Source organism: Streptomyces sp. NPDC058335, assembly GCF_042723915.1.
Lineage (GTDB): Bacteria > Actinomycetota > Actinomycetes > Streptomycetales > Streptomycetaceae > Streptomyces.
The window spans coordinates 19777-76266 of the sequence record NZ_JBHXHX010000006.1; the positions used below are offsets into that span (position 1 = coordinate 19777).

A 56490-nucleotide genomic window follows, 5' to 3' on the forward strand; every position below is an offset into this window, starting at 1 on the left:
CCACCCCCCCGTGGCTCGCCCCCCCCCCCCCTAACACACCCCCCCCCCGCTGGGCACCCCCCCCCCGGGGGGGGCGCCCCCCGCCCAACCCCGCCCCCCCCCCGACGGCGTACAGGCAGGGCTGGTTCAGCCGAGCGGGATCCCGTTCACCGGCAGCCCGTGCGTGGGCAGGCCCTGCAGCGGCAGACCGCCGAGCAGACCCACGACGGGGGCGGTGGGGCCTTCGGCGAGCAGGTTCTCGGCGACGGGCTGGACGGCGGTCAGACCCGCGCCGACCGCCGGCTGGGCCTGCGCGAGGGCGTCCCCGGCGCCCGGCAGCGCCTGGGCGACGTTCTCCGCCGGCAGCGTCCTGGTGACACCGTCCAGGGCCTGGGTGGCGTCCGGGACGGCCGGGGCGGCGTTGGCGGCGCCCGCACCGGCGGCGGCGAAGGCGGCGCCGAGGGCGGCGACACCGAGGGTCTTGACTGCAGACTGCTTCATGATGAATGCGTCCTCGAATACGGGGAACTGAGCGGTCCACGACCGTAAACACGGGACGCCGCTCACCGCAAACAACGAAATGCGGACGGATCGTGAAGACCCGTCCGCACCCGTAGCCCGGAATTACCGGAAGTTCAGCCTCAGTCGTCCACAGAACCGCTGGTGGAGGCGGTCTGCTGGAACAGCCATTCGGACTTCAGTTCCGCATAACCGGGCTTGATCACGTCATTGATCATGGCGAGCCGTTCATCGAAAGGAATGAATGCTGACTTCATAGCATTGACGGAGAACCACTGGAGATCGTCGAGCACATAACCGAACGCGTCGACAAGGTGCTCGAATTCCCGGCTCATGCTGGTACCGGACATGAGCCGGTTGTCCGTATTCACCGTGGCCCGGAAGTGCAGCCGCCGCAGCAGCCCGATCGGATGCTCGGCGTACGACGCGGCGGCCCCGGTCTGGAGGTTGGAGCTGGGGCACAGCTCCAGCGGGATGCGCTTGTCGCGGACGTACGAGGCGAGCCGCCCGAGCCTCACCGAGCCGTCCTCGGCGATCTCGATGTCGTCGATGATGCGGACGCCGTGCCCGAGCCGGTCGGCGCCGCACCACTGGAGGGCCTGCCAGATGGACGGCAGCCCGAAGGCCTCGCCCGCGTGGATGGTGAAGTGGTTGTTCTCGCGCTTGAGGTACTCGAAGGCGTCGAGATGCCGGGTGGGCGGGTAACCCGCCTCCGCGCCGGCGATGTCGAAGCCGACCACGCCCAGGTCGCGGTAGCGGTTGGCGAGTTCGGCGATCTCCAGTGCGCGGGCGGCGTGCCGCATCGCGGTGAGCAGGGCGCCGACGCGGATCCGGTGGCCGTTCGCGCGGGCCAGCCGCTCGCCCTCCCGGAAGCCCTCGTTGACGGCCTCGACGACCTCTTCGAGGGTGAGGCCGGCGTCGAGATGCTGCTCGGGCGCGTACCGCACCTCGGCGTAGACGACGCCGTCCTCGGCGAGGTCCTCCGCACACTCGCGGGCGACCCGCACCAGCGCCTCGCGGGTCTGCATGACGCCGACGGTGTGGGAGAAGGTCTCCAAGTACCGCTCCAGGGACCCGGAGTCGGCGGCCTCCCGGAACCAGAGCCCCAGCTTGTCGGGGTCGGCCTCGGGGAGCCTGGCGTACCCGGTGTCCCGGGCGAGGTCGACGATCGTGCCGGGACGCAGCCCGCCGTCGAGGTGGTCGTGCAGCAGAACCTTGGGCGCCCGGCGGATCTGCTCCGGACTGGGGATGGCGCCCTTCTGGATGCTCTGGCTCGTCATTTTCGCACTCTAACTCCTACGCGCGTAGATCGCCCGGCGGACAACTCGGTCGATACGCAACGGTGACCGCACGGCCGGGTGGAGTACACCGGCGCTTCTGACACTGTTCTGTCATGGGACAGCAAGCGACGCCGCTTCGGTCGGCCAGGCTGGGAAGGGCTATCGGTCCGGAGCCGCAGTCGGTGAGTGGAGCGGTGCTGCTGCTCCCCGAGGGCGAGGAGGTCTCCGCCCGCAGACCCTCACCGCTGTGGCCGAGCGCCTCCGTCCGCGCCCTCGGACGCAAACTCGCCCGCGCGGGGCGGGAGGAGGGGCTGGCCGTGCATGTCGTGCAGTACCGCTACCGCGGCTGGAACGGCAGCGAGGCCCACCTGGCCGCCGACGCCTCCTGGGCCGCCGACGAGATCGTACGGCGCTACGGAGATGTCCCCGTGTGCCTGGCCGGGGTCGACATGGGCGGGCGGGCCGCACTGCACGCGGGTGGCCATGAGGCCGTCAACTCGGTTCTGGCGGTCGCCCCGTGGCTGCCGGAGGAGGATGTGGCGGTGCCACCCGAACCGGTGAAGCAGTTGGTGGGGCGGCGGGTGCTGATCGTGCACGGCACCAACGACGAACGGACGGATCCGGAGCTGTCGTTCCGGCTGGCGGCGCGGGCGAAGAAGGCGAACCGGGATGTGTGCCGGTTCGAAGTGCACTCCGACGGGCACGGGTTGCATCAGCACCGGTCCGAAGTGCTGTGTCTGTGCGAGGACTTCGTGATGGGGGTGTTGTTCGGGACGGGGTTCTCACGGCCGGTCGAGGATGCCTTCGCGGCTCCGCCGCCCTTGGGGTTGCGGATGCCGTTGGCTTCGGGATTCGGGCGGTCGTTGCGGCGGTAGGCCGAGGGCGGGCGCTGGGCAATGGGCGGCGAGTGCCCCTGCTACGGCAGCAGGTTGCCCCTTCTCGACAGCAGGAACTTCTTGAAGGCCGCCACGGGGGGTGTGTCCGGGTGGCCGTCCAGCCAGGCGACGCCGATCTCGCGGGCCGCTCTCGGGGCGGTGACCGTCAGCTCGACCACTCCGGGACGGGGGACGGCGGGCGGTGGGAGCAGGGCCACGCCCAGGCCCGCGGCGACCAGGCCGCGCAGGGTTTCCGCCTCCTCCCCCTCGAAGGCGATCCGCGGGCGGAAGCCGGCCTCCTGGCAGAGGTCGTCGGTGATGCGCCGCAGGCCGTAGCCGGGCTCCAGGGTCACGAAGGTCTCGTCGGCGGCCTCGGCGAGGCGGACGCGCCGGCGGGCGGCGAGGCGGTGGTCGGCGGGGACGACCAGGCGCAGTTTCTGTTCGTCGAGACGGCGGCCGACGAGGTCGGGGGCGTCCGGGACGGGCGAGGTCAGGCACAGGTCCAGTTCGCCGGCGCGCAGCCGCTCCAGCATGGCCTCGCCGTAGTTCTGGACGAGGCTGAAGCGGACGCGGGGGTGGTCGGCGCGGAAGGCGTGGATCAGGCCGGGGACGGTCTCGGCGCCCATGGTGTGCAGGAAGCCGAAGGCGACCTTGCCGGTGGCCGCGTCGGCGTCGGCGCGGACCTCGTCGGCGGCGCGCTCGACCTCGGCGAGGGCGCGTTCGACGGAGGTGAGGAAGGTGCGTCCGGCGGGGGTGAGGGAGACGGTGCGGCCGCGGCGGGCGAAGAGGTCGACGCCGAGGTCCTGTTCGAGGCGGACCATGGCCCGCGAGAGGGTGGACTGCGGGACCTGCATCTCCTGCGCGGCTCGCGTGACGTGCTCGGTGCGGGCGACTCCCGCGAAGTACGCGAGCCGCGGGGCGAGCAGTGTGACGATGTCTTCTGTGTCACCGGACGGTGACAGCTGACCCTGTGACCTCTGCTGATGCGCCATGGGAACGATTATGGCGATTCCATGCATTGGACGGATGAGCGGGGCGGTCCGTACGTTCGAGGCATGTCTCCCGCCAGTACCGGGGCGTCCACCAGCGTGGGCGCCGTCACGACCGTTCCCGCCGCCGCCTCCCCCGTCTCCCCCTCCGACTCCCTCATGGCTCCGGGCGGTCCCGGTTACCGCCGGATGAGCTTCGCCCTCTTCCTGGCCGGGGTGGCGACCTTCGCCCTGCTGTACTCCACGCAGGCGCTGCTGCCGCTGATCTCCGGTGAGTTCGGGGTCGCGGCGAGCGACGCGAGCTGGACGGTGGCGGCGGCGACCGGTGGGCTGGCCCTGTTCGTCCTGCCGATGAGCGCCCTGTCGGAGCGCTACGGCCGCCGCGCGGTGATGACCGGCTCGCTGGCGGTCGCGGTGAGCCTGGGGCTGCTGATCCCCTTCGCGCCGTCGCTGGGCTCCCTGGTGGTGCTGCGGGGTCTCCAGGGGGCGGCGCTGGCCGGTCTGCCGGCGTCCGCCACCGCGTATCTCGCGGAGGAGGTCCGGCCGCGGTCCCTGGTCACGGCGATCGGCCTGTTCGTGGCGGGCAACAGCGTCGGCGGGATGAGCGGCCGGGTCATCACCGGCTGGGTCGCGCAGGAGTGGGGCTGGCGGGTCGCGGTCGGCGTGATCGGCGCGGTCGCGGTGGCCTGTGCGATCGCCTTCCGTCTGCTGCTGCCGGCGCCGCGGCACTTCACGCCGGGCTCGCTGCGCCCGCGGGTGCTGGCCCGCACGGTCCGCGCCCACCTGGCCGACCCGCTGCTGTGCCGCCTGTACGCGATCGGCGCGCTGTTCATGACCGTCTTCGGCGGTGTGTACACGGTCATCGGCTACCGGCTGACCGAGGCGCCGTTCTCGCTGCCGCAGGGCATCGTCGGCTCGATCTTCCTGGTCTATCTGGTCGGCACGGTGTCCGCGTCGACGGCGGGCCGGCTGGTCGGCCGGCTGGGCCGGCGCGGGGCCCTGTATCTGGCGGGCGGCACCACGGCCCTGGGCCTGCTGGTCTCCCTCGCCGACTCTCTCCCCCTGGTCCTGCTGGGTCTGGTGCTGATCACGGCGGGCTTCTTCGCGGGGCACGCGGTGGCGTCCTCGGCGGTCAGCAAGACGGCGAAGACGGGCCGCGCGCAGGCCTCGGCGCTCTACCAGTCCGCGTACTACATCGGCTCCAGCGCGGGCAGCACGGTCGGCGCGGTGGCGTTCCACGCGGGCGGCTGGGCGGGCACGGTCGGCGTGGGTGTCCTGGCGGTGCTCGGCGTCGTGACGATCACGGTGTTCGGGACGCGGGCGGCGCGCCGGCAGCCCCTGGTCGCCGCGCACTGAGTCCCTCTCCTCCCCCGGCGCCCCCTCGGGGGCGCCTCACCACCCCCTTCCGACCTGCGGGTTCGCCGACTCGGGGGGCCGTTGTCAGTGGGCTGCGGTAGCTTCCGAAGTACTGGGGCGCACAGGCGCGTGACAGAACGGCCACAGGGGTGGGTGGACGACGATGAGTGACAGTACGGCGACGGTGGACGACCTCGACGCCAGGCTGGAGAAACACCGGGTCGAGCTGACGGGGTACTGCTACCGCATGCTCGGTTCCTCCTTCGAGGCGGAGGACGCGGTGCAGGACACCCTGGTGCGCGCCTGGCGGAGCTACGACAAGTTCGAGGGCCGCTCGAGTCTGCGGTCCTGGCTGTACCGCATCGCGACGAACGTCTGTCTGGACATGCTGAACGCGGGCAACAAGCGGGCCCGCCCGATGGACCTCTCCGAGTCCACGCCGCTCGCCAAGGCGGCGCTCTCGCCCCGCCCGGACAACACCTGGCTGGAGCCCATGCCCGACGCGCGCGTGCTGCCCACGGTCGAGGACCCGGCGGAGGCGGCCGTCGCCAAGGAGTCGGTGCGGCTGGCGTTCATGGCCGCGCTCCAGCAACTGCCGCCGAAGCAGCGGGCCGTGCTGATCCTGCGCGAGGTGCTGGCGTGGAGGGCGAGTGAGGTCGCCGAACTGCTGGACACCTCGGTCGCCTCGGTGAACAGCGCCCTCCAGCGGGCCCGCGCGACCCTCGCCGAGCGCGCCGAATCCGGTGCCGAGGCCGCGGTGTCCGACCCGTTGGACGAGGAGCAGCAGAAGCTCCTGGAGCGCTATGTGGCGGCCTTCGAGGGGTACGACATGTCGGCGCTGACGGCGCTCCTCCACGAGGACGCCATCATGACGATGCCGCCGTTCGACCTGTGGCTGACCGGCCACGACGACATCGCGGGCTTCATGACGACGATCGGCTCGGCCTGCGAGGGCTCGCGTCTCCTGCCGGTCCAGGTCAACGGTCTGCCGGGCTTCGCGCAGTACAAGCCGGACCCGGAGAAGGGCGGTTACACGCCCTGGGCGGTGCAGGTCCTGGAGATCTCAGACGGCCGCCTCACCGGATTCCACTTCTTCCTCGACACCGAGCGGTGGTTCCCGCTGTTCGGGGTTCCCCTCCACCTCGAAGCGGAGGCCGACCAGGTCGAGCAGGGCGAGTAGCGCCGGGTCGGGGGCGCGCAGGCGTATGCGCCCCCCGGCCCGGCGGGCGGTCAACTGGAGCCGCGCCAGCAGGTCGACGGCGGTCAGCCCCGGCGCCCCGATCCCGGCCACCTCGCATACGACCAGGCCGCCCCCGGCGCCCTTCAGCAGGGCCCGCAGGTCGTCGCAGAGTCCCGCCACCTGGCTCCGGGCGAGGGGGCCGGCCAGGGTGAGTACGGGGGGTGTCGTCGCGTCCACGGGGGGTAGACCGGCCGGGCTTGCGTAACTCATCGTCGCCACACGGCTATGCCATGCGCTCGTTTGCCTAAATCCTTTAGCCAGATGCACACTGATAACCGCTGTCCGGCGAGAGGACTTGGAGAGCTGTCATGGTGCGCGTAGGCCTGACCCCGGAGCGGCTGACCCGGGCGGGCGCGGAAATGGCGGACGAGGTCGGTTTCGATCAGGTGACCGTCTCGGCGCTGGCCCGCCGGTTCGACGTCAAGGTCGCGAGCCTGTACTCGCATGTGAGGAACTCGCACGACCTGAAGACGCGGATCGCCCTGCTGGCCCTGGAGGAACTGGCCGACCGGGGCTCCGCCGCGCTGGCCGGCCGCTCCGGCAAGGACGCCCTCACCGCCCTCGCCGACGTCTACCGCGACTACGCCCACGACCACCCCGGCCGCTACGCCGCCGCCCAGTTCCGGCTCAGCCCGGAAGCGGCCGCGGCCAGTGCCGGAGCGCGGCACTCCCAGATGACCCGGGCCATCCTGCGGGGATACGACCTCGCCGAACCGGACCAGACCCACGCCGTCCGGCTGCTCGGCAGCGTCTTCCACGGGTACGTCAGCCTCGAACAGGCCGGCGGCTTCGGCCACAGTGCCCCCGACTCCCAGGAGTCCTGGTCCCGCATCCTCGACGCGCTCGACGCGCTGCTGCGGAACTGGCCGACCACGGAAGCAGGCTGAAGCGATGTCTCCCGAGATCCACTGGACCACCACCCCCATCACCGCCGGCCTCCTGCGCGGCGCCCTCGAGACCGAGCGCACCGAGCACGGCCTGCTGCCGCACCGCCTGCCCGCCTGGGCCCGCGCCCAGTGCGCCGACGAACAGCTGGCCATGGCCGAGTCCCAGCCGTCCGGCGTCAGGCTGGCCTTCCGTACCCGGGCCACCGCCGTCGAGCTGGACACCCTCCCCACCAAGCGGCACTACGTGGGCGCCCCTCCCCGGCCGGACGGGCTCTACGACCTGGTCGTCGACGGACGTCCGGCGGGCCAGGGCACCGTGTCGGCGGGGCACGTCCTGGTCATCGACATGATGGCGGGGAGCTTCGAGCGGCGGCCCGGCCGGCCCGGCACACTGCGCTTCACGGACCTGCCCGAGGGCGCCAAGGACATCGAGATCTGGCTGCCGCACAACGAGACCACCGAGCTTGTCGCCCTGCGCACCGACGCGCCCGTGGAACCCGCGGGGGTCCCGGACCGGCGGGTCTGGGTGCACCACGGCAGTTCCATCAGCCATGGTTCGGACGCCGCCGGTCCGACCGGTATCTGGCCCGCGGTCGCCGCGGGGCTCGGCGGGGTGGAGCTGGTCAATCTGGGGCTGGGCGGCAGCGCGCTGCTCGATCCGTTCGTCGCCCGTGTCCTGCGGGACACCCCGGCCGACCTGATCAGCGTCAAGATCGGCATCAACCTCGTCAATGCGGACCTGATGCGGCTGCGGGCGTTCGGGCCCGCCGTGCACGGGTTCCTCGACACCGTGCGGGAGGGGCATCCCCGTACGCCGCTGCTCGTCGTGTCGCCTGTCCTGTGCCCCATGCACGAGGACACACCCGGGCCCAGTGCGCCTGATTTCCGGGGGCTGGAACAGGGAGTGCTGCGGTTCGTGCCCATGGGGGATCCCGCGGAGGTGGCGAGCGGGAAGCTGACCCTGCGGGTCATCCGGGAGGAGCTGGTGCGGATCGTCGGGCAGCGGGCTGTCGATGATCCGCACCTGTACTACCTCGACGGGCGGGAGCTGTACGGGGAGGGGGACGTGGAGGAGTTGCCGCTGCCTGATCAGTTGCATCCGGATGCGGCGACTCATCGGCTGATGGGGGAGCGGTTCGCGGCGGTTGCCTTCGGCGAAGGGGCCTTCGGCGAAGGGGGCGGGGTTGGGTGAGGGTGGGCGCGCCCGGCCTTCGTTCGCCCCCACCGCCCCTTCCCGTCCGGGACCTGGGGGCTGCGCCCCCAGACCCCCGCTTTCGGCCTGAGCGGCCTCGTCCTCAAGCGCCGGACGGGCTGTTAGGCGATTCGCTCCCGTACCACCGGTGCCGCCTCGTACTTCGTGCCCGGAGCTGCGATGTCGTACGAACCCTCCACCGATTCCAGGGCGTAGGGGAAGCGCTCTGGGGTGTCGGTGTGGAGGGTCAGCAAGGGCTGGCCCTCGGTGATCGTGTCGCCGGGCTTGGCGTGGAGTTCGATGCCGGCGCCTGCCTGTACCGGGTCCTCCTTGCGGGCGCGGCCGGCGCCCAGGCGCCAGGCGGCGACCCCGATGCCGTAGGCGTCGAGGCGGGTGAGGACACCGGTGGCCGGGGCCTTGATGACGTGCTGTTCCCGCGCGGTGGGGAGGGGGGCGTCCGGGTCGCCGCCCTGGGCGGTGATCATGCGGCGCCAGGCGTCCATCGCGGAGCCGTCGGCGAGGGCCTTCGCCGGGTCGGCGTCCTTCACTCCGGCCGCGTCCAGCATTTCGCGGGCCAGGGCGAGGGTCAGTTCGACGACATCGGCCGGACCGCCGCCCGCGAGGACCTCGACCGACTCGCGGACCTCCAGGGCGTTGCCCGCGGTGAGACCGAGGGGGGTGGACATGTCGGTGAGGAGGGCGACCGTCCTGACGCCGTGGTCGGTGCCGAGGCCCACCATCGTGGAGGCCAGCTCGCGCGCGTCCTCGATGGTCTTCATGAAGGCTCCGGTGCCGACCTTCACGTCCAGGACCAGGGAGCCCGTTCCCTCGGCGATCTTCTTCGACATGATCGAGGAGGCGATGAGGGGGATCGCCTCGACCGTGCCGGTGACGTCGCGCAGGGCGTAGAGCTTCTTGTCGGCGGGGGCCAGACCGTCGCCCGCCGCGCAGATCACGGCGCCGGTGGTGTCGAGGACGTGCAGCATCTCCTCGTTGGACAGGAGCGCGCGCCAGCCGGGGATCGACTCCAGCTTGTCCAGGGTGCCGCCGGTGTGGCCGAGGCCGCGGCCCGAGAGCTGCGGGACCGCCGCGCCGCAGGCCGCCACCAGGGGGGCCAGCGGGAGGGTGATCTTGTCGCCGACGCCGCCCGTGGAGTGCTTGTCGGCGGTCGGGCGGGACAGTGACGAGAAGTCCATGCGCTCGCCGGAGGCGATCATCGCGGCCGTCCAGCGGGCGATCTCGCGGCGGTTCATGCCGTTGAGCAGGATCGCCATGGCGAGCGAGGACATCTGCTCGTCGGCGACCTCGCCACGGGTGTACGCGTCGATGACCCAGTCGATCTGTTCGTCGCTGAGTTCACCGCGGTCCCGCTTGGTGCGGATGACGGAGATGACGTCCATGGCCATGGCTTTCCTTCCGAGGTGCAGAAGCTTCCGGGGTGCAGAAGACGGTGCGAAAGTGTGCGGCCCCTCTGCCCGGTTCACGCGAGACAGAGGGGCCGCACGGGAGTCACTTGGTGAGGTGGTCCGGGCCGAAGGCCTGCGGGAGCATCTCCGCGAGCGGGAGGATCCCGGCCGGCGTCTCCAGCAGCAGGTCCGGGCCGCCGAACTCGTACAGCAGCTGGCGACAGCGGCCGCACGGAACGAGGATCTCGCCCCGGCCGTCCACGCAGGTGAAGTGGGTGAGGCGGCCGCCGCCGGTGCGCTGCAGCTCCGAGACCAGACCGCACTCGGCGCACAGGCCGATGCCGTACGAGGCGTTCTCGACGTTGCAGCCGGAGACGGTACGGCCGTCGTCGACCAGGGCCGCCACGCCGACCGGGTAGTCCGAGTACGGGGCGTACGCGTGGCGCATCGCCTCGCGGGCCAGCTCGCGCAGGGCCTCCCAGTCGACGGTGGCGGCGGCCGGGGTCACTTGCCCTGCCCCTTGTAGTAGGGCAGCCCGTCGGCCTTCGGCATGCGCAGGCGTTGCGCGGAGAGCGACAGCACCAGCAGGGTCACGAGGTACGGGGCCGCGGAGACGACCTGGCGCGGGACCTCGTCCACGCTGGTGTACCAGAGGAACATCAGGGCCGAGATCACCAGGGTGGCGACGGCGGAGACGTACTTCTTCTTCCAGGCCAGGTAGGCCGCGCCGAACACCAGCAGGATCGCCAGCAGCAGGATGAGGGCGTGCACGTTGGTGGTGCCGCCGCGCAGGTTGAGGCTGTCGGTGTAGCCGAACAGGCCCGCGCCCAGGGCGAGGCCGCCCGGCATCCAGTTGCCGAAGATCATCGCGGCGAGGCCGATGTAGCCGCGGCCGGCGGTCTGGCCGTCGAGGTACACGTTCGAGGCGACGATCGACAGGAAGGCGCCGCCGAGGCCGGCGAAGCCGCCCGAGACGATCACGGCGATGTACTTGTACTTGTAGACGTTGACGCCGAGGGACTCGGCGGCCACCGGGTTCTCGCCGCAGGAGCGCAGCCGCAGGCCGAAGGCCGTGCGCCAGAGCACCCACCAGGTGGCGGGGACGAGGGCGACCGCGACGACGGTCAGCGGGGAGAGGTTGGTGACCAGACCGCCGACCAGGCCGGCGATGTCGGAGACCAGGAACCAGTGCTTGCCGTTCAGGGTCTCCAGCCAGCCGGACAGCCCCGGGATGTCGAAGGTGCCCAGCGATTCGATCGGCGGGGACTGCTTGGAGGAGCCCTGCGGGGCGTCCTCGAAGGTGAACTTCGACAGGTAGCGGGTGGTGCCCAGGGCCAGGATGTTCAGCGCCACGCCGGAGACGATGTGGTTGACCTTGAACGTCACGGTGGCGATGGCGTGCAGGATGCCGCCGAGTGCGCCGCCGATGATGCCGAAGGCGACACCGGTCCAGGGGCCCCACTGGTAGCCGGCCCAGGCGCCGAACCAGGTGCCGAGGACCATCATGCCTTCGAGGCCGATGTTGACGACGCCCGCGCGCTCGGCCCACAGACCGCCGAGGCCGGCGAGGCCGATCGGCACGGCCAGGCGCAGCGCGGTGGACATCTGGCCGGTCGAGGTGATGCCGTCCGCGCCGGAGATCAGGCGGACGATCGAGGTGAGGACCAGCACGCCCGCGATGATCAGCAGGAGTACCGGGAGAGACATGCGGCGGCCGCCCTTGCCGGGCTGCTTCGCCTGCGGCTTGGCGATGGTCGCGGTGGACATCAGGCCGCCACCTCCTTCTTGGCGTTGTTGTTGGCGGCCGCGGCCAGCTCGGCGCCGACCAGCTTCTGCTGGCGGCGCAGACCCCACTGCCGTACGGCCTCATAGGAGATGACGACCGCGAAGACGATGAGTCCCTGCATGATCGTGGCGATCTCCTTCTCGTACGCCACCGGGGTGGCGTAGTCGAGGGCGGGGGACGCCTTGTCGAGGAAGGCCCACAGGAGGGCGGCCAGCGCGATGCCGCCGGGGTTGTTGCGGCCGAGGAGGGCGATGCCGATGGCGGTGAAGCCGAGGCCGGCCGGGAAGCTGAGGCTGTAGGTGTGGGCGTCGCCGAGCAGCAGCGGCAGGCCGGAGATGCCTGCGACCGCGCCGGAGATCAGCATGGCGGTGAGGACCATGCGCTTGGCGTTGACGCCGGAGGCCGCGGCGGCCGTCTCGGACTCGCCGGTGGCGCGCAGGTCGAAGCCGAAGCGGGTGCGGTTGAGGACGATCCAGTAGCCGATGCCGAGCGCGACGGCGAGGAAGACCAGACCGTAGATCTCGCCGACGTCCTGGCCCAGGTCGATGCCGGGCACCCAGCCGGACTCCTTCATGACGCCGGTGGTGACGTTGTCGCCGAGCAGGACGCCGAAGTTCTCACGGAGGGTGAGGTAGCCGATGAGGCTGGTGGCGATCGCGTTGAGCATGATCGTCGCGACGACCTCGCTGACGCCCCGGGTGACCTTCAGGACGCCCGCGATGCCCGCCCACATGGCGCCGGTGAGCGCGCCGACCAGGAGCAGCAGCGGGATCTGGAGGAAGGACGGCAGCGACACGTGCGCGCCGACCACCGCGGTCATCATGGCGCCGAGGCGGTACTGGCCGTCGACGCCGATGTTGAACAGGTTCATGCGGAAGCCGAGGGCGACCGCGAGGGCGGCGATGTAGTACAGCGAGGCCTGGTTGACGATCAGGACCTGGACGTCGGAGAACCCGGCCTGCTCCAGCATCAGCCGGTAGGGCTCGAACGGGTTCTTGCCGGAGGCGATCAGCACGATCGACGTCAGCAGGATCGCCGAGACCAGCGCGATGACCGGGCCGGCCACCGCGAGGAGCAGGCGCTCCTTGTCGAACTTCTTCATCGGGCCTCGTCCTCCGGGGCGGCTTCTTCTTCGACGTGCTCGAGGTGCCCGGACGCGGCGCCGGTCATGGCCGAGCCGAGTTCCTCGGGGGTGACGGTCGCCGGGTCGGCGTCGGCGACCAGCCTGCCGTCGTAGATCACCCGGAGGGTGTCCGACAGGCCGATCAGCTCGTCCAGGTCGGCGGAGATCAGCAGCACCGCCAGGCCCTCGCGGCGGGCCTCGCGGATGCGGTCCCAGATCTGGGCCTGCGCGCCGACGTCCACACCGCGGGTGGGGTGGGCGGCGATCAGGAACTTGGGGTTGTGGCTCATCTCGCGGCCGACGATCAGCTTCTGCTGGTTGCCGCCGGAGAGGGAGGCGGCCGTGACGTCGATGCCGGGGGTGCGGACGTCGTACTCCTCGACGATCCGGCGGGTGTCGTCCTGCGCGCCCTTGGGGTTGAGCCAGAAGCCCTTGGCGTTGGGGGCCTCGGTGACGTGGCCGAGGATGCGGTTCTCCCAGAGGGGGGCCTCCAGGAGCAGGCCCTGGCGGTGGCGGTCCTCGGGGATGTAGCCGACGCCCTGCTCGCGGCGCTTGCGGGTCGGCCAGGGGGTGATGTCCTCGCCGAGGAAGGCGATGGTGCCGGAGTCGGCGTTCTTGGTGCCGATCAGCGCGTCGATCAGCTCGGTCTGGCCGTTGCCCTCGACGCCGGCGATGCCCATGACCTCACCGGCGTGGATGGTGAAGGTGACGTCGTCGAGGACCTTCTTGACCTCGCCGGCCGCCTCGACCAGGGAGCCGGGGCCCACGGGCTCGGACTCGGCGCCCAGGGAGGCGCCGCCGCTCGCGTAGACCGTGAGGTTCTCGACCTTGATGACGGGCTTGTCGGTGACCGTCGACTCGGCGGTCTCCGGGGTGGGCAGTTCGCTGCCGACCATCATCTCGGCGAGCTGGCGGGGGGTCGTCTCGGTGGGAACGGCCGTGCCGACCGTCGTACCGCGCCGGATGACCGTGATCTCGTCGGCCACCGACAGGACCTCGCCCAGCTTGTGGGAGATGAAGATGACGGAGAGGCCCTCGGCCTTCAGCTCGCGCAGGTTGGCGAAGAGCGCGGCGACCTCCTGCGGGACCAGGACCGCGGTCGGCTCGTCGAGGATCAGGGTGCGGGCGCCGCGGAAGAGGACCTTGAGGATCTCCACACGCTGGCGGTCGGCGACACCGAGGTCCTCGACCAGGGCGTCGGGGCGTACGCCGAGGCCGTAGCGGTCGGAGATCTCCTTGATCTTCCTGCGGGCGCCGCCGCCGATGCCGTGCAGCTTCTCGCTGCCGAGCACGACGTTCTCCAGGACGGTCAGGTTGTCCGCGAGCATGAAGTGCTGGTGGACCATGCCGATGCCGCGCGTGATGGCGTCGGCGGGGCTGGAGAAGCTCACCTGCTCGCCGTCGACCGCGATGGTGCCCTCGTCCGGCTTCTGCATGCCGTAGAGGATCTTCATCAGGGTCGACTTGCCGGCGCCGTTCTCGCCGACGAGGGCGTGCACGGTGCCCCTGCGGACGCTCAGGTGGATGTCGTGGTTGGCGACCACACCGGGGAATCGCTTGGTGATGCCCGCGAGCTCTACCGCGACTGTCGACGGGGCGGTGAGCGGAGGGCTGCTGGACGCGTCGATGGCGCACTCTCCTCGGGAAAGGGGCCGCTCTACGCGCGTAGCGCCCCTGCTTTAAATAGTGCCCGGACCTGATCGATCTTGATTGACCTCTCGATCAGTCTCGATCCGTTCCGAGCATTCTGCCGCGCGAACGGGGCGCGGGGAGTCATCGTCTCCGCACCCCGTTCCGAGGCCGTAACGCTGTCATTACAGCGCTTCTTTGGCCATGCCTTGGACAGGTCTCGGCACGTCTCGACAGGCCGACGACACAGTCGTCAGGAGGTCTTCACCTTGATGGTGCCGTTCTTGATGCCTTCCTCGGCCTTCTTGACGGCGTCCTGGATGCCCTTGTCGCCCGCGAAGACCGGGTTGGAGTTCGACAGGCTCACGCCGCCGTTGGCGAGGTCGCCACGGACCACGCCGGTGGCGGGCTTGCCGTCCTCGACCGACTTGGCCAGCGTGTAGACCGCGCCCTCGACGTTCTTCATCGCGGACGTGAGGATCGAGTCCTTGTACGTCTTCAGCGCGTCCTGCTTGTACTGGTCCGAGTCGACGCCGATCGCCCACACCTTGTTGGCGTTGGCGGCCTTGATGACGCCCTGGCCGGAGAGGCCGGCGGCGGCGTAGACCACGTCGGCACCGGCGTCGATCTGACCCTCGGCGGCGCTCTCACCCTTGTCCGGGCTGGAGAAGCCGCCCTCGGCAGCGGTCTCGGTCAGGTACTGCGACTTGACCGTGACACCCTTCTTGGTGTCCGCGACGCCCTGCTTGTAGCCGGCCTCGAACTTGTGGATCAGGGGGACGTCCACACCGCCGACGAAGCCGACCACGTTGGACTTGGTCGCCTTGGCGGCGGCGACGCCCGCCAGGTAGGAGGCCTGCTCCTCGGAGAAGACGAGGTCGGCCACGTTGTCGGCCTTGGTCTGCTCGTCGTCGACGATGCCGAAGGTGGTCTTCGGGTACTTGGCCGCGGCCTCCTTCACGGCAGGCGCGTAGGCGAAGCCGACGCCGATGACCGGGTTGTAGCCCTGCTTGGCGAGGCTCTCCAGACGCTGGACCTTGTCGGCGTCGGACTCGCCGTCCTGCGGCTCCACGGCGGTCGACTTGTAGCCGAACTCCTTGTCGGCCTTCTCCAGGCCGGCGGTGGCGGCGTCGTTGAAGGACTGGTCGCCCTTGCCACCGACGTCGTACGCGAGGGCGAGGCCCAGGTTCTTGTCGTCACCGGAGGAGGACGACGTGGACGAGCTTCCGCAAGCGGAAACGCTGACTGCGAAGGCTGCGGTAGCAACACCAGCAACCGCGATACGGGACACCCGGCGCATGGAACGAGACTCCTTTGTGCAAGCGCCCATACCAGGCGCTGGTTCCGCCGCAGCGTAACGCGCGTAGACCAGACGGAAAAACCCTTCTGTCCGGTCCGTTATCGAGCTGTGGCCACAGTTTGCGCTCCAGCGTACGGACGCCGGAGCGCCGCTTGCGGGAGGCGGGGGCCGCTGGTCTGCGAGGACGCCCTTAATGGGCGTAGGCGGGGGCCTGAACCGGGGCGGTGCCCCGCCCCCGCCGCCCTTTCCCGTCCCGAGGCCGGGGGCTCCGCCCCCAGCCCCCCGCTTCGGCCCTTGACGGGCCTCGTCCTCGAACTCCCCCCGGACAGGGGAGCCCTCAGACGGGCTGGACTGCTCTTGCCGGCGTTCGAGGAGCGGGGTCCGAAGCGGGTGCCGGGACTCGGTGTGCGGGTGGGGTGCGTTACTTCGTGTTGACGGTGACCTTGCCGTCGATGATGTCCTTCTTGGCCTTGTTCACGGCCTCGACGACGTCCGTCATGGCCTTGTACTTCGGGTTGGTGTCGGCGAAGCCGACGCCGTCGTTGGAGAGGCTGCCGCGGACCACGCCCGACAGGGGCTTGCCCTCGTGGACGGACTTGGCCAGGTCGTAGACCGCGCCGCCGACGTTCTTCAGGGCCGAGCCGAGGATGTAGTCCTTGTACGCGGCCAGCGAGGTCTGGGCGTACTGGTCGGAGTCGACGCCGATGGCCCACACCTTCTTGCCCGCGGCCTCGGAGATCACGCCCTGGCCGGAGAGACCGGCCGCGTGGTAGATGACGTCCGCGCCGGCCTCGATCTGGCCGCTCGCTCCCGCCTTGCCCTTGTCGGGGCTGGAGAAGCCGCCCTCCTGGGGCGTCTCGGTGAGGTACTGCGACTCGATCTTGATGGCCGGGTCGACCGACTTGGCGCCCTGGATGTAGCCGGCCTCGAACTTGTGGATGAGCGGGATGTCCACACCGCCGATGAAGCCGATGTGGCCCTTCTTCGACGCCTTCGCCGCGGCGACGCCGGCCAGGTAGGAGGCCTGCTCCTCGTGGAAGACCATGTCGGCGACGTTCTTCGCCACCACGGTCTCGTCGTCGATGATGCCGAACGTGGTGTTCGGGAACTTCGCGGCGACCTCCTTGACGGCCGGCGCGTAGATGTAGCCGACGCCGATCACCGGGTTGTAGCCCGACTGGGCGAGCTGGGTCAGTCGCTGGACCTTGTCCGCGTCCGACTCGCCGTCCTGCGGCTCGACGTCCCGGCCGCCGATGCCGAACTCCTTGTCGGCCTTCTCGAAACCGGCGTACGCGGCGTCGTTGAAGGACTGGTCGCCCTTGCCGCCGATGTCGTACGCCAGGCCGATGCCCTTGCCGGAGTACTTGCCCGACTCCTTCTCGCTGGGCTTGGAGCCGGTGCTGGACTCGCCGCAGCCGGCCGCCGCGAGAGCCACGACCGCGACGGACGCCGCCGCCTGGATGAACCTGGTCCTTCGAGATATGAGACGCACAGCAAGCACCCTTCATCCCCACGGCGCCGTCACCGGCCCGCATTCCCCAATGTGACGCCTCCGGCACGGCTCCCCGACAGGCCGTACCAAGGGGCGATTTCGGCGCACAGTAACGCGCGTAGACGGGGAGGGGAACGGGGTTCCTCGTGGCCGTTATCGATTCGTGCCGCCCCCGGGTTACAACCGGGTCCCACGGGTTACACCCCGGTGACACAAGTGGACGAATGGGCGCCTTTCGGGCACCCCATCGTCCAGGCCGTCACCGGCGTCCCGCGCTCAGGCCGTGCGGGTCGCCGCGTCCAGCAGCGCGGCCGCCGTGAACAGTTCCACTCCTACGGTGATGGCGTGCTCGTCGGCGTCGAAGTCGCCCTGGTGCAGATCGCGGACGGTGCGCTCGCCCGGCGGGCGGACGCCGAGGCGGGCCATGGCTCCGGGGACGCGCTCCAGGTACCAGGAGAAGTCCTCGCCGCCGAGGCTCTGCTCGGTGCTCTCCACCGCCTCCTCGCCGCGGCGGGCGACCATGGCGTCCCGGAGCAGGCCGGTGACGTCGGTGTCGTTGACGACCGGGGGGACGCCGCGGACGTAGTTGATCTCGGACTTGGCGCGGTGCAGGTTGGCGACCTCGTCGATCGCGGCGACGACGAGGTCGGGCGCCTGCCGCCAGGCCTCGAGGTCGAGGCAGCGCACGGTGCCGGACAGCTCGGCGTGCTGCGGGATGACGTTCGGGGCGTGACCGCAGTCGATCCGGCCCCAGGTCACCGCGAGGCCGGCCCGGGTGTCGACGCGGCGGCCGACCAGCGCGGGCACGTCGACGACGACGCGGGCGGCGGCGGTGACCAGGTCGGTGGTCAGGTGCGGGCGGGCGGTGTGGCCGCCGGGCCCGTCCAGGGAGATCTCCAGACGGTCGCAGGCGGAGGTGATGGCACCCTCGCGCAGACCGATCAGACCGGCGTCCACGCGCGGGTCGCAGTGCACGGCGATGATCCGGCCGACGCCCTCCAGGGCGCCGTCCTCGATGGCGTCGGCGGCGCCGCCGGGCAGCACCTCCTCGGCGGGCTGGAAGATCAGCCGCACGGGGCGCGGGAGCCGGCCCTCGCGGTGCAGGTCGGCCAGGACCAGGCCGGCGCCGAGGACGACGGCGGTGTGCACGTCGTGACCGCAGGCGTGCGCGCGGTCGGGGACGGTGGAGCGGTAGGCGCAGTCGGCCTTGGTGTCCGGGATGGGCAGCGCGTCGATGTCGGCGCGCATCGCCAGGACCGGCGTGCCGTCGGCCCAGTCGCCGATGTCGCAGATGAGCCCGGTGCCGCCGGCGAGTACGCGGGGCTTGAGGCCCGCCTTCTCCAGACGCTCCTTGATCGCCGCCGTCGTACGGAACTCCTGGTTGCCCAGCTCGGGGTGCATGTGCATGTCGCGGCGGAAGGCGACGAGCTCGGCGCGCAGGGCCTCCGGCATGGTGCCGGGGAGCACGGCTTCCCCTGAAGGATCGGCCTCGGACTCTCGGGACATCAGTTGCTTCACCCTTTGAAGGGTAGGACGCCGGGGTGGTCGGCTGACCCACGATCAACAAAACTTCAACCTGTTAGGGGAAGAAAAGTTGGCCGCGCGGCGCATGGCTGGCGTTCGGGCTGGGTAAACTCGGCCGGTTTCGAGCCGAGTCGATCATGGCTTTCCGGCCCATCACTCAATCTTCCACCTTCACGGTTACCACGGCTCACCGGATGCACGCCCGACTGTCCACGGAGCGGACCGTCGGTGGACGGGCGCCCGGCGCTTCACGGGTTCGGCTGCCGGGATGCCGGGCGCGCCGCTAGAGTCCCGGCACGTGAGCGAACCGAACACCTGCTCGGCCCTGGCCGACGCCGATCCCGGCTTCGTCCGGGACACCCGTGCCGCGTACGACGCCATCGCCGAGGAGTACGCCCGTGCGTTTCCCGACGGGCTCGGGGAGCGGGTCCTGGACCGGGCGCTGCTCTCCGGGTTCGCGGAGCTCGTGCGGGCCAGAGGCGAGGAGCCGGTGGCGGACGTGGGCAGCGGGCCCGGCAACGTCACCGCGCTGCTGCACCGGCTCGGGGTGCCCGTCTTCGGCGTCGACGTCTCGCCCCGCATGGTGGCCCTGGCCCGCCGGGCGCATCCCGGGCTGCGCTTCCACGTCGGGTCGATGGACGCCCTGGACCTGCCCGACCGCACGCTGGGCGGGCTGCTCGCCCTGTTCTCGGTGATCCACGTGCCGGACACGCACCTGCCGGCGGTGTTCGCGGAGTTCCGGCGGGTCCTCGCGCCGGGCGGGTACCTGCTGCTGTGCTTCCAGACCGGGAACGGCGAGCGGCAGCGCCTCACGGAGCGGTTCGGCCAGGAGATCGTCCTCGACTACTACTGGCGCACCCCGGAGTCGGTCGCCGCCCACCTCACCGAGGCAGGCCTCGACGTCCAGGCCCGCGTAGCCCTGGAGCCCGAGGGCGGCGCGACACGGCCCCGGGCCTTCCTGCTGGCGCGCAGGCCATGACAGCCACCGGCTAGGACGGTGGGCCGAGGCGGCCCGCCGAGACCTCGGCACACGCCGGTGAGCCAGGCCCCCGGACAGCAGGCACCCGTGGCCAAACCACGCCGTCGAGCACGCGGGCGTACCTGCCGACGCACAGGGCATGACAGCCACCGACCAGGACAGTGGTCCCGGCCGGGACAGCCCGCCGAGACCTCCGCACACACCGGTGAGCCAGGCCCCCGGACAGCAGGCACCCGTGGCCAAACCACGCCGTCGGGCACGCGGGCGTACCTGCCGACGCACAGGGCATGACAGCCACCGACCAGGACAGTGGTCCCGGCCGGGACAGCCCGCCGAGACCTCCGCACACGCCGGTGAGCCAGACCCCCGGACAGCAGGCACCCGTGGCCAAACGCCGTCGGCAACGGGCGTACCTGCCGGCGCTCAGGGCGGGAGAGTCGCCGGGGCGGGCCGTCGCCGACCGCGGTCGGCAGCCGGGGGCGGGCCGGGCCGGCGGCACGCGCGCCTGTCGGCGGGTACGCCGGGATGGTCGCCGGCGCGCGCTCGGCGTGGCCCGGCGGAGTCGTCCGGCGGGTCAGGCTGTTGTGACCGTGGCCAGGCGGTCGACGCCGCGGGCTGTTCCGGTGACGCCGGAGAGGAAGCCCTGGGCTCGGGGGGAGGCGTTCTGGGTGAGCCAGGCCGGGTCGATGTCGCAGACCGCGACGCGGACCTCCGTACCGACGAGGGCCAGCGGGAGGGTGTGGACGACCGTGGAGGGGAAGCTCAGGACGGTTCTGCCGATGGGGCCTCTGCGGGCGATGAGTTCGAGGGGGAGGTCGGGGCGGACGACCTCCAGGCCCGTCTCCACGGCCAGGCGGTGCAGTTTCTCGGCGCCCTCGCGGCGGTGGGCGAAGTAGCGGGCGGCGCCGTGGGTCCGGGCGAGGACGCCGACGGCGTGCAGATAGCGGTCGCCGTCGACGACGCCGGTCTCGACGAGGGACGTACCGACCATGTCGGCGCCCTTCGTCACGCGGGGTGGGCCGAAGCGCTCGCGGGTCCAGGCAAAGGTGTTGGGGGTGACGGAGACGCCGTCCGGCGCGTCCTCGATCGGCATGGAGGAGAAGACCTCCACGCGGCGGGCCGGGCCGGGGGTGAGGCGGCGCCGGGCCACGCCGGACACCGGGGCGAACAGCAGGTCGCGAGGGCCGGGACGGCCGCCCTTGCGGTGCCAGCGCACCAGCCGTTCGCCGCGGGCGAGCTGGCCGACGAACTCCATGGTGGCCGTGCCGTCGTCGACGACGACCAGGTCGTCGGCGCGGGTGATGGTCAGCAGCAGCTGGACGTAACGGGAGAAGGGGTCTCCCATGACGATCCGGTGGGCGTGGCGCAGCTCGCGGGTCAGGCCGCCGATGGTGCGGAAGGGGGCCGCGGGGCCGCCGCGGGCCTCCTCCCAGCGGACCTCGTGGCCGTCGTGGCGGGCCAGTTCGGCCATGCGGCGCAGCTGGCCGCGGGTCATCGGGTCGGTCGGGGACAGAACGACGAGGGTGACCCCCGCGCCGGGCTCCTCCTGGGGACGGGGTCCCCGGGAGTGGGCCCACTCCAGGACGTTCAGGAGCTGTACCGGGCTCTCGACGAACGCGAGGGTGTGGGGGGTGGTGCCGGGTTTCCCGGCGCGAGGGCTCATCGTCGTACGACCGTCCCGTAGGGCACTGGTAGCGGCAGTCGGAGAGGTTCCGGGGTCAGACGCCGACGGGCTCGCCGGCCGCCGCGGCGATCTCCGCCTCGGTGACGACGCCCGAGACGCGGCGCAGCTTCTTCATCGGGCCCAGCTCCGACTCGTAGACCTTCTTGACGCCGTCGCCGAGCGAGGCCTCGATGGTGCGGATGTCGCGGACGAGGCGGGTGAGGCCCTGCGGCTCCACGGAGGCGGCCTGGTCGGAGCCCCACATGGCGCGGTCGAGGGTGATGTGGCGCTCGACGAAGGCGGCGCCGAGGGCGACCGCGGCGAGGGTGGTCTGCAGGCCCGTCTCGTGGCCGGAGTAGCCGATCGGGACGTTGGGGAACTCGGCCTGGAGGGTGTTGATGACGCGGAGGTTCAGCTCCTCGGCCTTCGCCGGGTACGTCGAGGTGGCGTGGCAGAGCAGGATGTTGTCGCTGCCCAGAACCTCGACGGCGTGGCGGATCTGCTTCGGGGTGGACATGCCGGTGGAGAGGATGACCGTGCGGCCCGTCGAGCGCAGGGCGCGGAGCAGCTCGTCGTCGGTGAGGGACGCGGAGGCCACCTTGTGGGCGGGGACGTCGAACTTCTCCAGGAAGGCGACGGCCTCGGTGTCCCACGGGGAGGCGAACCACGCGATCCCCTTCTCCTTGCAGTACTCGTCGATCCGGCGGTACTCGTCCTCGCCGAACTCCACGCGGTGGCGGTAGTCGATGTACGTCATCCGGCCCCAGGGGGTGTCGCGCTCGATGTCCCACTGGTCGCGCGGGGTGCAGATCTCCGGGGTGCGCTTCTGGAACTTCACGGCGTCGCAGCCGGCCTCGGCGGCCGCGTCGATGAGCTTGAAGGCGTTCTCCAGCTCACCGTTGTGGTTGATGCCGATCTCGCCGCAGATGTAGACGGGGTGGCCGGGGCCTGCCGTACGCGAACCGAACTGGCGGAGGCGGGAGTTGGTGCTCATGAAAGGGGGTTCCTTACTTGGTGAGGGGGTCGAGAGAGTCGAGAGAGGGTCCGAGGATCCAGCCGGCGATCTCCCGGATCGCGCCGTCGCCGCCGGGGAGGGTGGTGACCGCGCGTGCGGCGCCGCGTACGACGTCGTGGGCGCTCGCGACCGCCACGGGCCAGCCCACGAGGGCGAAGCACGGCAGGTCGTTGACGTCGTTGCCGACGTAGAGCACGCGCTCCGGCGCGATGCCCTGCTCCTCGCACCACTGCTTGAGTGCGAGGTCCTTGCGGTCGATGCCGTGCAGGACCGGGAGCTTGAGCTTCCGGGCGCGGGCGGCGACCACAGGGTTCTGTTCCGTGGACAGGATCAGCAGCTTCCGTCCGCTCCTGCGCAGGGCGGCGATGCCGAGGCCGTCGCCGCGGTGCACGGAGACGAACTCCCGTCCGTCGGAGTCGATCAGCACCCGGTCGTCGGTCTGGGTGCCGTCGAAGTCGAGGACCACCGCGTCGATGTCGGCGGCGGTCGGGAGCGAACCGAGGGGGAGGTCCGCGTCGAAGAGGGGGGCCAGGACGCGGGCGCGGGCCAGGTCGTGCGGGTCGTCGATCTCCAGCACGCGGGCGGGGTCGGTGCGCACGAGGTCGGTGCGGCCGAAGAAGCGGTGGCCGTGCTCGCGGAAGCCGGCCGCGTCCATGGCGTATGCGGCGCCGGTCTCCAGGAGGTCCTGGGGGCGGTCCTGGCGGCGCGGGCGGTACGACTTGTCGTGGTTGACGCCGAAGCCGCCGTCGCTGCTGCCGGCCGCGCCGTCGCGCCAGACGAAGCCGTGGAAGGGGGCGACGGTGACGGCCGTGTCGGCGCCGTTCTCGACGACCGCGGCGGCGACGCCGTCGATGTCCTCGCGGACGATGAACGGGCTGGTGCACTGCACCAGGAGCACCGCGTCGACGGCCGCGCCGTGCAGGGCCTCGTGGGTGTCCATGGCGTGCAGGACGGCGGCCTCGGAGGTGGCGGTGTCCCCGGCGATGGCGGCCGGGCGCAGCACGACCTCGGCGCCGGCCTCGCGGGCGGCCACGGCGATGGCCTGGTCGTCGGTGGACACCACGACGTCGGTGACCAGGCGGGTGGCCCGGCATTCCCGCACGGCCCGCGCCACCAGGGGCACCCCGCCGACGGACGCGAGGTTCTTCGCGGGGACGCCCTTGGAGCCACCGCGCGCGGGGATCACGGCCAGCACCCGGCGCACCGGGCCCGTTCGGCGGTGGGACATGGGCTGAACTCCTTGGGAAGGCACCGAGGCGGAAGTGGGGGCGGGCGTCGGGGACCTCACAGGTCCCCGATCCGGCGGATGACCGGGGCGACGCGCTGGACGCCGTGGCGGTAGGCGCCGCGGGCGGCCCGGCGGACGATCTGGCGGACCGGGCCGGGTTCCCTGTCCGAGGCCGGGGCGCCGGGCAGCGGGCTGCCGTCGGGGCCGAGGTGGTGGCGGGCGAGGATGCCGGGGAGGTAGCCGGGCGCGGTGACGGGTGTGTAGTACGGGGTGAGCGGGGGCAGGCCGCCGGGGCGGTCGAGCAGCTTGGTGATGCGTTCGCGCGCCGCGTCGAAGGCCCGTTCGTACGAGCCTCCCCCGGCGGCGACGCCCTGCCGGTCCACCCAGTCCGCGTCGGGGGCGGGCCGGTGCCCGGCGTCGAGCTGGTCCCAGGAGGCGAGGCAGCCGGAGCCGACGAAGTGGTGGTTGCCGAGTGCCTCGCGCACCCCGAGGTCGGTGAGGACCACGGTGGGGATGCTGCGGTGCAGGGATTCGAGGGCGGCGGTGGAGCTGACCGTGACCATGAGGTCGGTGCGGTCGAGAACCTCGCCCATGTTGCCGTACACCAGGCGGAAGTTGGCGGGCGGGTCGAGCCGCTGTGCCAGCTTCTGGTACGGCAACTCCTCGATGTGGGTGGTGTGTTCACCGGGCTTGGAGCGCAGCTTGAGCAGCACCTCGCGCTCGGGGTGCAACCGGGCGTGCCCCACGAGCCGTTCGAGCAGGTAGGTGCGGTCCTTGCGGTTCTCGGGCACGGAGGGCTGGGCGGCGAAGACCACGGTGTACGGGTCGTGCTCGCCGGTGTAGGGGGCGCCGCCGAGGAAGGGCAGGGCCACCTCGGTCACCGAGGAGGCGTCGGCGCCGACACCGTCGTACACGGCGCGGAAACGCTCCGCGTCCTGGCGGGAGTTGGCGAGGACGAGGTCGGCGCCGTGCCGCAGCAGCAGACCGTCGGCGAGCTTCTCGTAGACGACACCGACATAGCCGGTGACGACGACGGGCCGCTCACCGCCGTCCTCCCAGATCCGCTTGAGGCCGTGCAGGATGGCCTGGACGCCGCCGCCGACCAGCGCGAGGACGAGGACGTCGTACTTCTCGGTCGCCATGCAGCGCAGGAACTCGACGGCCGTCACCTCGCGCAGCGAGTCGGCGCGCACGCCCACCTCGGCGAGTTGGCGGGGCGTGGGGGTGGCGCGGCCGCGCAGGAGGTAGCCGTCGAGGACGGGGGCGACTTGCGCGTCGTCCCGGGGTCCGGTTTCCATGGACGGGCCCGGCCGACCGCCCGGAGCGATCCGGCCCGCGGTCGACGCACCCCATTTCCAGCGGGTGTCGGAGTCCGCGAGTACGGCGATCCGTGGGGGCTTCGAAGTACGTGGTGGCACGTTGAAGACGCTAGGAAGCAAAACCCAGGCTTTGCCCAACCGCGACTCAACGGAAAGTTAACAGCGCGCCACCGGTTTCCGAACCGGCTCGTCAACTCCGGGGAAATACGCGTGATGCACCGATCCGACACATCGAGTTCATCACCCGTACCCTTACCGGAAATTTTCGCTGCCGGGCGCACTCCTAGGATTTCCGCGTGCCCAAGCTTTCCGTGATCGTGCCGTTCTACAACGTCCAGCAATACGCCCCGGACACCCTCAGAAGCCTTCATCTGAACGCCCGCCCGGACTTCGAGTTCGTGCTGGTGGACGACCGCTCGAAGGACGAGACGCCCGCCATTCTCGAACGGGCCGCCGAAGAACTTTCGAAGGTCGCTCAGGTGCGTCTGATCCGTCATGAGGAGAACGGAGGGCTCGCCACCGCACGCAATACCGGACTGGATGCCGCGCGGGGCGAGTACCTGACGTTCCTGGACGGCGACGACTGGCTCGCGCGCGGCTATCTGACCGATCTGGCCACCGCGATCGAGGAGCTGGGCTGCGACTTCGTGCGCGTCGACCATGTGCAGGCGACCGCGCGCGCCCGCACGCTGGTCCGGCATCCGCACGGGCTGCGCGGGGAGGTGCTGGACCCGCGCGACGCGATCCTGCCCGCCGACCGCTCGACGTCGGTGGACTATCCCTACGCCTGGGCCGGCGCCTACCACCGCCGTCTCGTCGACCGCGGTCTGCTGCACTTCACCCACGGGCTGCGGACCGCCGAGGACCGGCCGTGGATCTGGAAGCTGCACCGGGAGGCGGAGTCGTTCGCCGTGCTGAATCTGCTCGGCGTCTTCTACCGGCGCGGGGTCGCCTCCTCCCTCACCCAGATCGGCGACGCCCGCCAACTGGACTTCATCCGGGCGTTCGACCAGGTCATCGAGGAGACCGCGCGGGACCGCGAGGCCGACCGGCTGCTCCCCAAGGCGGTGCGCACGTACTGCGCGATCATCGCCCACCACCTCGGCGAGATCGAGAAGTTCGAGCCGCCGGTGGCCCGGCAGCTGCGCGCCATGAGCGCGGCGGCCATCAGGCGCATGCCGCAGGAGCTGCTCGCCGAGGTCCTGGACACGATGGACCTGGAGCGCTCGTCGACACTGCGCCGGCTGCGCCGCAGGATCACCTCATCGAAGACCGGCACCCCGAAGGCGGCCGCCTGATGCCTCGCACGACTCAGATCTTCTGCGCCTCCACGCTGTACGGCGCCGCCACCCTGGCCACCGCGCTGGACGCCGGCTGCTTCCCGGCGGCGGACCGCAGGCTGCTGCTGGTGTGCAACAACACGACGACACCGGAGACCACCCCGGCCGTCGACGAGATGCCGGGCTTCGCACCGCTGCGGGACCGCTTCGACGCGGTGCTGTCCTGGAACGAGGCCATCAGCCCCTTCCACCCGGGCGCCTGGGCACCGCGCGCCGACGACGCGCCGCTTCTGGAGCGGTATCTGCGGATGCTGTGGGGGCTGGGCGAGGACCGGGTCGAGATCGTCGTGGAGTCGATCCAGGTCAACCCGGCACAGGCGATCGCGCAGGTGTTCCCCGGGGCGCCCGTCGAGGTCTACGCCGACGGACTGATGAGCTACGGGCCGACCCGTAACAAGATCGACCCGCTCATCGGCACCCGGGTGCGCCGGCTGCTCCACCTGGACCTGGTGCCGGGGCTGGTGCCGCTGCTGCTCACCGAGTTCGGGGTGCCCGCGCAGACCGTGCCGGCGAGCGGTTTCCTCAAGGTCCTGGGGGAGATCGGCGAGGCCGTGGAGGAACTGCCCGCGCTGCCCGACGACTCGGCGCTGCTGCTGGGCCAGTACCTGTCCGCCCTCGGCATCCTCACCGTGGAGGAGGAAGAGGACCTGCACGTGCGGATGATGCGGGGGGCGGTCGCCCGCGGGCACCGGGCCGTGGTGTTCAAGCCGCACCCGACCGCGCCGGCCCGCTACAGCAGGGTCCTGGAGGCCGAGGCCGCGAAGCTGGGCGTCGACCTCACGGTGCTGGACACGCCGGTCCTCGCCGAGGTGCTGTTCGCCAAGGCGCGGCCCGCGCTGGTGGTGGGCTGCTTCTCCACCGCCCTGTTCACCGCGTCGGCGTTCTACGACCTGCCGGTCGCCCGTATCGGCACCGAGCGGCTGATGGACCGGCTCACCCCCTACCAGAACAGCAACCGGGTGCCTGCCCTGCTGGCGGACGCGCTGCTGCCGGACCTGGAGGACGGTGAGGGCGAGACGCGCATCCCGGAGGAGTCGCTGACCGATCTGGTCAGGACGGTGGGCTATGTGATGCAGGCGCAGATCCACCCGAGCCTGCGCCCGGTCGCCGAGGAATATCTGCGCACCCGTCTCGGGCCGCGCACCAAGCGGTACTTCAAGCGCCGGCGGCTCACCGCGCTGGGCCTGCCGGGCGGTATCCCGGAGCGGCTGTCGTTCATTCCGCGCAACTCCACCGCGCGCCGGGTGGTGCGGCGGGCGAGAGCGATGCGCAAGGCGGTGCGGCGGGCTTAGGCGGCCAGTTCCACACGGCATACGGGTATGCCGAGTTCACGCGGAGCGGGTGCGAGCCGCGGGAACTGCCGTGCACGCCGCCGTATCCCGACGCTCATTTACTGTTCACCGAAATTTTGAATCGGGTGGCAGGTTCCGGGAAACCCGGTCGTATTTCATTCACACGGTGCGCATCGCTGTGTTTGTCGAGAACCGCAATGGGGTCGGCCTCGCCTCGGAGATCATGCGAGCCGAGGGAGCCGACGCCCACTCGTTCCATCTCCTCGTCGCCGACCGGGACGCGAACAACGCCGGACGGCTCGAACAGGAGGCCGCGGCCCGGGGCGAGGGCCTCGTGGCATCCAACCTGTTCCCCGTGGACGAAGGGCTGGACAACGCGGAGTTCCTGGAGGAACTCGGTCACCGAATACGCGCCTTCGCCGAAGAGGAGCGCATCGACCGGCTGGTCTTCTTCGACGACCAGTCGCAGCGCGGCCGCCGGGTGGCCGGCGCGCTGGGCCGCACGCTGCCGGTGATCCTCGTCCAGGACTGCCACCTGGACTTCCACCGCAGGAGGACCGGCACCGGACGGCGCGACCAGAGCTGGTACTACGGCTCCTCGTCCCCGGCCGCCGTCTGCGTCTGGGGCCCGGCGACCGCCCACCACTTGCTGTTCCGCTCCGCCGACGCCGACCCGCCCGTCCACATCACCGGCGCCCTCGGCCACAGCGACGACCCGGCCCTGCTGCGGGCGGCCCGCACCACCGCCCACCGGCACGCCAAGAAGCCCGACGAGCCGCTGCGCATGGCGGTGCTCGCCCAGCCGCTGACCCGCCACAGCAGACTGTCCCGCAAGGACCAGCGTGAACAGCTCACCGAACTGCGGTCCGCGCTCGCCGAGTTCGGCGAGGTCGAGACGGACCCGGACCCCTCCGCGCTCGACGGCTACGACCTCGCGGTCACCTTCTACTCCACGGCGTATCTCCAGACCCTGCGGGCGGACACCCCGCTGATCCTGTTCAGCCCGCCCCCGCTGAACATCGTGTTCCCCACGATCCACCACCCCCTGCTGCGCAATGTGGGCACGCTCGGCGAACTCGTCGACGTGGTGGCCGACCTCAAGCGCTCGGCCGAGTTCCCGGCCAACGAGCACGGTGAGCCCCTCGAGCACTTCGTCGCCTTCCAGGACGACGTCGCCGGGCGCGTGCTGCGCGTCGTCGAGGGGGCCGCCGTACCCGTCGAACCGCCGGCCCCGCGCTGGGTGCCGGAGGACGACGCCGGACGGGCCGGCCTGTCCCGGGCCGAACGGGCGCTGCGGGCCGTGCGCGGGCGGGTGGAACGGCCGCGCTCGCTGGCCGTGCTGGGACTGGGCTTCGACTACGTCACCGGGGTGGCGATTCCCGTCCTCACCTACACGCAGGCGCTGCTCGCGCAGAGCCCGGTCGACGTCCGCTACTTCGACCTCGGGGCCTACGGCCGCTACGAGGACGTCCTGACGGACCTGGCGGACGCCGAGGTGGTCCTGATCAACAGCCTGGCCCCGTTCTGGCGTTCGCCGCTGGCGGGCGAGCTGGTGTCGGCGTTGCGGGAGCAGGGCAGGTCCGTGGTGGTGTACGCCCACGAGACCGAGTACGTCATGAACTTCGAGGGCTCACGCAACGCGCCGCGGCACCAGGAGATGATCGACCTGCTGCCCGGTCTCAAGGTGCTGTGCGTGTCGAACGCCCAGGCCGACATGTTCCGCGGGCTGGGGGTGAGCGACCCGGTCGTGGTCTACAACACGGTTCCCCGCGACGCCCACCGCGCCCGTGCGAGGCGTACGCCCGGTGCGCGGCCGCGCGTCGTGATGGTCGGTTCGATGCAGGACCGCAAGGGTCTCGACCTGTTCTCACGGGTCGCCGAACTGGCGTACGGGCAGGGGTTGCCGTGGCGGTTCGCGTGGATCGGCCAGAAGACGTGGCGGATCGGCTCCTCCACCCTGCTGTCGGATCGCGTCGAGTGGATGGGGGCGCTCTCCCGCGAGCGCGTGCGGGAGGAACTGGCCGCCTCGGACGTCTTCTTCCTGTCCAGCGTCGACGACCCGATGCCGCTGTCGGTGGTGGAGGCGGTGCAGCAGCGGCTGCGCACGGTCACCTACCACCGGGTGGGGTCCCGGGAGGTCCTGGACGGTGTGTCCGGGTACCGCTCCTTCCCCGAGTACACCCCGGAGTCGGCGCTCGACGCGCTGCGCCGGGTGCTGGACGACGAGGTCTCGGAGACCGGGTACGGCGACGTCGAGGAACTCTTCGACATCCCCGCCTTCACCGCGCGGATGACGACGGCACTGGGCCTGCCGGGGCCCGGTGATCCCGTGCGGCGCCCGGCCGGTGACGGTGCGCCGGAGGCCGACCCCGTGCGGCGGTTCCCGGTCGTCCCCTCGCGGCACGGCACGTACCTCATCGAGGACTTCACCCGGCACCTCACCGCGGGCCGTCACGACGACGCCCTGCGGGTGGGCGAGGAGATCCTGCGCCGTCGGCAGCCGGTGGACGTCCTCGTCGGCCTGGCGGAGATCCGGGCGGGGCGCGGCGAGGCCGAAGAGGCGTGCCGGCTGCTGTCCGCGGCGGCGATCGTGAGCGGCGACCGGGCCAGGGTCTGGTCGGAGATCGGGCGGATCGCGGCTCTGCTCGGCGCGCGGGGCCGGTCCGTCCGGCAGCTGGCGCGGAGGGAGTCGGTGCGCCTCCGGATCGGCAACCAGGCGGCCCGGCTGCTGAAGCGGAGCTGACGTCGCGGTGAACACGCGGCGACGGGATGGACAAAGGCCATCCAGTCGAACAAAAGACCTCCTGATCAAGACCTAGGATCCCGGTTGACGACTCTCCGGTGATCCGATCGTCTCCGGTCAGGAGCGTGCACAAAAGAACCCACGGGGCACTGCGAGGGATATCAGCGTGACCGAAACGGTCGTGAGCACATCGAAGCCTCAGCCCGCCGCGGCTGTGTCCGTCCAGGAGCCCGGCGTTCCGCTGCCGCCCGCGCCGTCGCCCGGCCGCCGGGCGGTCAGCAGGCTCCGGGCGCTCGACGGACTGCGGCTGGTCGCCGCGCTGATGGTGGCGGTGTACCACTACGCCGGCCGCGGCGGCTATGTCACCGAGGCCTGGGGCACCACGCCGAAGCACCAGTTCCCCACGCTGCACTCGTTCGCCGCCTACGGCTGCCTCGGTGTCCAGGTGTTCTTCGTGATCAGCGGGTTCGTGATCTGCATGAGCGGCTGGGGGCGGCCCCTCAAGTCGTTCTTCGCCTCCCGCGCCTCCCGGCTGATGCCCGCCTACTGGGTGGCCGTCGTGCTGGTGACGGCGGTGTTCGCCCTGCCGCCGGTCGTCTACGAGGCCGTGTCGCCGAGCGACGCCCTGCTCAACCTGACGCTGCTTCAGCAGCCGCTGGGCGCGGACCGGGTGCTGGGCGTGTGCTGGACGCTGTGGGTGGAGATCCGCTTCTACGCCCTGTTCGCGCTGTGCGTCGTCCTGCCGGGGGCGAACCGCCGCCGGGTCATCATGTTCTGCGCGGGCTGGACGCTCGCCGCCGCCATCGCGCAGGCCGCGCACCAGCCGCTGCTCGACCTGGTCCTGATGCCGGAGTACGCGCCGTTCTTCATCGGCGGCATCGGCCTCTACCTCGTCCACCGCGACCGGCGGGACGCCTACGCCTGGGGCATCGTGCTCGTCAGCTTCCTGATCGGCCAGCACTACGCGGTGAGCGAGCTGTGGAACGCCTCCGACCCGAACGCCTTCGCCCACCGCACCACCACCGGCATCGTCGGCGTCGTCGCCTTCGGCTTCGTGGCCGTGGCGGCGATCGCGCTGGGCTGGCTCAACTGGGCGAACTGGCGCTGGCTGACGGTGGCCGGGGCGCTGACGTACCCCTTCTACCTGGTCCACGAGCACCTCGGCTGGATGGTCATCCGGGTCCTGCACCGCACCCTGGAGCTGCCGGCCTCGGTGACCTTCGCGCTGACCGTCACCTCGATGCTGGTGCTGGCCTGGCTGATGAACCGTTTCGTCGAGAAGCCGATGACCCCGTGGCTGCGGGGCGTGCTGTCCAAGAAGCTCTGAAGGGAGAAGCGCGGCCGGGGGCTGTTCCTCGTGCTGCCGGACGGTTACGTGGGCCGGCGCGGCGACCAGGCAGCCGGGCCGGCCGACCACCTGGCCGCTTCCGTACGACTCAGAACGCGTCGCTGGGCACGTAGGTGCCCCAGATCTCGCGCAGGGCGTTGCACACCTCGCCGACCGTCGCGCGGGCCTTCAGGGCGTCCTTCATCGGGTAGAGGACGTTGTCCTCGCCCTCGGCGGCCTTCTTCAGCTCCGCGAGGGCCGTGTCCACCGCCGACTGGTCCCGCTCGGCGCGCAGCTTCGCGAGGCGGTCCGCCTGCTGGGCCTCGATCGCCGGGTCCACGCGGAGCGGCTCGTACGGCTCCTCCGCGTCGAGCTGGTAGCGGTTGACGCCGACCACGACCCGCTCACCGGAGTCGGTCTCCTGGGCGATGCGGTACGCGCTGCGCTCGATCTCGCCCTTCTGGAAACCGTGCTCGATCGCGGAGACCGCGCCGCCGAGATCCTCGACCTTCGTCATCAGCTCCAGCGTGGCGGCCTCGACGTCGTCGGTCATCTTCTCGATGACGTACGACCCGGCGAACGGGTCGACCGTCGCCGTCACGTCCGTCTCGTAGGCGAGGACCTGCTGCGTGCGCAGCGCCAGCCGGGCCGACTTGTCGGTGGGGAGCGCGATCGCCTCGTCGAAGGAGTTGGTGTGCAGGGACTGGGTGCCGCCGAGGACGGCCGCCAGACCCTGGACGGCGACCCGGACCAGGTTCACCTCGGGCTGCTGGGCGGTCAGCTGCACGCCCGCGGTCTGCGTGTGGAACCGCAGCATCAGCGACTTGGGGTTCTTCGCGCCGAACTCCTCCCGCATCACGCGCGCCCAGATGCGGCGCGCGGCACGGAACTTGGCGACCTCCTCCAGGATCGTCGTCCGCGCGACGAAGAAGAAGGACAGGCGGGGGGCGAAGTCGTCGACGTCCATGCCGGCCGCGACGGCCGTGCGCACGTACTCGATGCCGTCGGCGAGGGTGAACGCGATCTCCTGCGCGGGCGAGGCACCCGCCTCCGCCATGTGGTAGCCGGAGATCGAGATCGTGTTCCACTTGGGGATCTCGGCCTTGCAGTACTTGAAGATGTCGGCGATCAGGCGCAGCGACGGCTTCGGCGGGAAGATGTACGTCCCGCGCGCGATGTACTCCTTCAGCACGTCGTTCTGGATGGTGCCGGTGAGCTTGTCGGCGGGGACGCCCTGCTCCTCCGCGACGAGTTGGTAGAGGAGCAGCAGCAGGGCGGCGGGCGCGTTGATCGTCATCGACGTGGACACCTTGTCCAGCGGGATCCCGCCGAACAGCACCCGCATGTCGTCGACGGAGTCGATGGCGACACCGACCTTGCCGACCTCGCCGGAGGAGATCGGCGCGTCGGAGTCGTGGCCCATCTGGGTCGGCAGGTCGAAGGCGACCGACAGGCCCATCGTGCCGTTGGCGATGAGCTGCTTGTAGCGGGCGTTGGACTCCGTCGCCGTGCCGAAACCGGCGTACTGGCGCATCGTCCACGGCCGACCGGTGTACATCGACGGGTACACGCCCCGCGTGTAGGGATAGGCGCCCGGCTCGCCCAGCTTCTCCGCCGGATCCCAGCCCTCGAGGGCGTCCGGTCCGTAGACCGGTTCGATGGGCAGTCCGGACTCAGACTCGCGCGCCATGGTGTATTGCCTCCCGCTCAAGGTTACTCGCCGGCTACCGGCTGGGCGGTCCGACCTTCGACGGACTGTAGCGGTGTGCCTGCACCCGGTGGAGGGGAGCACGCTGGGACCTTGCTCACAGACTTGCTGCGGTCCCCGTCACCACCGTGCCGGGCCGTTCGCGTGGCGTCATCCGCGGGGAACATACGGGATGAGACAGTGCGCCGGTGAGACGACGGGGGTCACGCATGCGTACGACGGGCATGAGACGCGGAACGGCCGGGCGGAGAACGCTCGCCGTGCGGAGAACGCTCGCCGTCCTGGCCGGCGCGGCGGCGCTGGCCACGGTGTGCGGCTGCACGGCGGGAACGACCGGCGCGGAGGGCGGCGCGGCGCGCCCGCCCGCGCGCGCCGACGTCGGCCCGACGGCCCCCGGCGGGCCCGCCGACGGCAAGGCGTCGAGTACGGCGCCCGCGCGTCCGGCGGGCGACGGCACCCCGAGCCCGAAGGCCTCCGCCACCCCCACCCCCGCTCCCCCGCCCCGCGTCCTCTGGTCGCCCGGCGACTCCGGGCGCGACGTCCGCGAACTCCAGGCCCGGCTGCGCCAGGTCGCCTGGCTGTTCGAGGGGCCCTCGGGGAGCTACGACGCCCGCACCGAGGAGGCCGTGAAGGGCTTCCAGGGCAAGCGCGGGCTGCCCAGGACCGGCCGGACGGACTCCGTCACCTGGCAGCGGCTGCTCGGCATGACGCGCCAGCCGGGGCAGTGGGAGCTGTATCTGATGGGCGGTCAGCCGGCCGCCGAACCCGACCCCCGGTGTCTGACCGGGCGGGTGCTGTGCGTCGACAAGACGAGCCGCACCCTGCGCTGGATGGTCGACGGACGGACCCTGACCGCGGTGTCGGTCCGGTTCGGCTCCCAGTACACGCCCACCCGCGAGGGTGTGTTCCGCGTCTACTGGAAGTCCCGCCACCACGTGTCCACGCTCTACGACTCGCCGATGCCGTACGCGATGTTCTTCAGCGGCGGGCAGGCGGTGCACTACTCGTCGGACTTCGCGGCCCGCGGATACGCCGGGGCCTCGCACGGTTGCGTCAACGTACGGGACGAGGCGGCGATCGCGGAGCTGTTCGCGCAGGTGAGGAACGGCGACAAGGTCGTCGTCTCATGGTGAGAGGTATGGGGCGCGGGCGGGACCGGGGGAACGTGTCCCGCCCGCGCCAGGTGCACGAGCCGTAGGTACGGGGGGAACCCCGGCTCCATGCGAGGGCCGATGACCAGTCGGCTCACTACTTACTGCGCCGGAGCCGCCGAAAACGTCACACCCTGCGGCAGGAAACTTTTTGCGGACCGAGAAATCGCAGGTCACAGGCATGGTCAGAGGGCGGGGGCGTTGGCGCCGTTGCCTCTGCCGTTGCCGCCACCGGAGGACTTGCCGCTCTCGGCACCCTTGCCGTCCTCGTCGCCCGGCTTCTCCGGGTCCTTCTCGCCCTTCTTGCCGCCCCGGCCCTTGCTGTCCTGGCCGGTCGCGCCGCCGTTCTTCCCGCCGGTCCGGCCCGCGCTCTGGCCGCCGTTCTGGCCGTCGTTCTGCTCGTCGCCTTTGTCGTCCCGGTCCTTGCCGCCGCTCGACCCGCGGGAGTCCTGGCCGCCCCGGTCGCCGAGCAGGCCCGCGCAGTACGCCGGTACGCGCGCGGAGCCGCCCGCAGCGTGTTCCAGGGTGCGGCGGCGCTCGGCGTCCAGCGTCCGGCCGGCGCCCTTCTCGCGGCAGGCCGCGGTCAGGTCGTCGGCGGAACCCGGAGCGCCCGGAGCAGGGGTGCCCTTCGCGCCGCCGTCGGGGGTCGCCGAGCCCGCGCCGCCGGGGGCCGCCTCGGGCGTGGGCGAGACGAGCGGGCGGTTCGGTCCGGGCGTCGCGGCGGCCGACACGGAGGCCGCCGGTCCCGGTTCGGCGTCGTCGAACGGCGTGGGCAGGAACCCGGTGCCGGCCGCGACCGCCACCCCGCCGACCATGCCGACGGTCAGCGCGGCGGCCAGTCCCAACCGGGCGGGGCGGCTCCATCGAGGGTGACGGCCACCGTACGACGGGATACGGCCGCCGATGCGGACCACACCCGCGTCGTCGCCGGGCGACGGCTCGGAGGCGTAGGCAGGCTCGGCGAAGAGGCCCGGCTGCGCGTCCGCCGCGCGGTCCGCGTGGGCCTTGCGGAACGCGGCGAGGGCCGCCGCCTCGCCGGGGAGTTCCTCGTCGTCCGGGACGGGTGCGGCGGCCGAGAGCGCGGCGAGCGCGTCCAGGGTCCTCGCCAGCCGGTCGGCCTCCGCGCGGTGGGCGGGCGCGACAGCGTTGTCCGCCGCCTCCCCGGTCAACAGGCGTTCCGCCGTCTCTCGGTTCAGCCAGCGGCCGTTGGAGCGGCCCGCGGCGGGACCGGCGGGTTCCCCGTCCCCGGGGAAGACACAGCGATCGTCGGCCATCACATGTCCTTCTGCGTCGGCGCGCACGCATGCGTCACACCGCCGGACGACACCGCGCGCCCCCTCGGGACCCGTTGCGCCGGGAGCGCGTCGAGCACGCCCGCCGTGTCCGGGTCCTCGCCGAGCAGCTCGGCGAGCTTCCTCAGCCCGCGGTGCGCGGCCGTACGTACGGCGCCGGGCCGTTTGCCGAGCGTCTCGGCTGCGGTCTTGGCGTCGAGGCCCACCACCACCCGCAGGACGACCGCCTCGGCCTGGTCCTGCGGCAGGCGGGCGATCAGGTCGAGGGTGCGGCCGGTGGCGAGCGCTTCCATGGCCTCGCCGGCGGTGTCCGACTCGGCGGCCCGGCCGGTCAGTTCCGTCTCGTCGCCGACGGCCACGGGCCGGCGCCCGCGCATCCGGATGTGGTCCAGCGCCCGGTTGCGGGCGATCCGGGCGGCCCAGCCGCGGAAGCGGTCGGCGTCCCCGCTGAACCGCTCCAGGTCGCGCGCTATCTGGAGCCAGGACTCGGAGGTCACGTCCTCGGCGTCGAGGTCGCCGACCAGGGTTCGGACGTACCCGAGGAGCCGCGGGTGCACCGAGCGGTACACAGCACGGAAAGCGGTCTCGTCCCCGTTCTGTGCCGCAAGCACCGCGGCTGTCAGCTCCGCGTCGTCCCCCACGTCGTGGTTCCTCGGTCGATGGTGCGGTTCGCCGACCGCAGCTGGTCGGGGCCGCTCATGGTCGCGGCCGCAGTCGGTCACGCTGCTCAGCCCTTCCGCCTTCCGGCGCGAAAGGCACGTTACGACCTGAAACCGCGGGTCGTCCATGTCCGAACAAGCTGCAACCGACTCGTGACGCGGGTGCGCGGTCGCCGGGTGTGACAGAAAACGCATTCATGGCGCTGTAGGAGATACGGGTCGCCGCGCGGCCCGTGCCGCGCGACGGCCGGGGCCTCTCCTGTGGGGGGTGGCGGCCCCGGCCGTTGCGCATTCCACCCCAGGCGACCTGGTGTTACCCGAGGTTCGAGGCGTCTCCATAACCAGCGCGTGACCAGCGCGTCCAGAGACCCGCCGATCATCCCTGTCTCAAGGCGCTGGGCCGTGGCGCGGAAGGGTCGGTGCCGGTGATGATGATCTTTTAGCGTTCCCATCCGCGCTCGCCCGTCCGGTCCGGCCGTGGTTCACCGATCACGTGGTGGACCACTTGAGGTGGGCAACGGTCTCGTGGAACCCCGGACCGCGATGGAAATCCGCTGCTCTGCGGGTCGGCACAGCGTCTGACCCGGTGCTCGTTCAGTCCGGCCAGGTCCTTGCCGGACTGGAGTGTCTCCTCGACCGTCCATCTGCGGCCGGCCACCCGCACCAGGGTGGCCAGCGGTACTCGGTTCGCTGAGTAGCAGCGGTAGCAGGCGAGGTTCTGAAGTCCTCGGCGCCTCGGCCGGCGTGCGGACCGGCAGACAGGCCGGACGCCGAGATCGTCTCCTCCGACACAGCGTCGAACTGTCGCCTACCGCACCAGGCAGGGCCGCTTGCTGTCGAACTCCCAGCCAGGGACGAGGTGTTGCATGGTGACGGCGTCGTCGCGGGCCCCCAGCGCCTTCTGCCGGTAGAGCTCGTGGGCCGCCAGCAGCCGGTCCATGTCGAGCTGGACGCCCAGGCCCGGGGTCTCCGAGACGGCGATCTCGCCGCCTACGATGCGCGGCGGGGCCGTGGTGAGGCGTTCCATTCCTTCCTGCCAGATCCAGTGCGTGTCGAGGGCGTTGTACTCGCCCGGGGCGGCGGCGCCGCAGTGGGTGACCATGGCGAGGCTGATGTCGAAGTGGTTGTTGGAGTGGCAGCCCCAGGTCAGACCCATCGCGTTGCACAGCTGCGCCACGCGTACGGAGCCCTGCATGGTCCAGAAGTGCGGGTCAGCGAGCGGGATGGAGACCGACTGGAGGGCCAGGGCGTGGGTCATCTGACGCCAGTCGGTGGCGATCATGTTGGTCGCGGTGGGCAGGCCGGTCGCGCGGCGGAACTCGGCGAGGATCTCCCGCCCGGAGTAGCCCCCCTCGGCCCCACAGGGGTCCTCGGCGTACGCGAGCGTGTCGCCCAGCGGACGGCACAGCTCGACCGCCTCGGCCAGGGACCAGGCGCCGTTCGGGTCGAGGGTGATCCGGGCCCCCGGGAAGCGGTCCTTGAGGGCGCGGACCGCCCTGACCTCCTCCGCGCCCGCAAGGACACCGCCCTTGACCCCGCGCCTCCCTCCTCGCCGACCTGGCCCGCATCCGCGAGCGCGGCTACTCCATCGACCTCGAGGAGACGGTGGCGGGCATCCACGTGACCAGCGCCTGACCAGTAGCGGTCAGGAACAGCGGCCGTTGCCTCGGCAGCACCGCCGCGGCATCTTCCGGGCCACCGTCGAGGGTCGGTTCGAGAGCGGTTACGGCTCCCCGTCCTTCGCCTCCGACGTCTCCTCGGGCTACGGCTGACCGTTGTTCCCCCTGTTGCCGGTCGTTCCGGTGTTTCCCGACGTTCCGGTGTTCCCGGTCGTTCCGGTGTTCCCGGTCGTCCCGGTGTTTCCCGCGCTCCCGGTGTTTCCCGCGCCTTCGATGTTTCCGGTGTTTCCAGCGCTCCCGGGCTGGCCCGTGTGTCCGGCGGCCGGGTCCGCGCCGCCCCCGCTCCTGTCCTGGCCGCTGTCTCCGCCGCTGTTTCCGCCACCGTTCCCGGGGGTCGCGGTGGCCGACGCGCTGCGGGCCGCGCAGTAGGCGGTCACGTGCTCCTCGCCGCCCGCGGCGGTGACCAGGCGCTGCCACGCCGTGGCGTCCAGCGCGTTGCCGCGGCCCGCGACCTGGCCGTAGGCGCGGCACTGGGCCTCGGTGTCCTGGGCGGACGGCGGCCGGTGCTGGTCCGCGGAGGTGCCGGACGTGAGGGTGGGCGTGGGTTCGGCGCGCCGGCTGTCGGACGTGCTCGCCGACGGAGCCCGGCGTCCGCTGTCGTCGGCGGTACCCGCCGAGGAGCCGGCCGAGCCGATCGCGGCGACCGCGACACCACCGAGGGTGAGGCTCGCGAGGAGTACGGAGAGCGTGGCCTTCAGCGAGCGGGCGGTGTGCCGCTGCGCGCGGGGCCGCCAGTCGTCCCGCCGCCGGGTACGGGCCCGGTGGGCGCCGGCGTCCCGCGCGGCCCGGAACGCGGCGACGGCCCGCCGTTCGCGCTCGGGACCGCTGTCCGTGTGCCGCAGGGCGCGTGCGAGCAGCGCCTCCACCCGGGGGTGACCGTCCGTGTCGGGGGCGGAGCGGGAGGGGTGTGCGTGTCGGCGGTGGACGTCCCCGCCGCCGCTCATCCGTTCACCCATGTCCGATTCCGCCTGTCGCGCTTGTTCGATCTCTTCCGCCGGGTACGTCCGCCGCCCCTGATCCATACGGGCCGCGACCGTCACCGTTCACTTCGAATCCCCCAGCGTCCGGGGGCCGTCATCCGTCACACCTTCGACGCCGCCGCCGCCGAGCTGGCGTGCGAGCCGCTTCAGCCCTCGGTGGGCGGCCGTACGGACCGCGCCGGGACGCTTGCCGAGGACGCGGGCCGCCGCAGGTCCGTCCAGGCCGACCACGACCCGCAGCAGTACGGCCTCGGCCTGGTCGGGCGGCAGTCCCCGCACCAGTTCCAGGGCCCGCTCCGTGGACAGGGACTCCACGACCTGGTCGTGGGTGTCGTGCGGACCGGGCAGGTCGAGCATGTCCTGTTCGAGCGCCGCCGACCGGGGCCGTACCCGCAGCCTGCGCAGATGGTCCAGGGCCCGGTGGCGGGCGATGGTCGCCGTCCAGCCCCGGAAGCCCGCGCCGTCGCCCTTGAACCGCCCGAGGTCGCGGGCGATCTCCAGCCAGGCGTCGGAGGCGACGTCCTCGGCGTCGTCGCCGACGATGCCGCGCAGATAGCCGAGCAGCCCCGGTTGCACGATCCGGTACGCGACCGCGAACGCCGACTCGTCGCCGTCCTGGGCTCGCGCTACCGCCGCGCCCAGTTCCCCGTCGTACGCCTGCGCGCGCCGGGGTTCCCCTCCCTGGCCCAAGACTGTCCTCGTTCGTGCGGAGTTCGTGGCGGGTGCGTGGCGAACGCGCCGTGCACACGTACCGGCCGCGTCCTCGCCCCCACGGTCATCAGCGTCAGGCCTCACAGAAGTGTCACAGGACACCGTCGGCGCCGGTTCGGCCCACGCCCGTGGGACCGTGCCGGTACCGGCGGCGCGTCCCGGGGTCAGGCCGCTGCCCCCCTGGCCTGCGCGCCCCTGCCCGGGGTCCGCCGGGCCCTGCCGTGCAGGGTCAGGTAGAAGGTGTGCAGGGACTCGTCGGCGCCGCCCGCCTCGAAGCGGTTGACGACCTTGCCCAGGGGGTTCCAGACCCGTCCGTCCGGCATGCGCACCCCGACGGGCTGGCCGAACCAGGCCCGCTGCCGCTCGTCGAGGTCGACCCATACGGCGCCGGCCCGGCGGACCAGCACCTCCCCCACGTACGCACCGAGTTCGACCAGCGTGTCGTGCGCCCGCTCCCGGTCCGCGCCGCCCTTGCGCAGGCCGTCGACCAGGAAGTCGACGACGCGCAGACTGGCGACGGAGTAGTCCAGCGGCAGCCGGCCGCGGGCGCCGACGCGCGCGACGAATCCGGCCGCGCACGCTCTCATCCCGCTCTCGTCATCCATCGGGTCCGTCCCCTCCCCTCGGGTGGGGGGACCGCCGAGCCAGGCCCCCCGCCTGCCCCAGCGGATCGGAGGCGGGAAGCATCACGGGCACCGGCTGTGTCACTGGTCACACCGCGGGCGGGGCCTCGCGCGGGCCCCTGCCCGGCTCCGTCCCGGAGCGGGGCTAGCCCGTCGCGTCCCGGCACAGCAGGCGTAGCGAGCCGTGGCCCGCGAAGCAGCGGCGGGCCTCGTCGACCGGGTCCCACAGGCGGCCGTCGGGGGTGCGGACCCAGTGGTCGCCGCCCGTCGACCACCACTCGCCGCCGGTCTGGCGGACGATCACCTCACCGCCGTACGCCCCGAGCCCGCGCAGCACGTTCTCGACGGCGCCGTACGGCGTCTCCTCGCGGCGCAGTTCGTCGATGACCCGGTCGACGCGCCACAGGCTCTGCGCCGAGTAGTCGAGGTGCAGCCGTGCGCCCTCGCGCAGGGCGGTCACGGCGTCCGCCGCCCACCGCGCCGGTCTCGCGGCGGCGGAGGGCCGGCCGCCCGGCTGGGTCTGCCCCGGCGCCGGGGCCTCCGTCGCGGCGTCCGCCGCACCTCGAGTCACATTCCACGTCACGTACGGAACAGCGAGGTCCGCCCGGTTTCCGTCACCCCGTACGGGGCTGTTTCCCGGACCGGCGCAGGACCGCCCCACCTTCCCCGCACGACGCACACCGGAGTGACACCTCCGCCCTCCGGTGCGCTGCCGGAGTGATGAGCGCGTACTTCCGCCTCCGCGCCGTACCGGCCTCGGCGCTGCGCAACAGCACGAGCTGGCTGCGCAGACTCTTCGACGACGACCAGGAAGCCCTGCGCGGCCGGATCAGGCGCCACCGCGAGGAGATCCCGGGCGACCGCTACCCCGACCAGCAGCTCCTCTACGCCGACGCCCCGCCGGAGCACGTCGACGCGGGGCCCGGCGCCCATGTGGTCCTCGGCGGCCAACAGGTCTACGCCACCGGCCCGAAGCAGCCGCCGTTCCTGCTGCTCACCGCCGCCCAGACGATCCCCGTGGCGGCCTTCCTCGCGGAATCCGACTTCGACGACCTGTGGCGCCCGGTCCGCCCCGAGCTGCTCCCCCGCTACGGCGGCCCGGCCGAGGAGGTCCGCGCCCGCGCCGCCTTCGCCTCCGCCCACGCCGACCTGACGGCTCTCTGCACGACGACCGCGCGGTACGGCGACGCGGTGGTGAAGCGGCTGCACACCTGAGTCACGCCTGCGCCTGACCCGCCGGGTCACTTCCGCCCGCGTGCCCTGCGGGACACCACCGCCCGCAGCACCCGGCGTCCCTCGACGGACACCTCCAGCGCCCGGCGCAGCCCGCCCGCGCCGTGCCCGGCGAGGACCTCCAGGACGGTGATCTGTCGGCGCAGCTCGGCGGCGGCCAGCGGCGGCATGTCCTGCGTACGGCCCGCGCGGCGGGAGTCGAGCGTGGCGGGGTCGTCGGCGGTGTCGAGGAGCCGGTGGATCCGGAGCGAGGCCACCGAGCAGGCGTCCGCCCAGACCCGCATCCGGGCGGCGGTGCGTTCGGCGGGGGCGGCCGCCAGCATCCGCCGGGCGAGCAGGACGGCCTCGTCGTCCGCGTGACCCTCGCCCAGCTTCGCGCGTGTCTGTTCCAGGATTCCGCCCCAGTCGGCCGCGTCGGACGCCTCCGTGAGGTTGCCCCACAGCGGGCGCAGGATCTCGTCGTCGCCTCCGAGGAGGGGCACGCACCGATCCAAACAAGCCAGTCCGCTCGCGGCCAGACCGCGTTCGTCGGCCTGGGCGATGAGGTCCACCAGGCTCATTCACGCCTCCCTGTCCAGGGCACCGCCCTTACGGAGCCCGCACTTCCCCTTACTGCGTGCGACAGCCGAGGAGTGTCACAGGGGGCCGGGAGGAGAGGTTTTCGGCCAGGCCGCGGGGCTCAGCCCAGGCGGTCCGCCAGCGCCTTGAACTGCGTCCAGGACAGCTCCGGCGCGCCCGGGTCCCACAGTTTCTGCACGGTCGCCCGCAGCGGCATCCGGATGCCGGCCGCTACCTGGTCCTGGGTCTGCGAGTTCGCCAGGTCGCACCAGACGGCGAAGGTCCCGCCGAGGATCTGGCCGTCGTAGCGCGCGGGCACCGGCGTCGTGCCGCGCAGCACGCGCGGGGTCCACTGCTCGTAGATCCGCTGCCCGGTCGGGTAGACGAAGGTCTGCGGCTGTCCGAGGACGTAGTAGAGGTACTCGTCGTTGTAGTTGAGGACCTCACGGCCCGCGCTCAGGTAGTCGGTGGGCGGGCGCGCCCCGATCTCCTTGCCGGTCCAGTAGGCGACCTGGAGGGCGGCGTCGGCCTGCACCGACGTGCCCTTGAAGAAGCCGTCGTTCCAGGCCCGGACGGTGCGGTCGTGGGTGCGGACGGTGTCGGCGCGGTCGTCGAGCCAGCCGGTCGCGAGGTCGGCGACGGTCGCGCCGGAGCCGTACCGCTCCCGCGCTGCGGCGGCGAGCTGCGGGTAGGAGGCCTCCGGGTTCGAGACGGTCAGGGCCTGGTACTCGTCGCCGCCCAGGTGCCACTGCCCGCCCGGGAACAGCTCGGCGTACTCGTCGAGGAGGTCGTCGAGGAGGGCCGCGGAGGCGTCCTTGGAGATGTCGATCGCCCCGCGCGTGGCGACACCGCTCGCGTTGCGCAGTTGCAGCTCGGGGTGGGCGGCGAGGACGGCGCCCAGGTGTCCGGGCGAGTCGATCTCGGGCACGACCGTGAGGTGCCGGCTCTCCGCCAGATCGACGATCTTCCTGACCTGCGCCTTGGTCAGGTGCTGCTTGGAGACGATCTCGGGGTGCGTGTCGGACTCGATCCGGAAGGCCTGGTCGTCGGAGAAGTGCAGGCCTATCTCGTTGAACTTCAGGTCCCCCAGCTCCCGCACCCGGTCCTCGATCCACCCGGCGGTGAAGTTCTTGCGCGCGATGTCCAGCATGAATCCGCGCCGCGGCTTGGCCGGCTCGTCGCGCACGACGCCCTCCGGCGCCGTACCGCCGCCGCGCACCTCCTGCTTCAGGGTGCGGGTGCCGTAGAACACTCCGGCGTCGGACGGCCCGCTGACGGTCACCCGCCCGCCGCGCACGGTCATGGTGTACGACTCCGGGTTCGCGCCCTCGTCGTCGTTCAGCGCGAGCCGCAGGTCCCCGGCGCGCATGTCGTCCCGCTCGCCCGCGTACGTCATCCCCAGCTCACCGGCGACCAGCCGGCCCTCGTCGGCCAGGTCCGCGTCGCTCACCACGACCCGCTGCCCGGCGGCCGGCTGCCAGCCGGGCCCGCGCGCCGGGGTGTGCGCACGGACGGCGGGAATCGTCCGGGGGGCCTTGGAGAGGGCGTACGACCGGGTGGGGGTCGGGCTCGCACTCGACGCCGACGGGGCCGGATCACCGCTCACCCCGCCGGACGTACCGGCGGCCCGGTCCGCCGCCGATCCCGCGGGCGCTCCGCCGTCGCCGGAGGCCCAGACGCCCACGCCCGCCCCGAGCACGACGACGAGACCGCCGGCCAGCAGGGCCCGCCGTACGGCCTTGTCCTGCGGCCTCTTCTCCGGCGCGCGGCGCCGGTGCCTGTGCCTGCTCACCCCGCCAACCTACGACCCGTGTCCGGACGGGGCGCGCCGAAGGGGTCCAGCACCCGTTCCGAAACTCTCCCGCGCGGGTGAAATTCGGGCATCCGTCGGACACGTCATGACCACTCTCGATAACGTGGTCACACCTTTCACTGCATCCCCTGCCACACCGCCTGTGACTCGAGGATCCACGCTGCCTGCGCACCGTCTCTCCGACCTTCCGGACCGGGTCGCCGTACCGACCCTCCCGGAACAGACCCGGACCCCTCCGCCGGCCTCCACCGCGCTGGAAGGGTTCAACGGCGCGCCCGCGGCCGAGGCCCACGGCACCCTCCTCGGCTGCCTCCGCAGCCTCCGCTGGGCCCACCGCGTAGCGGCCCACCGCCCGTACCCCACGCTGGACGCCCTCCTGGCCGCGTCGGACGAGGCGGCTTACGACCTGACGGCGGGGGACCTGACAGAGGCGCTGGCGGCCGAGTCCCTGCCGTCCCTGCCGGAGGACGCCTACGGCGCGGCCCACATGGCGCTCGGCGCGGCACACGCGGCCTACGAGGCCCGTTTCGGCCACACGTTCGTCATCTGCCTGGACGGCGTCCCCCCGAACGAGACCCTGGACTACGTCCTGGAAGCCATCCGGTCACGATTGACGAACGATCCCGAGGAGGAACGGGTGGTGACGGCGGAAGAACTCAGGCGACTGGCCAGAGAACGGCTGGCCGGCTTCCTCAGGGGCGGGACTGTGACGTCCGCGGCCCCGCCGAGGGGAGCGACCGGTCACCACGGGTCCGCAGCCGGGAGATAACGGCACACCCCACCCCATTTGCCGCGCCCGCTCACTCATTCGCGTGCCACTTTGATCACACCGGTAGGCCCCCCGTAAGCCGAGCGCCAGCGCGTCGCTACGATGCTGGGGGCCGGTGGACCGTACCCGGCCGGGCCCGTCCGACGCCGAAGCCGGCAGGCCCCAATCCCCGCTCCCGGAGGGTTCTTCCGTGCCGGCTGGAACGCTGTACCGCGGCCGGGAAGGAATGTGGTCCTGGGTGGCTCATCGAGTCACCGGCGTCCTCATCTTCTTCTTCCTGTTCGTACACGTGCTGGACACCGCACTCGTGCGTGTCTCCCCCGAGGACTACGACAAGGTCGTAGCCACGTACAAGACCCCGATCGTCGCCGTGCTGGAGTACGGCCTGGTGGCCGCCATCCTCTTCCACGCGCTGAACGGTCTGCGTGTCATCGCCGTCGATTTCTGGTCGAAGGGCCCGCGCTACCAGAAGCAGATGTTCTGGACCGTCGCCGGCATCTGGGTCGTGCTGATGATCGGGGCGATCTACCCCGTTCTCGGCCACGCCGCTCGTGAAGTGTTCGGGAGCTGAGACAGATGGCCACCACTGAAACCACCGCGTCCGGGATCGGCCCCGTCGAGGGCGCCGCCCTGTACAGCGTCGACAATCCGGCGCCCCTGATCGAGGCTCCGCGCCAGCGGACCAAGAAGTCCCCGAAGTCGACCCGGGGCAACTTCGAGATGGCCGCCTGGCTGTTCATGCGCCTCTCCGGCGTCGTCCTGGTCGTCCTGGTCATCGGTCACCTGCTGATCCAGCTGGTGCTGGACGGCGGCGTCTCCAAGATCGGCTTCGCCTTCGTGGCCGGCCGCTGGGCCTCGCCGTTCTGGCAGGTCTGGGACCTGCTGATGCTGTGGCTGGCGATGCTGCACGGCGCCAACGGCCTGCGCACGGTCATCAACGACTACGCGGAGCGCGCGAACACCCGGCTGTGGCTGAAGGGCCTGCTCTACACCGCCACGGTGTTCACCATCCTGCTGGGCACGCTGGTGATCTTCACCTTCGACCCGAACATCCGCTAGGCACGGGGCTGAGGTAATCCACCCATGAAGATCCACAAGTACGACACCGTCATCGTCGGCGCCGGCGGCGCCGGTATGCGCGCCGCGATCGAGTCGACGAAGCGCAGCCGCACCGCGGTCCTGACGAAGCTCTACCCCACCCGCTCCCACACGGGTGCGGCGCAGGGCGGCATGGCCGCCGCGCTGGCCAACGTGGAGGAGGACAACTGGGAGTGGCACACCTTCGACACGATCAAGGGCGGTGACTACCTGGTCGACCAGGACGCCGCCGAGATCCTGGCGAAGGAGGCCATCGACTCGGTCCTCGACCTGGAGAAGATGGGCCTGCCGTTCAACCGGACCCCGAACGGCACGATCGACCAGCGACGCTTCGGCGGTCACAGCCGCAACCACGGCGAGGCCCCGGTCCGCCGGTCCTGCTACGCGGCCGACCGCACCGGCCACATGATCCTCCAGACGCTGTACCAGAACTGCGTGAAGGAGGGCGTGGAGTTCTTCAACGAGTTCTACGTCCTGGACCAGCTGATCACCGAGGTCGACGGCGTCAAGAAGTCGGCCGGCGTCGTGGCGTACGAGCTGGCCACCGGCGAGATCCACGTCTTCCAGGCGAAGGCCGTGATCTACGCCTCGGGCGGCACCGGCAAGTTCTTCAAGGTGACGTCCAACGCGCACACGCTGACGGGTGACGGGCAGGCGGCGGTCTACCGTCGCGGCATCCCGCTGGAGGACATGGAGTTCTTCCAGTTCCACCCGACCGGCATCTGGCGCATGGGCATCCTGCTGACGGAGGGCGCCCGCGGTGAGGGCGGCATCCTCCGCAACAAGGACGGCGAGCGCTTCATGGAGAAGTACGCGCCCGTCATGAAGGACCTGGCGTCGCGTGACGTCGTGTCCCGGTCCATCTACACGGAGATCCGTGAGGGCCGCGGCTGCGGTCCCGAGGGCGACCACGTCTACCTCGACCTCACGCACCTCCCGCCGGAGCAGCTCGACGCCAAGCTGCCGGACATCACCGAGTTCGCGCGCACCTACCTCGGTATCGAGCCGTACACGGACCCGATCCCGATCCAGCCCACCGCGCACTACGCCATGGGCGGCATCCCGACGAACGTCCAGGGTGAGGTGCTCGCCGACAACACGACGGTGGTGCCCGGTCTGTACGCCGCCGGCGAGGTCGCCTGTGTGTCCGTGCACGGCGCCAACCGGCTGGGCACGAACTCGCTGCTGGACATCAACGTGTTCGGCAAGCGCGCGGGCATCGCCGCCGCCGAGTACTCGCAGAAGGCCGACTACGTCGACCTGCCGGAGGACCCCGCGTCCCTGGTCGTCGGGCAGATCGAGCGGCTGCGCACCTCGACGGGCACCGAGCGGGTCTCGACGATCCGTCGCGAGCTGCAGGAGACCATGGACGCCAACGTCATGGTGTTCCGCACCGAGCAGACGATCAAGACGGCGGTCGAGAAGATCGCCGAGCTGCGCGAGCGCTACCTGAACGTCTCGATCCAGGACAAGGGCAAGCGGTTCAACACCGACCTGCTGGAGGCCGTCGAGCTGGGCAACCTGCTCGACCTGGCCGAGGTCATGGCCGTGTCCGCCCTCGCCCGCAAGGAGTCCCGCGGCGGTCACTACCGCGAGGACTACCCGAACCGCGACGACGTCAACTTCATGCGCCACACCATGGCGTACCGCGAGGTGGGCGACGACGGCACCGAGTCCATCCGTCTCGACTACAAGCCGGTCGTCCAGACCCGCTACCAGCCGATGGAGCGTAAGTACTGATGGCTACCCCTGTTCTGGACAAGGCTGACTCGGCCCCCGAGCCCGGTTTCGCCGACTCCCCCTACATCACGGCCACCTTCCGGATCCGCCGGTTCAACCCGGAGGTCTCGGCGGAGGCGTACTGGGACGACTTCCAGGTGGAGATCGACCCCAAGGAGCGCGTCCTCGACGCCCTCCACAAGATCAAGTGGGAGCTGGACGGCAGCCTGACCTTCCGCCGTTCCTGCGCCCACGGCATCTGCGGTTCCGACGCGATGCGGATCAACGGCAAGAACCGCCTCGCCTGCAAGACGCTGATCAAGGACATCAACCCCGCCAAGCCGATCACGGTCGAGGCCATAAAGGGCCTCACGGTCCTGAAGGACCTCGTGGTCGACATGGACCCGTTCTTCCAGGCGTACCGCGACGTCATGCCCTTCCTCATCACCAAGGACACCAACGAGCCGACCCGTGAGCGGCTCCAGACGGCCGAGGACCGCGAGCGCTTCGACGACACCACGAAGTGCATCCTGTGCGCCGCGTGCACGTCCTCGTGCCCGGTCTTCTGGAACGACGGGCAGTACTTCGGCCCGGCGGCCATCGTCAACGCGCACCGGTTCATCTTCGACTCGCGCGACGAGGCCGGCGAGCAGCGTCTGGAGATCCTGAACGACCGTGACGGCGTGTGGCGTTGCCGTACGACGTTCAACTGCACGGACGCGTGCCCGCGTGGCATCGAGATCACCAAGGCGATCCAGGAAGTGAAGCGGGCGCTCATCACCCGCCGCTACTGATCCCGGCGGCTGATCCGGCGCAACGCCGAGGGCCCCGCTCCTGCAGTGCAGGGAGCGGGGCCCTCGGCGTTGGGCGAGCGGGATCAGCCGCGCAGGACACGGCCCTGGGCGTCGGTACGGTCGTTGCTCGTCAGGAACAGGATGCCGTCGATCAGCGCCCAGATGCCGAGGCCACCGCAGGTGAGGAGCTGGGCGACACCCACGCCGACGGAACCGACGTAGAAGCGGCCGATGCCGAGGGTGCCCAGGAAGAGCTGGAGGATGCCCGCGACGATCTTCGACTTGTCGGAGTACGGACGGCCCATCGGGTCGACACCGTAGGGGGCCTCGGGGGTGGGGACGGTCATGAGAACTGCTCCTGGATTGCTTCGAGTTCCGGCGATTCCGAAGCTGGTTGCTCCGGAATGGGGAGTCCAGGAGGGTGCGAGTTCCACAAATGCCGAGCTTGCGCGGGCCGTGCGTCCACAACGTCCGCGCACGCGTTTCGGCCATGCGGGACGTCCCCCCTGTGAGCCGTGAGCCTAGAGAGATCGGCGGGAGAAAAGGGAGTAGGAGCGAACGATCGTTCCTATTCCGTGATCAAATCGCGCCAACCCCGTCGCCCCGGAAGGCGTTGCGCATCGGCGCCTGGGCGGACGGACGGACTCAGAAGACGTTGCGCACAACGGTCCAGGTCACGGCGAGGCCCAGGATCACGGCCTGGGACCGCTTGCTGAGCGTGGGCCGCCAGCGGCGTCCGTTCAGCCCTTCCCACATCCAGCGGCCCAACAGCGCGAGCGCGAAGGGCGAGGCGAGGAGCAGGGCGCGGTTGTCCAGCCAGGCGGCGCCGAGATGACCGTGCATCAGGTCGTACGTCATGCGGGTGCCGCCGCACGCGGGGCACAGCAGGCCCGTGACGAAGCGGAACGGGCACTGGGGCAGCAGATGGCCACTCTCGTGCGGGTCAGTGCCGTACAGGTAGGCCGAGCCGGCCAGACCGGCGGCGAACACCGCGAGGGGTGCCGCCGCCGGGTGTCGCAGGAGGGAGCCACGCTCCCCGCCCACCACGTCAGCCACGCAGGATCCGGCCCTGGGCGTCGGTCTTGTCGTTGCTGGTGAGCAGGATGATGCCGTCGATCAGCGCCCAGATGCCGAGGCCGCCGCAGGTGAACAGCTGGGCGAGGCCCATGCCGACGTGGCCGATGTAGAAGCGGCCGACGCCGAAGGTGCCGAGGAACAGCTGGAGGATGCCGGCGACGATCTTCGACTTGTCGGAGAGGGGCCGGCCGTAGGGGTCGTAGCCGTAGGGGGCGTTGGGGTCGCCGGTGTAGGCGCCGGGCGGGACGGCGCCGGGGGGCGGGTAGCCGCCCTGCGGGTAGCCCTGCTGCTGGTAGCCGGCCTGCTGCTGTCCGCCCTGGGGGTACCCGTAGGGGCCGGGCTGACCGGGGTAGGGCTGCTGCTGCTGGCCCGCGTTGGGGTACCCGTAGCCGGGCTGGGGCGGCTGCTGGGGCTGCTGCGGCTGTTCGGACAAGGTGACCCCCGAGGCGGTTCGGTGTGAGCGGACGAAGTGAGTTCACGTCATCTTGCACGAAGATTCCGCCGCCGGTGAAGCCAGGTCCGGGCGAGAGCGGGCAAAGGCCGGGCGCGACCCGGTGCTCCGGCCGGTGGTTCCTGTGGCTAGGCCGTCGGCAATCACCCGATTCGGTCCGGTGCACACCTATTCTGACGGTATGTCAGATGACGAGTCCTACGAACTGCTCGGGTTCGACAACGTCCTGCTGCCCGTCGGTGACCTCGATGAGGCCGTGAGGTTCTACGAGCGGGCCGGGTTCGCGGTGGCGTTCCGGTTCGACGAGGCCGGGATCGCGTTGCTGAAGGTCGGGGGCGAGACGCCCGGCATCCTGCTGCGCGAGGAGGAGGCCCTCGGACACCGGCCGCCGCCGTGGCCCTCCCCGCGCGTCTGGCTGGAGGTGCCGGACGCGCGTGTGGCGGCCCGCGCGCTGGCGGACGCCGGCATCGGAACCCTGGACGCGCCGTTCCCGGAGGCCACCGGCTGGACCGTGGAGATCGCCGACCCCTGGGGGAACGTCCTGGGCTTCACCGACTACTCCAAGCGGCCGGAACTGGGCCGAAGGATGTGAACCGCCGGGCCGACGGATGGGCGTACGACCCGGCGCGGGGCTGGGTCCACACGTCCCCCGCCTGTGACGACGGCGCCTGCCCCACTGGTTAGGCTCTCTTCCCGTGCCCGCGAACAACGACGGCCCCGACGGGGCCGCTCCCCCGACCCGGTCCTCCGAGGCCTCCGTTCCGACCAAGTCGGAGCAGACCCGCGCGCTGATCCTGGAGACGGCGATGCGGCTGTTCCAGGAGCGCGGCTACGACAGGACGACGATGCGGGCCATCGCCAAGGAGGCCGGGGTCTCGGTCGGCAACGCGTACTACTACTTCGCCGGCAAGGAGCACCTGATCCAGGGCTTCTACGACCGGCTCGCCGCCGAACACCGGGCGGCGATCACGGAGCTGCTGGAACGGGAGAGCGGCCTGGAGGCACGGCTGGCGGGCGTGCTGCGGATCTGGCTGGACGTGGCCACGCCGTACCACGAGTTCGCGGTGCAGTTCTTCAAGAACGCCGCCGACCCGGACAGCCCGCTCAGCCCCTTCTCCCCGGAGTCGGAGCACGCGCGCGTGGAGGCCATCAACGTCCACAAGGAGGTGCTGGCCGGGTCGAGGGCGAAGGTGCCGGAGGAACTGCGGGAGGTGCTGCCCGAGTTGATGTGGCTCTCCCAGATGGGACTCGTCCTGTACTGGATCTTCGACCGCACGGAGGGCCGCGAGCGCAGCTACCGGCTCGCGGAGCGGGGCGCGCGGCTCACCGCGCGCGGTGTGGCGCTGGCCCGCTTCCGGGTGCTGCGGCCGCTCGTCCACGAGGTGCACGAGCTGTTCACGGACTTCCTGCCCGGCATGACGAAGGCCCTGCCGGACCCGGCGAAGAAGCAGCCGCCGGGCCCGGCCGACCGGGACGAGTAGCGCGCGTCAGCGCGGCGCGTCCACCTCCCCCTGCTCCAGCTCCACGTCGACGACCAGCGGTTCGGCCACGACCATCACCTGCCGGGCGCGCGAGGCGTACGAGTGTGCCGTCGTCGCCAGCAGATACGTCCCCGGCGCCGGGACCGAGACGATGTAGGAGCCGTCGGCGAGGGAGGTGACCCGGTCCAGTTGGCGTCCGCCCTTGGACATCAGGGTGACCGCCGCGCCCTCGACGGGATCGCCGGCCGGGTCGCGCACATAGCCGTGCACCGCCGAGGCGGGGCCGTCGGCCACCGGTGCCGCTTCCCCGGCCTCCTCGCGCGGTTCCACCGCCAGGTGCGGCAGCCGCTTCTCCAGCCAGGCGGGCAGCCACCAGTTGGACGTGCCGAGCAGATGCATCGCGGCCGGGACCAGGGCCGTACGCAGGATGAACGCGTCCAGGGCGACCGCCGCCGCGAGGCCCACGCCCGCCATCGCGGCGCCCGCGTCGCCGCTCAGGACGAACGCGAGGAACACACAGACCATGATCAGGGCCGCGGAGTTGATGACCCGGCTGGTCTCGGCGAGGCCGACGCGCACCGCGCGGGCGTTGTCGCGCGTGTGCACCCATTCCTCGTGCATCCGGCTGACCAGGAACACCTGGTAGTCCATCGAGAGGCCGAACAGCAGGGACAGCATGATCACCGGCAGGAAGGCGTTGATCGGGCCCTCCTTGCCGAGGCCGAGCAGTTCCAGGCCCCAGCCCCACTGGAAGACCGCGACGAGCACGCCGAAGGAGGCCGCCGCCGCGACCAGGTTCATCAGGGCCGCCGTCAGCGGTACGACCAGGGAGCGGAAGGCCACCAGCAGGAGCAGGAAGCCCAGGCCGATGATCGTCGCCACGAACAGCGGCAGGCGGTCCCCGGTGACGGTCGCGAAGTCCTTGGAGACCGCGGTGACCCCGCCCACGTGCGCCTCGGCCCCGGCGCCCGGGATCACCTCGTCGCGCAGCCGGTCGATGAGCGCGTCCGTCTCCTCCGACTGCGGTGAGGTCGTGGGGATCACCTGGACGACGGTGACACCCTGGGCGGGCGGCAGCGCGGTGACCTGGGCGACCCCCTCGGTGCCCTCGATGTCCTTGACGAGGGCGGTGGTGTCGCCGTCCGACACGACCACCTGGAGCGGGCCGTTGAAGCCCGGTCCGAAGCCCTCGGCCAGCAGGTCGTAGGCCTGCCGGGTGGTCGTGGTGGTGTCGTCGTTGCCCTGGTCGGTGGCGCCCAGGCGCAGCGAGAGCACCGGCAGGGCGAGGACGGCCATGACCGCCAGCGCGAGCACGGCGATCCGCCACGGCCGCCGCTGCACGCCCGCCGACCAGCGCAGGGCGAGCCCCGTCGCCTTCTCGGGCTCGGGGCCGGTCGTCGCGAGCATGCGCCGCTGCTTGCGGCTGAGCACGCGCGGGCCGAGGAAGCCGAGCAGCGCCGGGAGCAGCGTGGTGGCGGCCAGGACGCTGAGGACGACCGTGAGGGAGGTGCCGATGACGACGCCGTCCAGGAAGCGCAGGTTCGTCACCAGCATCCCGGCGAGCGCGATGCACACGGTGCCGCCCGCGAACAGCACGGCCCGGCCGGAGGTGTTGAGGGCGGTGACCGTCGATTCCTCCGGGTCCATGCCGCGCAGGACGCCCTTGCGGTGCCGGGTGACGATGAACAGGGCGTAGTCGATGCCGACGCCCAGGCCGATCAGGGTGGACAGCAGCGGGGCCAGGTCGGGGATGTCGGTGACATGGCTGAGCAGCTGGGTGGAGAACATGCCGGTGCCGACGCCGAAGACGGCCACGCCGATCGGCAGCAGCATCGCGAACAGCGAGCCGAAGGCGAGGAACAGCACGACCGCCGCGGCCGCGAGTCCGACCATCTCGGCGAGGCCGGTCGGCGGCTCCTGCACCCGTTGGACGGCCTGGCCGCCCAGTTCGACGTCCAGGCCGTCCTGCCGGGCGCCCCGCGCGGTGTCGACGACGTCCTCGACGAGTTCCTTGGGCACCGCGTTCGCCTGGTCGGTGAAGGTGACCTGGGCGTACGCGATCCGCCCGTCCCCGCTGACCTGGCCCGCGCCCTCGGCGCCCGCGTAGGGGCTGGTGACGCCGCCGACGCCCTTCATGCCGGCGATCTCCTCCAGCGCGGGCTGGATCCGGGACCGTACCGCCTCGTCCCGGACCGAGCCCTCGTCCACCTTCCAGACGACCGTGTCGGTGTCGCCCGCGCGCGCGGGAAACGCCTTCTCCATCAGGTCGTACGCCTTCTTGGAATCCGTGTCGGGGAGGGAGAAGACGTTCGCGTAGTCCGTGCCCGCGGACGAGGCCGAGAAGCCCAGTCCGAACAATGCCCCCACCCACAGCAACAGGACCACCAGCCGGTGCCGATAGCACCATCGCGCCAATGCCGCCACGCTCGCTCCTTCGTCGTCGGTCGGTCCCCCAGGTCCTGCGCAACAGGATCGGGGCCGTCACCCGCGCGTGGCGGCGAACCGCCCCGACTCTCAAGGAACTCCAAAGCGGGAACCGGCCCCGTTCCCGGCGGCCCCGCCGATACTGGGGGCATGACGACGGCTCCCGGCACCGTGCTGGTCGTGGAGGACGAACCGAGCATCGCGGACGTCCTCGCCATCGCCCTGCGCTTCCACCGCTTCGAGGTCATGACCGCGGGCACCGTCCGCGAGGCCCTCGCCCTCGCCGGCCGCGTGCGGCCCGATGTGGCACTGCTCGACGTGATGCTGCCGGACGGCGACGGACGCGCCCTCGGGCGCGAACTGCGCGAGCGGCGACCGGATCTGGCCCTGGTCTTCCTCACCGCGCGGGACGCGCCCGCGGAGATCGTCGGCGCCCTCGGCTTCGGTGACGACTACATCACCAAGCCCTTCGACATCGACGTGGTCGTCGCCCGCATCACGGCCGTCCTGCGCCGCACCCGGCCCGACGACGTCCTCCCGCAACGCCCACCGCTGCGCTACGGCGACCTGGAACTGGACGAGGCCACCTACTCGGTGCACCGCGCGGGCCGCACCGTCGAGCTGACCCCCACCGAGTACGCCCTGCTGCGCTTCCTGGTGCGCAACGGCGGCCGGATCGTGCCCAAGGAGCAACTCCTGCGCCACGTCTGGCAGTACGAGCACACCCCGCCCGAGTCGACGGTGGTCGAGACCTACATCAGCTATCTGCGGCGCAAGCTGGACGCGCTGGGACCGCCCGTGATCACCACGCGGCGGGGCGTCGGATACGGGCTGGCGTGAAACGGCTGCACCGGCGTGGCATGCACTCCCTGCGCGTGAAGCTGACGGCGGCCAATGTGGCGCTGCTCGCGCTCGGCATCGTCGCCGCGACCGCCGTCAGCCTGATGGGCATGCGGCACTACCTGCTGGACCAGGCCGACTCCGAGCTGACCAAGACCCGGGCCTCGCTGAGCAGTTCCGGGATCACCCTGCGGCAGATCGACTCGCTGAGCGTGCTGGGATTCGTCCGGGACCGGCTGGTGTCCGAACGGTCCGAGGAACTCCCCTCGCCGGACACCGTCTTCGCCGCCGTCGGCCGCGACGGCCAGGCGGTGGCCGTCTTCGGCGTCGAGCCCACCGACGCCCAGACCGGGCTGGCGGAGGCGGTCGACGACCCCGCCGCCCTCGCCCGCGACGCGGACCCGCACGACGTCACCGTGCACGGGGCCGCCTACCGGGCGACCGCGACCCGGCTCCCCGACGGCACCTACGTCCTGCTGGCCACCTCCACCGACGCCCTGCACAAGGGCATGGTCAAGGCGCTCAAGCTCGACCTCGCCGTGGGCACCGTGCTGTTGGCGCTGCTCGCCTGCCTGACGCTGTTCAGCGTGCGGCGGCGGATGCGGCCGCTGGAGGACATGGTGGAGACCTCCTCGGCGATCGCCGAGGGCGACCTGACCCGGCGCGTGCCCTCGCGCCACGACCCCACCCAGGAGGTCGAGCAACTGCGGCTGGCGCTGAACTCGATGCTCCACCAGGTGGAGACGGCGTACCGCACGCGCGAGCGCAGCGCGGCCCAGCTGCGCCGGTTCGTCGCCGACGCCTCGCACGAGCTGCGCACCCCGCTGTCCGCGATCCGCGGCTATCTCCAGCTGTACGACCAGGGGATGCTGCGCGACCCGGCGGAACGGCGGCGCGCCTGGGACCGGATGAACGGCGAGGTGGACCGCATGGGCCGGCTCGTCGACGAACTGCTCACCCTCGCCCGCCTCGACCAGCGGCCCGAGCTGCGGCTGCGCAACGTGGACGTGAGCCGCCTGGTGCGGGACGCGGCGGAGGATCTGCGCGCCCAGCAGCCGGACCGGCCCGTCACGGTCGACGCGGAGGGCGCGGTGCTGGTGCGGGCCGACGAGTCGGGGCTCCGCCAGGTCCTCGGCAACCTCCTGGCCAACGTGCGCACGCACACGCCCGCCGACGTGCCCGTCCGGCTCGCCGTGGAGCGCGCCGACGACGTCGTACGGCTGTCGGTGCAGGACAAGGGGCCGGGGCTGGCCGCGGAGGACGCGGCGCGGGTCTTCGACCGCTTCTTCCGCGCGGGCGGCGGCGCGGGCAGCGGTCTCGGCCTGGCGATCGTGCAGGGCGTGGTGGACGCCCACGGCGGCGAGGTGAGCGTCCGCACGGCCCCGGGCGAGGGCCTGGGGGTGACGGTACGGCTGCCGGCCCGCCCGGCGGAGTGCGGCTAGGCGCCCCGCCGGGCGTCCGGTACACCGGTCACCCCGCGGGTGCGGATCTGGTGCTCCTCAGGCCTCTTTCGACGCCAGTTCGATGACGGTGATGTCCGAGGGCGCGCCCACGCGCGTGGGCGGGCCCCAGGCGCCGGCGCCGCGCGAGACGTACAGCTGGGTGTCGCCGTAGCGCTCCAGGCCCGCGACGGTCGGGTTCGCGGCGGCGGCTAGGAGGTTGCCGGGCCAGAGCTGGCCGCCGTGGGTGTGGCCGGAGAGCTGGAGGTCGACGCCGTGCTCGACGGCGTCGTCGATCTGCACGGGCTGGTGGGCGAGGAGCACGCACGCGCGTGCCGTGTCCCGGCCGCCGAGCGCCTTCGTGAAGTCGGGCCCCTGGCCCTCGCTCTCGCCCGCGATGTCGTTGACGCCGGCCAGGTCGAACCACGGCAGTTCGGTCCGCGCGTTCTCCAGGGGGAGCAGGCCGAGCCGCCGTACCTCCTCGACCCACTCCTCGGCGCCGGAGAAG

51 protein-coding genes and 2 pseudogenes (1 of these 53 only partly in view) are annotated in these 56490 nt (G+C 71.6%); 22 read left to right on the plus strand and 31 right to left on the minus strand.

The window, feature by feature from the left end:
* Window positions 1–126: 126 nt before the first annotated feature.
* Window positions 127–480 (minus strand): ATP-binding protein, encoded by a 354-nt coding sequence (locus ACFWJX_RS12655; protein ID WP_383240889.1) that lies wholly within the window; start codon window positions 478–480, stop codon window positions 127–129.
* A 140-nt stretch (window positions 481–620) separates the two neighbouring features.
* Window positions 621–1778 (minus strand): adenosine deaminase, encoded by a 1158-nt coding sequence (locus ACFWJX_RS12660; RefSeq protein ID WP_383240892.1) that lies wholly within the window; start codon window positions 1776–1778, stop codon window positions 621–623.
* Window positions 1779–1891: 113 nt separating this feature from the next.
* Here ACFWJX_RS12660 and ACFWJX_RS12665 point away from each other — a divergent pair, with 113 nt between their 5' ends.
* Window positions 1892–2653, plus strand: a complete 762-nt coding sequence (locus ACFWJX_RS12665; protein ID WP_383240895.1) for an alpha/beta hydrolase family protein — start codon at window positions 1892–1894, stop codon at window positions 2651–2653.
* Window positions 2654–2694: 41 nt separating this feature from the next.
* Here the strand turns inward: ACFWJX_RS12665 and ACFWJX_RS12670 are convergent, their stop codons facing one another.
* On the minus strand, window positions 2695–3645 hold the full coding sequence (locus ACFWJX_RS12670; RefSeq protein ID WP_319262389.1) for a LysR substrate-binding domain-containing protein: 951 nt from the start codon (window positions 3643–3645) through the stop codon (window positions 2695–2697).
* Between the two features lie 63 nt (window positions 3646–3708).
* Here ACFWJX_RS12670 and ACFWJX_RS12675 point away from each other — a divergent pair, with 63 nt between their 5' ends.
* A complete protein-coding gene (locus tag ACFWJX_RS12675) occupies window positions 3709–4998 on the plus strand; it encodes an MFS transporter (RefSeq protein ID WP_383240898.1) in 1290 nt (429 codons plus the stop codon).
* Between the two features lie 163 nt (window positions 4999–5161).
* Window positions 5162–6178 carry a sigma-70 family RNA polymerase sigma factor gene (locus ACFWJX_RS12680; RefSeq protein ID WP_383240901.1) on the plus strand — a complete coding sequence of 339 codons (1017 nt, stop codon included), beginning with the start codon at window positions 5162–5164 and terminating at the stop codon, window positions 6176–6178.
* On the opposite strand, the gene ACFWJX_RS12685 is transcribed toward ACFWJX_RS12680, so the two are convergent.
* Window positions 6062–6448 (minus strand): STAS domain-containing protein, encoded by a 387-nt coding sequence (locus tag ACFWJX_RS12685; protein WP_383240904.1) that lies wholly within the window; start codon window positions 6446–6448, stop codon window positions 6062–6064. The two genes, ACFWJX_RS12680 and ACFWJX_RS12685, sit on opposite strands and share 117 nt — an antisense overlap.
* 98 nt (window positions 6449–6546) lie before the next feature.
* Here ACFWJX_RS12685 and ACFWJX_RS12690 point away from each other — a divergent pair, with 98 nt between their 5' ends.
* Window positions 6547–7125, plus strand: a complete 579-nt coding sequence (locus ACFWJX_RS12690; RefSeq protein ID WP_383240906.1) for a TetR/AcrR family transcriptional regulator — start codon at window positions 6547–6549, stop codon at window positions 7123–7125.
* A gap of 4 nt (window positions 7126–7129) precedes the next feature.
* Window positions 7130–8317, plus strand: coding sequence for a GDSL-type esterase/lipase family protein (locus ACFWJX_RS12695; protein WP_383240909.1), 1188 nt, complete (start codon window positions 7130–7132; stop codon window positions 8315–8317).
* Window positions 8318–8439: 122 nt separating this feature from the next.
* Here ACFWJX_RS12695 and ACFWJX_RS12700 read toward each other — a convergent pair whose 3' ends face one another.
* From ACFWJX_RS12700 to ACFWJX_RS12735, 8 genes are all read right to left on the minus strand, one after another.
* The gene (locus tag ACFWJX_RS12700) at window positions 8440–9717 is read right to left on the minus strand and encodes a thymidine phosphorylase (protein ID WP_383240912.1); all 1278 of its coding nucleotides are present in this window, start codon (window positions 9715–9717) and stop codon (window positions 8440–8442) included.
* 109 nt (window positions 9718–9826) lie between these two features.
* Window positions 9827–10231, minus strand: coding sequence for a cytidine deaminase (locus ACFWJX_RS12705; RefSeq protein ID WP_383240915.1), 405 nt, complete (start codon window positions 10229–10231; stop codon window positions 9827–9829).
* Complete coding sequence (locus ACFWJX_RS12710) at window positions 10228–11490, minus strand: ABC transporter permease (RefSeq protein WP_383240918.1); 1263 nt, start codon at window positions 11488–11490, stop codon at window positions 10228–10230. The genes ACFWJX_RS12705 and ACFWJX_RS12710 overlap by 4 nt, the downstream gene beginning before the upstream one ends.
* On the minus strand, window positions 11490–12611 hold the full coding sequence (locus ACFWJX_RS12715) for an ABC transporter permease (protein WP_383240921.1): 1122 nt from the start codon (window positions 12609–12611) through the stop codon (window positions 11490–11492). Before ACFWJX_RS12715 ends, ACFWJX_RS12710 begins: the two co-directional genes overlap by 1 nt.
* Window positions 12608–14260, minus strand: a complete 1653-nt coding sequence (locus tag ACFWJX_RS12720) for an ABC transporter ATP-binding protein (RefSeq protein WP_383241855.1) — start codon at window positions 14258–14260, stop codon at window positions 12608–12610. The genes ACFWJX_RS12715 and ACFWJX_RS12720 overlap by 4 nt, the downstream gene beginning before the upstream one ends.
* A gap of 254 nt (window positions 14261–14514) precedes the next feature.
* The gene (locus tag ACFWJX_RS12725; RefSeq protein WP_383240924.1) at window positions 14515–15561 is read right to left on the minus strand and encodes a BMP family protein; all 1047 of its coding nucleotides are present in this window, start codon (window positions 15559–15561) and stop codon (window positions 14515–14517) included.
* Window positions 15562–15982: 421 nt separating this feature from the next.
* Window positions 15983–17044, minus strand: a complete 1062-nt coding sequence (locus ACFWJX_RS12730; RefSeq protein ID WP_383241857.1) for a BMP family protein — start codon at window positions 17042–17044, stop codon at window positions 15983–15985.
* A gap of 285 nt (window positions 17045–17329) precedes the next feature.
* Entirely contained in the window at window positions 17330–18559 is a 1230-nt protein-coding gene (locus ACFWJX_RS12735) for an amidohydrolase (protein ID WP_383241860.1), read from the minus strand.
* 316 nt (window positions 18560–18875) lie between these two features.
* Between ACFWJX_RS12735 and ACFWJX_RS12740 the strand changes: the two genes are divergently transcribed.
* Window positions 18876–19556, plus strand: a complete 681-nt coding sequence (locus tag ACFWJX_RS12740; RefSeq protein ID WP_383240927.1) for a class I SAM-dependent DNA methyltransferase — start codon at window positions 18876–18878, stop codon at window positions 19554–19556.
* Window positions 19557–20130: 574 nt separating this feature from the next.
* Here the strand turns inward: ACFWJX_RS12740 and ACFWJX_RS12745 are convergent.
* From ACFWJX_RS12745 to ACFWJX_RS12760, 4 genes are read right to left on the minus strand one after another with little or no spacing between them, the layout of a single operon-like run.
* Window positions 20131–21219, minus strand: a complete 1089-nt coding sequence (locus tag ACFWJX_RS12745; RefSeq protein ID WP_383240930.1) for a hypothetical protein — start codon at window positions 21217–21219, stop codon at window positions 20131–20133.
* 55 nt (window positions 21220–21274) lie between these two features.
* Window positions 21275–22213 (minus strand): N-acetylneuraminate synthase family protein, encoded by a 939-nt coding sequence (locus ACFWJX_RS12750; protein ID WP_383240933.1) that lies wholly within the window; start codon window positions 22211–22213, stop codon window positions 21275–21277.
* Between the two features lie 13 nt (window positions 22214–22226).
* On the minus strand, window positions 22227–23462 hold the full coding sequence (locus ACFWJX_RS12755) for a cytidylyltransferase domain-containing protein (RefSeq protein ID WP_383240936.1): 1236 nt from the start codon (window positions 23460–23462) through the stop codon (window positions 22227–22229).
* A gap of 56 nt (window positions 23463–23518) precedes the next feature.
* A complete protein-coding gene (locus ACFWJX_RS12760) occupies window positions 23519–24880 on the minus strand; it encodes a DUF6716 putative glycosyltransferase (protein WP_383240939.1) in 1362 nt (453 codons plus the stop codon).
* A gap of 197 nt (window positions 24881–25077) precedes the next feature.
* On the opposite strand from ACFWJX_RS12760, the gene ACFWJX_RS12765 reads away from it, so the two are divergent.
* The 4 genes from ACFWJX_RS12765 (at window position 25078) to ACFWJX_RS12780 (ending at window position 31483) form a co-directional block, all read left to right on the plus strand.
* On the plus strand, window positions 25078–26079 hold the full coding sequence (locus ACFWJX_RS12765) for a glycosyltransferase family 2 protein (protein WP_383240942.1): 1002 nt from the start codon (window positions 25078–25080) through the stop codon (window positions 26077–26079).
* On the plus strand, window positions 26079–27413 hold the full coding sequence (locus tag ACFWJX_RS12770; protein WP_383240944.1) for a polysialyltransferase family glycosyltransferase: 1335 nt from the start codon (window positions 26079–26081) through the stop codon (window positions 27411–27413). The genes ACFWJX_RS12765 and ACFWJX_RS12770 overlap by 1 nt, the downstream gene beginning before the upstream one ends.
* Before the next feature lie 166 nt (window positions 27414–27579).
* Complete coding sequence (locus ACFWJX_RS12775) at window positions 27580–30156, plus strand: glycosyltransferase family 4 protein (RefSeq protein ID WP_383240947.1); 2577 nt, start codon at window positions 27580–27582, stop codon at window positions 30154–30156.
* Window positions 30157–30322: 166 nt separating this feature from the next.
* Window positions 30323–31483, plus strand: a complete 1161-nt coding sequence (locus ACFWJX_RS12780) for an acyltransferase family protein (RefSeq protein WP_383240950.1) — start codon at window positions 30323–30325, stop codon at window positions 31481–31483.
* A 109-nt stretch (window positions 31484–31592) separates the two neighbouring features.
* On the opposite strand, the gene ACFWJX_RS12785 is transcribed toward ACFWJX_RS12780, so the two are convergent.
* On the minus strand, window positions 31593–33173 hold the full coding sequence (locus ACFWJX_RS12785; protein WP_383240953.1) for a methylmalonyl-CoA mutase: 1581 nt from the start codon (window positions 33171–33173) through the stop codon (window positions 31593–31595).
* A gap of 242 nt (window positions 33174–33415) precedes the next feature.
* On the opposite strand from ACFWJX_RS12785, the gene ACFWJX_RS12790 reads away from it, so the two are divergent.
* The gene (locus ACFWJX_RS12790) at window positions 33416–34324 is read left to right on the plus strand and encodes a L,D-transpeptidase family protein (protein WP_383240956.1); all 909 of its coding nucleotides are present in this window, start codon (window positions 33416–33418) and stop codon (window positions 34322–34324) included.
* 203 nt (window positions 34325–34527) lie between these two features.
* Here the strand turns inward: ACFWJX_RS12790 and ACFWJX_RS12795 are convergent, their stop codons facing one another.
* The 3 genes and pseudogenes from ACFWJX_RS12795 to ACFWJX_RS12805 form a co-directional block, all read right to left on the minus strand.
* Window positions 34528–35616 (minus strand): hypothetical protein, encoded by a 1089-nt coding sequence (locus tag ACFWJX_RS12795; protein WP_383240959.1) that lies wholly within the window; start codon window positions 35614–35616, stop codon window positions 34528–34530.
* Window positions 35616–36275, minus strand: a complete 660-nt coding sequence (locus ACFWJX_RS12800) for an RNA polymerase sigma factor (protein WP_383240962.1) — start codon at window positions 36273–36275, stop codon at window positions 35616–35618. Before ACFWJX_RS12800 ends, ACFWJX_RS12795 begins: the two co-directional genes overlap by 1 nt.
* A gap of 826 nt (window positions 36276–37101) precedes the next feature.
* Window positions 37102–37827, minus strand: a pseudogene (locus ACFWJX_RS12805) (enolase C-terminal domain-like protein); the annotation flags it as partial.
* Between the two features lie 2 nt (window positions 37828–37829).
* Between ACFWJX_RS12805 and ACFWJX_RS12810 the strand changes: the two are divergent.
* Window positions 37830–37910: pseudogene (locus ACFWJX_RS12810) on the plus strand (IclR family transcriptional regulator); the annotation flags it as partial.
* A gap of 145 nt (window positions 37911–38055) precedes the next feature.
* Here ACFWJX_RS12810 and ACFWJX_RS12815 read toward each other — a convergent pair.
* The 4 genes from ACFWJX_RS12815 to ACFWJX_RS12830 all read right to left on the minus strand — a co-directional run bounded on the left by ACFWJX_RS12815 (window position 38056) and on the right by ACFWJX_RS12830 (window position 40857).
* On the minus strand, window positions 38056–38928 hold the full coding sequence (locus tag ACFWJX_RS12815; RefSeq protein WP_383240965.1) for a hypothetical protein: 873 nt from the start codon (window positions 38926–38928) through the stop codon (window positions 38056–38058).
* Window positions 38929–39015: 87 nt separating this feature from the next.
* Entirely contained in the window at window positions 39016–39642 is a 627-nt protein-coding gene (locus ACFWJX_RS12820) for an RNA polymerase sigma factor (RefSeq protein WP_383240968.1), read from the minus strand.
* A gap of 185 nt (window positions 39643–39827) precedes the next feature.
* Window positions 39828–40268, minus strand: a complete 441-nt coding sequence (locus tag ACFWJX_RS12825) for a hypothetical protein (protein WP_383240971.1) — start codon at window positions 40266–40268, stop codon at window positions 39828–39830.
* 163 nt (window positions 40269–40431) lie between these two features.
* Window positions 40432–40857: a hypothetical protein gene (locus ACFWJX_RS12830; RefSeq protein WP_383240974.1), complete on the minus strand. Its 426-nt coding sequence runs from the start codon at window positions 40855–40857 to the stop codon at window positions 40432–40434.
* Window positions 40858–41006: 149 nt separating this feature from the next.
* Here ACFWJX_RS12830 and ACFWJX_RS12835 point away from each other — a divergent pair, with 149 nt between their 5' ends.
* Entirely contained in the window at window positions 41007–41501 is a 495-nt protein-coding gene (locus ACFWJX_RS12835; RefSeq protein WP_383240977.1) for a DUF1877 domain-containing protein, read from the plus strand.
* A 26-nt stretch (window positions 41502–41527) separates the two neighbouring features.
* On the opposite strand, the gene ACFWJX_RS12840 is transcribed toward ACFWJX_RS12835, so the two are convergent.
* The gene (locus tag ACFWJX_RS12840) at window positions 41528–42079 is read right to left on the minus strand and encodes a hypothetical protein (RefSeq protein ID WP_383240980.1); all 552 of its coding nucleotides are present in this window, start codon (window positions 42077–42079) and stop codon (window positions 41528–41530) included.
* A gap of 119 nt (window positions 42080–42198) precedes the next feature.
* Complete coding sequence (locus tag ACFWJX_RS12845) at window positions 42199–43797, minus strand: glycoside hydrolase family 20 protein (protein ID WP_383241862.1); 1599 nt, start codon at window positions 43795–43797, stop codon at window positions 42199–42201.
* Window positions 43798–43975: 178 nt separating this feature from the next.
* Between ACFWJX_RS12845 and ACFWJX_RS12850 the strand changes: the two genes are divergently transcribed.
* The 5 genes from ACFWJX_RS12850 to ACFWJX_RS12870 all read left to right on the plus strand — a co-directional run bounded on the left by ACFWJX_RS12850 (window position 43976) and on the right by ACFWJX_RS12870 (window position 48270).
* Window positions 43976–44659, plus strand: coding sequence for a 2-oxo-4-hydroxy-4-carboxy-5-ureidoimidazoline decarboxylase (locus ACFWJX_RS12850; RefSeq protein ID WP_383240982.1), 684 nt, complete (start codon window positions 43976–43978; stop codon window positions 44657–44659).
* Between the two features lie 190 nt (window positions 44660–44849).
* Complete coding sequence (gene sdhC, locus ACFWJX_RS12855) at window positions 44850–45230, plus strand: succinate dehydrogenase, cytochrome b556 subunit (RefSeq protein WP_383240985.1); 381 nt, start codon at window positions 44850–44852, stop codon at window positions 45228–45230.
* 5 nt (window positions 45231–45235) lie between these two features.
* The gene (locus tag ACFWJX_RS12860; RefSeq protein ID WP_383240988.1) at window positions 45236–45718 is read left to right on the plus strand and encodes a succinate dehydrogenase hydrophobic membrane anchor subunit; all 483 of its coding nucleotides are present in this window, start codon (window positions 45236–45238) and stop codon (window positions 45716–45718) included.
* A 24-nt stretch (window positions 45719–45742) separates the two neighbouring features.
* The gene (sdhA, locus tag ACFWJX_RS12865; RefSeq protein WP_383240991.1) at window positions 45743–47497 is read left to right on the plus strand and encodes a succinate dehydrogenase flavoprotein subunit; all 1755 of its coding nucleotides are present in this window, start codon (window positions 45743–45745) and stop codon (window positions 47495–47497) included.
* Window positions 47497–48270, plus strand: a complete 774-nt coding sequence (locus tag ACFWJX_RS12870) for a succinate dehydrogenase iron-sulfur subunit (RefSeq protein WP_383240994.1) — start codon at window positions 47497–47499, stop codon at window positions 48268–48270. Before sdhA ends, ACFWJX_RS12870 begins: the two co-directional genes overlap by 1 nt.
* A gap of 83 nt (window positions 48271–48353) precedes the next feature.
* Here the strand turns inward: ACFWJX_RS12870 and ACFWJX_RS12875 are convergent, their stop codons facing one another.
* The 3 genes from ACFWJX_RS12875 to ACFWJX_RS12885 all read right to left on the minus strand — a co-directional run bounded on the left by ACFWJX_RS12875 (window position 48354) and on the right by ACFWJX_RS12885 (window position 49780).
* The gene (locus ACFWJX_RS12875; protein ID WP_073495377.1) at window positions 48354–48617 is read right to left on the minus strand and encodes a TM2 domain-containing protein; all 264 of its coding nucleotides are present in this window, start codon (window positions 48615–48617) and stop codon (window positions 48354–48356) included.
* Window positions 48618–48915: 298 nt separating this feature from the next.
* Window positions 48916–49326, minus strand: coding sequence for a DUF2752 domain-containing protein (locus ACFWJX_RS12880; RefSeq protein WP_383240997.1), 411 nt, complete (start codon window positions 49324–49326; stop codon window positions 48916–48918).
* Window positions 49319–49780, minus strand: a complete 462-nt coding sequence (locus tag ACFWJX_RS12885) for a TM2 domain-containing protein (protein ID WP_383241000.1) — start codon at window positions 49778–49780, stop codon at window positions 49319–49321. The genes ACFWJX_RS12880 and ACFWJX_RS12885 overlap by 8 nt, the downstream gene beginning before the upstream one ends.
* Window positions 49781–49979: 199 nt before the next feature.
* Here ACFWJX_RS12885 and ACFWJX_RS12890 point away from each other — a divergent pair, with 199 nt between their 5' ends.
* Both ACFWJX_RS12890 and ACFWJX_RS12895 read left to right on the plus strand, forming a co-directional pair.
* A complete protein-coding gene (locus tag ACFWJX_RS12890) occupies window positions 49980–50390 on the plus strand; it encodes a VOC family protein (RefSeq protein ID WP_383241003.1) in 411 nt (136 codons plus the stop codon).
* A gap of 103 nt (window positions 50391–50493) precedes the next feature.
* Window positions 50494–51279, plus strand: a complete 786-nt coding sequence (locus tag ACFWJX_RS12895; RefSeq protein WP_383241006.1) for a TetR/AcrR family transcriptional regulator — start codon at window positions 50494–50496, stop codon at window positions 51277–51279.
* Window positions 51280–51285: 6 nt separating this feature from the next.
* Here ACFWJX_RS12895 and ACFWJX_RS12900 read toward each other — a convergent pair whose 3' ends face one another.
* Window positions 51286–53694: an MMPL family transporter gene (locus tag ACFWJX_RS12900; RefSeq protein ID WP_383241865.1), complete on the minus strand. Its 2409-nt coding sequence runs from the start codon at window positions 53692–53694 to the stop codon at window positions 51286–51288.
* Window positions 53695–53853: 159 nt separating this feature from the next.
* Here ACFWJX_RS12900 and ACFWJX_RS12905 point away from each other — a divergent pair, with 159 nt between their 5' ends.
* Window positions 53854–54543 (plus strand): response regulator transcription factor, encoded by a 690-nt coding sequence (locus tag ACFWJX_RS12905; RefSeq protein WP_383241009.1) that lies wholly within the window; start codon window positions 53854–53856, stop codon window positions 54541–54543.
* A 20-nt stretch (window positions 54544–54563) separates the two neighbouring features.
* Complete coding sequence (locus ACFWJX_RS12910; RefSeq protein ID WP_383241012.1) at window positions 54564–55985, plus strand: ATP-binding protein; 1422 nt, start codon at window positions 54564–54566, stop codon at window positions 55983–55985.
* Between the two features lie 57 nt (window positions 55986–56042).
* On the opposite strand, the gene ACFWJX_RS12915 is transcribed toward ACFWJX_RS12910, so the two are convergent.
* Window positions 56043–56490, minus strand: the final stretch of a protein-coding gene (locus ACFWJX_RS12915) for a metallophosphoesterase (protein WP_383241015.1). Its footprint extends 842 nt past the window's final position; only the last 448 of its 1290 coding nucleotides appear in the window; its start codon lies beyond the right edge, outside the window — the gene reads right to left on this strand; the stop codon is at window positions 56043–56045.

Bases quoted from the DNA above. Each gene is read 5' to 3' on its own strand.
- ACFWJX_RS12655 (WP_383240889.1), bottom strand. From the start codon at position 480: ATGAAGCAGTCTGCAGTCAAGACCCTCGGTGTCGCCGCCCTCGGCGCC.
- ACFWJX_RS12660 (WP_383240892.1), bottom strand. From the start codon at position 1,778: ATGACGAGCCAGAGCATCCAGAAGGGCGCCATCCCCAGTCCGGAGCAG.
- ACFWJX_RS12665 (WP_383240895.1), top strand. From the start codon at position 1,892: ATGGGACAGCAAGCGACGCCGCTTCGGTCGGCCAGGCTGGGAAGGGCT.
- ACFWJX_RS12670 (WP_319262389.1), bottom strand. From the start codon at position 3,645: ATGGCGCATCAGCAGAGGTCACAGGGTCAGCTGTCACCGTCCGGTGAC.
- ACFWJX_RS12675 (WP_383240898.1), top strand. From the start codon at position 3,709: ATGTCTCCCGCCAGTACCGGGGCGTCCACCAGCGTGGGCGCCGTCACG.
- ACFWJX_RS12680 (WP_383240901.1), top strand. From the start codon at position 5,162: ATGAGTGACAGTACGGCGACGGTGGACGACCTCGACGCCAGGCTGGAG.
- ACFWJX_RS12685 (WP_383240904.1), bottom strand. From the start codon at position 6,448: ATGAGTTACGCAAGCCCGGCCGGTCTACCCCCCGTGGACGCGACGACA.
- ACFWJX_RS12690 (WP_383240906.1), top strand. From the start codon at position 6,547: ATGGTGCGCGTAGGCCTGACCCCGGAGCGGCTGACCCGGGCGGGCGCG.
- ACFWJX_RS12695 (WP_383240909.1), top strand. From the start codon at position 7,130: ATGTCTCCCGAGATCCACTGGACCACCACCCCCATCACCGCCGGCCTC.
- ACFWJX_RS12700 (WP_383240912.1), bottom strand. From the start codon at position 9,717: ATGGACGTCATCTCCGTCATCCGCACCAAGCGGGACCGCGGTGAACTC.
- ACFWJX_RS12710 (WP_383240918.1), bottom strand. From the start codon at position 11,490: ATGTCCACCGCGACCATCGCCAAGCCGCAGGCGAAGCAGCCCGGCAAG.
- ACFWJX_RS12715 (WP_383240921.1), bottom strand. From the start codon at position 12,611: ATGAAGAAGTTCGACAAGGAGCGCCTGCTCCTCGCGGTGGCCGGCCCG.
- ACFWJX_RS12725 (WP_383240924.1), bottom strand. From the start codon at position 15,561: ATGCGCCGGGTGTCCCGTATCGCGGTTGCTGGTGTTGCTACCGCAGCC.
- ACFWJX_RS12735 (WP_383241860.1), bottom strand. From the start codon at position 18,559: ATGTCCCGAGAGTCCGAGGCCGATCCTTCAGGGGAAGCCGTGCTCCCC.
- ACFWJX_RS12745 (WP_383240930.1), bottom strand. From the start codon at position 21,219: ATGAGCCCTCGCGCCGGGAAACCCGGCACCACCCCCCACACCCTCGCG.
- ACFWJX_RS12750 (WP_383240933.1), bottom strand. From the start codon at position 22,213: ATGAGCACCAACTCCCGCCTCCGCCAGTTCGGTTCGCGTACGGCAGGC.
- ACFWJX_RS12755 (WP_383240936.1), bottom strand. From the start codon at position 23,462: ATGTCCCACCGCCGAACGGGCCCGGTGCGCCGGGTGCTGGCCGTGATC.
- ACFWJX_RS12770 (WP_383240944.1), top strand. From the start codon at position 26,079: ATGCCTCGCACGACTCAGATCTTCTGCGCCTCCACGCTGTACGGCGCC.
- ACFWJX_RS12785 (WP_383240953.1), bottom strand. From the start codon at position 33,173: ATGGCGCGCGAGTCTGAGTCCGGACTGCCCATCGAACCGGTCTACGGA.
- ACFWJX_RS12790 (WP_383240956.1), top strand. From the start codon at position 33,416: ATGAGACGCGGAACGGCCGGGCGGAGAACGCTCGCCGTGCGGAGAACG.
- ACFWJX_RS12795 (WP_383240959.1), bottom strand. From the start codon at position 35,616: ATGGCCGACGATCGCTGTGTCTTCCCCGGGGACGGGGAACCCGCCGGT.
- ACFWJX_RS12815 (WP_383240965.1), bottom strand. From the start codon at position 38,928: ATGGGTGAACGGATGAGCGGCGGCGGGGACGTCCACCGCCGACACGCA.
- ACFWJX_RS12825 (WP_383240971.1), bottom strand. From the start codon at position 40,268: ATGGATGACGAGAGCGGGATGAGAGCGTGCGCGGCCGGATTCGTCGCG.
- ACFWJX_RS12835 (WP_383240977.1), top strand. From the start codon at position 41,007: ATGAGCGCGTACTTCCGCCTCCGCGCCGTACCGGCCTCGGCGCTGCGC.
- ACFWJX_RS12840 (WP_383240980.1), bottom strand. From the start codon at position 42,079: ATGAGCCTGGTGGACCTCATCGCCCAGGCCGACGAACGCGGTCTGGCC.
- ACFWJX_RS12850 (WP_383240982.1), top strand. From the start codon at position 43,976: ATGACCACTCTCGATAACGTGGTCACACCTTTCACTGCATCCCCTGCC.
- ACFWJX_RS12860 (WP_383240988.1), top strand. From the start codon at position 45,236: ATGGCCACCACTGAAACCACCGCGTCCGGGATCGGCCCCGTCGAGGGC.
- sdhA (WP_383240991.1), top strand. From the start codon at position 45,743: ATGAAGATCCACAAGTACGACACCGTCATCGTCGGCGCCGGCGGCGCC.
- ACFWJX_RS12870 (WP_383240994.1), top strand. From the start codon at position 47,497: ATGGCTACCCCTGTTCTGGACAAGGCTGACTCGGCCCCCGAGCCCGGT.
- ACFWJX_RS12875 (WP_073495377.1), bottom strand. From the start codon at position 48,617: ATGACCGTCCCCACCCCCGAGGCCCCCTACGGTGTCGACCCGATGGGC.
- ACFWJX_RS12890 (WP_383241003.1), top strand. From the start codon at position 49,980: ATGTCAGATGACGAGTCCTACGAACTGCTCGGGTTCGACAACGTCCTG.
- ACFWJX_RS12905 (WP_383241009.1), top strand. From the start codon at position 53,854: ATGACGACGGCTCCCGGCACCGTGCTGGTCGTGGAGGACGAACCGAGC.
- ACFWJX_RS12910 (WP_383241012.1), top strand. From the start codon at position 54,564: ATGCACTCCCTGCGCGTGAAGCTGACGGCGGCCAATGTGGCGCTGCTC.